Source organism: Streptomyces hokutonensis, from assembly GCF_000376565.1.
In the GTDB taxonomy this organism is placed as follows: domain Bacteria; phylum Actinomycetota; class Actinomycetes; order Streptomycetales; family Streptomycetaceae; genus Streptomyces; species Streptomyces hokutonensis.
Window position 1 is genome coordinate 1 of sequence record NZ_BARG01000081.1, and the last position, 54,668, is coordinate 54,668.

Annotated in this window: 58 protein-coding genes and 1 pseudogene (1 of these 59 running past the window's edge); 28 read left to right on the top strand and 31 right to left on the bottom strand. The window is 69.9% G+C overall.

The features are described 5' to 3' along the window. Positions 1 to 40 precede the first annotated feature (40 nt). Positions 41 to 1,606 (bottom strand): FAD-binding oxidoreductase, encoded by a 1,566-nt coding sequence (locus tag SSP08S_RS42205; protein ID WP_019073692.1) that lies wholly within the window; start codon positions 1,604 to 1,606, stop codon positions 41 to 43. Between the two features lie 395 nt (positions 1,607 to 2,001). On the opposite strand from SSP08S_RS42205, the gene SSP08S_RS42210 reads away from it, so the two are divergent. Further along, a complete protein-coding gene (locus SSP08S_RS42210; protein WP_026179305.1) occupies positions 2,002 to 2,847 on the top strand; it encodes an SCO4651 family lipoprotein in 846 nt (281 codons plus the stop codon). A gap of 105 nt (positions 2,848 to 2,952) precedes the next feature. Further along, positions 2,953 to 3,132, top strand: coding sequence for a hypothetical protein (locus SSP08S_RS42215; RefSeq protein WP_019073694.1), 180 nt, complete (start codon positions 2,953 to 2,955; stop codon positions 3,130 to 3,132). Here SSP08S_RS42215 and SSP08S_RS42220 read toward each other — a convergent pair. After that, positions 3,129 to 3,482: a metal-sensitive transcriptional regulator gene (locus tag SSP08S_RS42220; protein ID WP_026179306.1), complete on the bottom strand. Its 354-nt coding sequence runs from the start codon at positions 3,480 to 3,482 to the stop codon at positions 3,129 to 3,131. The genes SSP08S_RS42215 and SSP08S_RS42220 overlap by 4 nt on opposite strands. 206 nt (positions 3,483 to 3,688) lie before the next feature. Here SSP08S_RS42220 and SSP08S_RS42225 point away from each other — a divergent pair, with 206 nt between their 5' ends. Both SSP08S_RS42225 and SSP08S_RS42230 read left to right on the top strand, forming a co-directional pair. Next, a complete protein-coding gene (locus tag SSP08S_RS42225; RefSeq protein ID WP_026151758.1) occupies positions 3,689 to 4,309 on the top strand; it encodes a DUF47 domain-containing protein in 621 nt (206 codons plus the stop codon). A 7-nt stretch (positions 4,310 to 4,316) separates the two neighbouring features. Beyond that, positions 4,317 to 5,315 (top strand): inorganic phosphate transporter, encoded by a 999-nt coding sequence (locus SSP08S_RS42230; protein ID WP_019073696.1) that lies wholly within the window; start codon positions 4,317 to 4,319, stop codon positions 5,313 to 5,315. Between the two features lie 261 nt (positions 5,316 to 5,576). Here the strand turns inward: SSP08S_RS42230 and pstB are convergent, their stop codons facing one another. The 12 genes and pseudogenes from pstB to SSP08S_RS42290 all read right to left on the bottom strand — a co-directional run bounded on the left by pstB (position 5,577) and on the right by SSP08S_RS42290 (position 18,288). Further along, entirely contained in the window at positions 5,577 to 6,353 is a 777-nt protein-coding gene (gene pstB, locus SSP08S_RS42235) for a phosphate ABC transporter ATP-binding protein PstB (RefSeq protein WP_019073697.1), read from the bottom strand. A gap of 49 nt (positions 6,354 to 6,402) precedes the next feature. Further along, positions 6,403 to 7,464 (bottom strand): phosphate ABC transporter permease PstA, encoded by a 1,062-nt coding sequence (pstA, locus tag SSP08S_RS42240; protein WP_019073698.1) that lies wholly within the window; start codon positions 7,462 to 7,464, stop codon positions 6,403 to 6,405. Next, positions 7,461 to 8,471: a phosphate ABC transporter permease subunit PstC gene (gene pstC, locus SSP08S_RS42245; protein WP_019073699.1), complete on the bottom strand. Its 1,011-nt coding sequence runs from the start codon at positions 8,469 to 8,471 to the stop codon at positions 7,461 to 7,463. Before pstC ends, pstA begins: the two co-directional genes overlap by 4 nt. Positions 8,472 to 8,579: 108 nt before the next feature. Then, complete coding sequence (gene pstS, locus SSP08S_RS42250) at positions 8,580 to 9,710, bottom strand: phosphate ABC transporter substrate-binding protein PstS (RefSeq protein WP_019073700.1); 1,131 nt, start codon at positions 9,708 to 9,710, stop codon at positions 8,580 to 8,582. A 356-nt stretch (positions 9,711 to 10,066) separates the two neighbouring features. Next, a complete protein-coding gene (locus SSP08S_RS42255; protein WP_019073701.1) occupies positions 10,067 to 10,507 on the bottom strand; it encodes an NUDIX hydrolase in 441 nt (146 codons plus the stop codon). A gap of 41 nt (positions 10,508 to 10,548) precedes the next feature. Then, entirely contained in the window at positions 10,549 to 11,661 is a 1,113-nt protein-coding gene (locus tag SSP08S_RS42260) for a CHAD domain-containing protein (RefSeq protein WP_026179307.1), read from the bottom strand. Beyond that, positions 11,642 to 14,002, bottom strand: coding sequence for an RNA degradosome polyphosphate kinase (locus SSP08S_RS42265; RefSeq protein WP_086022060.1), 2,361 nt, complete (start codon positions 14,000 to 14,002; stop codon positions 11,642 to 11,644). The genes SSP08S_RS42260 and SSP08S_RS42265 overlap by 20 nt, the downstream gene beginning before the upstream one ends. 139 nt (positions 14,003 to 14,141) lie before the next feature. After that, positions 14,142 to 15,098: an ABC-2 membrane transporter-related protein gene (locus tag SSP08S_RS42270; protein ID WP_019073704.1), complete on the bottom strand. Its 957-nt coding sequence runs from the start codon at positions 15,096 to 15,098 to the stop codon at positions 14,142 to 14,144. Then, positions 15,095 to 15,853 carry an ABC-2 membrane transporter-related protein gene (locus tag SSP08S_RS42275; RefSeq protein WP_019073705.1) on the bottom strand — a complete coding sequence of 253 codons (759 nt, stop codon included), beginning with the start codon at positions 15,851 to 15,853 and terminating at the stop codon, positions 15,095 to 15,097. The genes SSP08S_RS42270 and SSP08S_RS42275 overlap by 4 nt, the downstream gene beginning before the upstream one ends. Further along, complete coding sequence (locus tag SSP08S_RS42280) at positions 15,850 to 16,872, bottom strand: ABC-2 membrane transporter-related protein (protein ID WP_019073706.1); 1,023 nt, start codon at positions 16,870 to 16,872, stop codon at positions 15,850 to 15,852. The genes SSP08S_RS42275 and SSP08S_RS42280 overlap by 4 nt, the downstream gene beginning before the upstream one ends. A gap of 535 nt (positions 16,873 to 17,407) precedes the next feature. Next, positions 17,408 to 17,905: pseudogene (locus tag SSP08S_RS64820) on the bottom strand (ATP-binding cassette domain-containing protein); the annotation flags it as partial. Further along, the gene (locus tag SSP08S_RS42290) at positions 17,902 to 18,288 is read right to left on the bottom strand and encodes a GntR family transcriptional regulator (RefSeq protein WP_019073708.1); all 387 of its coding nucleotides are present in this window, start codon (positions 18,286 to 18,288) and stop codon (positions 17,902 to 17,904) included. The pseudogene SSP08S_RS64820 and the gene SSP08S_RS42290, both read right to left, overlap by 4 nt. Before the next feature lie 124 nt (positions 18,289 to 18,412). Between SSP08S_RS42290 and SSP08S_RS42295 the strand changes: the two genes are divergently transcribed. From SSP08S_RS42295 to SSP08S_RS42315, 5 genes are all read left to right on the top strand, one after another. Further along, positions 18,413 to 18,955 carry an RNA polymerase sigma factor gene (locus SSP08S_RS42295; RefSeq protein ID WP_019064514.1) on the top strand — a complete coding sequence of 181 codons (543 nt, stop codon included), beginning with the start codon at positions 18,413 to 18,415 and terminating at the stop codon, positions 18,953 to 18,955. Next, positions 18,952 to 19,788 (top strand): cupin domain-containing protein, encoded by an 837-nt coding sequence (locus tag SSP08S_RS42300; RefSeq protein ID WP_019073709.1) that lies wholly within the window; start codon positions 18,952 to 18,954, stop codon positions 19,786 to 19,788. The genes SSP08S_RS42295 and SSP08S_RS42300 overlap by 4 nt, the downstream gene beginning before the upstream one ends. A gap of 161 nt (positions 19,789 to 19,949) precedes the next feature. Next, on the top strand, positions 19,950 to 20,810 hold the full coding sequence (locus tag SSP08S_RS42305; protein WP_019073710.1) for an ABC transporter ATP-binding protein: 861 nt from the start codon (positions 19,950 to 19,952) through the stop codon (positions 20,808 to 20,810). Then, a complete protein-coding gene (locus SSP08S_RS42310) occupies positions 20,807 to 22,333 on the top strand; it encodes a hypothetical protein (RefSeq protein ID WP_019073711.1) in 1,527 nt (508 codons plus the stop codon). The genes SSP08S_RS42305 and SSP08S_RS42310 overlap by 4 nt, the downstream gene beginning before the upstream one ends. Further along, positions 22,330 to 22,980 (top strand): ABC transporter, encoded by a 651-nt coding sequence (locus tag SSP08S_RS42315; RefSeq protein WP_369407114.1) that lies wholly within the window; start codon positions 22,330 to 22,332, stop codon positions 22,978 to 22,980. The genes SSP08S_RS42310 and SSP08S_RS42315 overlap by 4 nt, the downstream gene beginning before the upstream one ends. Before the next feature lie 9 nt (positions 22,981 to 22,989). Here the strand turns inward: SSP08S_RS42315 and mshD are convergent, their stop codons facing one another. Continuing rightward, entirely contained in the window at positions 22,990 to 23,919 is a 930-nt protein-coding gene (mshD, locus tag SSP08S_RS42320) for a mycothiol synthase (protein WP_019073713.1), read from the bottom strand. Between the two features lie 144 nt (positions 23,920 to 24,063). On the opposite strand from mshD, the gene SSP08S_RS42325 reads away from it, so the two are divergent. Beyond that, positions 24,064 to 25,872, top strand: coding sequence for a bifunctional metallophosphatase/5'-nucleotidase (locus SSP08S_RS42325; protein WP_019073714.1), 1,809 nt, complete (start codon positions 24,064 to 24,066; stop codon positions 25,870 to 25,872). A gap of 1,247 nt (positions 25,873 to 27,119) precedes the next feature. Next, positions 27,120 to 28,967, top strand: coding sequence for an ABC transporter ATP-binding protein (locus SSP08S_RS42355; protein WP_019073720.1), 1,848 nt, complete (start codon positions 27,120 to 27,122; stop codon positions 28,965 to 28,967). Positions 28,968 to 28,970: 3 nt separating this feature from the next. Here SSP08S_RS42355 and SSP08S_RS42360 read toward each other — a convergent pair whose 3' ends face one another. The 8 genes from SSP08S_RS42360 to SSP08S_RS42395 form a co-directional block, all read right to left on the bottom strand. Next, the gene (locus SSP08S_RS42360) at positions 28,971 to 29,702 is read right to left on the bottom strand and encodes a response regulator transcription factor (RefSeq protein WP_019073721.1); all 732 of its coding nucleotides are present in this window, start codon (positions 29,700 to 29,702) and stop codon (positions 28,971 to 28,973) included. A 55-nt stretch (positions 29,703 to 29,757) separates the two neighbouring features. Further along, positions 29,758 to 30,069 (bottom strand): hypothetical protein, encoded by a 312-nt coding sequence (locus tag SSP08S_RS42365; protein ID WP_019073722.1) that lies wholly within the window; start codon positions 30,067 to 30,069, stop codon positions 29,758 to 29,760. Positions 30,070 to 30,078: 9 nt separating this feature from the next. Continuing rightward, complete coding sequence (locus SSP08S_RS56950; RefSeq protein ID WP_019073723.1) at positions 30,079 to 30,813, bottom strand: PH domain-containing protein; 735 nt, start codon at positions 30,811 to 30,813, stop codon at positions 30,079 to 30,081. A gap of 240 nt (positions 30,814 to 31,053) precedes the next feature. Further along, positions 31,054 to 31,434, bottom strand: coding sequence for a hypothetical protein (locus tag SSP08S_RS42375; RefSeq protein WP_019073724.1), 381 nt, complete (start codon positions 31,432 to 31,434; stop codon positions 31,054 to 31,056). Between the two features lie 146 nt (positions 31,435 to 31,580). Then, on the bottom strand, positions 31,581 to 33,047 hold the full coding sequence (locus SSP08S_RS42380; RefSeq protein WP_019073725.1) for a HAMP domain-containing sensor histidine kinase: 1,467 nt from the start codon (positions 33,045 to 33,047) through the stop codon (positions 31,581 to 31,583). After that, positions 33,044 to 33,781, bottom strand: a complete 738-nt coding sequence (locus SSP08S_RS42385; protein ID WP_019073726.1) for a response regulator transcription factor — start codon at positions 33,779 to 33,781, stop codon at positions 33,044 to 33,046. The genes SSP08S_RS42380 and SSP08S_RS42385 overlap by 4 nt, the downstream gene beginning before the upstream one ends. Before the next feature lie 321 nt (positions 33,782 to 34,102). Then, positions 34,103 to 34,309, bottom strand: coding sequence for a hypothetical protein (locus SSP08S_RS42390; RefSeq protein ID WP_019073727.1), 207 nt, complete (start codon positions 34,307 to 34,309; stop codon positions 34,103 to 34,105). A gap of 35 nt (positions 34,310 to 34,344) precedes the next feature. Next, complete coding sequence (locus tag SSP08S_RS42395; RefSeq protein WP_019073728.1) at positions 34,345 to 35,580, bottom strand: S1C family serine protease; 1,236 nt, start codon at positions 35,578 to 35,580, stop codon at positions 34,345 to 34,347. 367 nt (positions 35,581 to 35,947) lie between these two features. Here SSP08S_RS42395 and SSP08S_RS42400 point away from each other — a divergent pair, with 367 nt between their 5' ends. Continuing rightward, positions 35,948 to 37,705 (top strand): trypsin-like serine protease, encoded by a 1,758-nt coding sequence (locus tag SSP08S_RS42400; protein WP_019073729.1) that lies wholly within the window; start codon positions 35,948 to 35,950, stop codon positions 37,703 to 37,705. Positions 37,706 to 37,732: 27 nt separating this feature from the next. On the opposite strand, the gene SSP08S_RS42405 is transcribed toward SSP08S_RS42400, so the two are convergent. Together SSP08S_RS42405 and SSP08S_RS42410 are read right to left on the bottom strand one after the other, a co-directional pair. Further along, complete coding sequence (locus SSP08S_RS42405; RefSeq protein ID WP_019073730.1) at positions 37,733 to 38,758, bottom strand: LacI family DNA-binding transcriptional regulator; 1,026 nt, start codon at positions 38,756 to 38,758, stop codon at positions 37,733 to 37,735. Between the two features lie 138 nt (positions 38,759 to 38,896). Next, positions 38,897 to 39,697 carry a winged helix-turn-helix transcriptional regulator gene (locus SSP08S_RS42410; protein ID WP_019073731.1) on the bottom strand — a complete coding sequence of 267 codons (801 nt, stop codon included), beginning with the start codon at positions 39,695 to 39,697 and terminating at the stop codon, positions 38,897 to 38,899. A 193-nt stretch (positions 39,698 to 39,890) separates the two neighbouring features. Between SSP08S_RS42410 and SSP08S_RS42415 the strand changes: the two genes are divergently transcribed. From SSP08S_RS42415 to SSP08S_RS62130, 9 genes are all read left to right on the top strand, one after another. Then, positions 39,891 to 40,775: an alpha/beta hydrolase gene (locus SSP08S_RS42415; protein ID WP_026179309.1), complete on the top strand. Its 885-nt coding sequence runs from the start codon at positions 39,891 to 39,893 to the stop codon at positions 40,773 to 40,775. Between the two features lie 37 nt (positions 40,776 to 40,812). Then, positions 40,813 to 41,067 carry a MoaD/ThiS family protein gene (locus tag SSP08S_RS42420; protein WP_019073733.1) on the top strand — a complete coding sequence of 85 codons (255 nt, stop codon included), beginning with the start codon at positions 40,813 to 40,815 and terminating at the stop codon, positions 41,065 to 41,067. Positions 41,068 to 41,075: 8 nt separating this feature from the next. Further along, positions 41,076 to 42,191: a hypothetical protein gene (locus SSP08S_RS42425; RefSeq protein WP_019073734.1), complete on the top strand. Its 1,116-nt coding sequence runs from the start codon at positions 41,076 to 41,078 to the stop codon at positions 42,189 to 42,191. Between the two features lie 130 nt (positions 42,192 to 42,321). Continuing rightward, complete coding sequence (locus SSP08S_RS42430) at positions 42,322 to 43,062, top strand: LmeA family phospholipid-binding protein (RefSeq protein WP_026179310.1); 741 nt, start codon at positions 42,322 to 42,324, stop codon at positions 43,060 to 43,062. Positions 43,063 to 43,260: 198 nt separating this feature from the next. Beyond that, positions 43,261 to 43,341, top strand: coding sequence for a putative leader peptide (locus SSP08S_RS64645; protein ID WP_353963781.1), 81 nt, complete (start codon positions 43,261 to 43,263; stop codon positions 43,339 to 43,341). 114 nt (positions 43,342 to 43,455) lie between these two features. Next, the gene (locus SSP08S_RS42435) at positions 43,456 to 44,295 is read left to right on the top strand and encodes a sulfurtransferase (RefSeq protein WP_019073736.1); all 840 of its coding nucleotides are present in this window, start codon (positions 43,456 to 43,458) and stop codon (positions 44,293 to 44,295) included. Between the two features lie 45 nt (positions 44,296 to 44,340). After that, on the top strand, positions 44,341 to 44,628 hold the full coding sequence (locus tag SSP08S_RS42440) for a DUF1416 domain-containing protein (protein ID WP_019064558.1): 288 nt from the start codon (positions 44,341 to 44,343) through the stop codon (positions 44,626 to 44,628). Between the two features lie 78 nt (positions 44,629 to 44,706). Then, on the top strand, positions 44,707 to 44,967 hold the full coding sequence (locus SSP08S_RS42445; RefSeq protein ID WP_019073737.1) for a DUF3099 domain-containing protein: 261 nt from the start codon (positions 44,707 to 44,709) through the stop codon (positions 44,965 to 44,967). Between the two features lie 22 nt (positions 44,968 to 44,989). Continuing rightward, positions 44,990 to 45,367, top strand: coding sequence for a VOC family protein (locus SSP08S_RS62130; protein WP_019073738.1), 378 nt, complete (start codon positions 44,990 to 44,992; stop codon positions 45,365 to 45,367). 7 nt (positions 45,368 to 45,374) lie between these two features. On the opposite strand, the gene SSP08S_RS42455 is transcribed toward SSP08S_RS62130, so the two are convergent. From SSP08S_RS42455 to SSP08S_RS42475, 5 genes are all read right to left on the bottom strand, one after another. Next, on the bottom strand, positions 45,375 to 46,280 hold the full coding sequence (locus SSP08S_RS42455) for an NADP-dependent oxidoreductase (RefSeq protein ID WP_019073739.1): 906 nt from the start codon (positions 46,278 to 46,280) through the stop codon (positions 45,375 to 45,377). Positions 46,281 to 46,307: 27 nt separating this feature from the next. Further along, positions 46,308 to 47,354 carry an NAD-dependent epimerase/dehydratase family protein gene (locus tag SSP08S_RS42460; RefSeq protein ID WP_019073740.1) on the bottom strand — a complete coding sequence of 349 codons (1,047 nt, stop codon included), beginning with the start codon at positions 47,352 to 47,354 and terminating at the stop codon, positions 46,308 to 46,310. 13 nt (positions 47,355 to 47,367) lie between these two features. Continuing rightward, a complete protein-coding gene (locus tag SSP08S_RS42465; RefSeq protein ID WP_019073741.1) occupies positions 47,368 to 47,823 on the bottom strand; it encodes a MerR family transcriptional regulator in 456 nt (151 codons plus the stop codon). Between the two features lie 74 nt (positions 47,824 to 47,897). Continuing rightward, on the bottom strand, positions 47,898 to 48,143 hold the full coding sequence (locus SSP08S_RS42470; RefSeq protein ID WP_019073742.1) for a hypothetical protein: 246 nt from the start codon (positions 48,141 to 48,143) through the stop codon (positions 47,898 to 47,900). Further along, entirely contained in the window at positions 48,140 to 48,505 is a 366-nt protein-coding gene (locus SSP08S_RS42475; RefSeq protein ID WP_019073743.1) for a hypothetical protein, read from the bottom strand. The genes SSP08S_RS42470 and SSP08S_RS42475 overlap by 4 nt, the downstream gene beginning before the upstream one ends. A gap of 170 nt (positions 48,506 to 48,675) precedes the next feature. Here SSP08S_RS42475 and SSP08S_RS42480 point away from each other — a divergent pair, with 170 nt between their 5' ends. Next, positions 48,676 to 49,521 (top strand): helix-turn-helix domain-containing protein, encoded by an 846-nt coding sequence (locus SSP08S_RS42480; RefSeq protein ID WP_019073744.1) that lies wholly within the window; start codon positions 48,676 to 48,678, stop codon positions 49,519 to 49,521. Next, complete coding sequence (locus SSP08S_RS42485; protein ID WP_019073745.1) at positions 49,503 to 49,706, top strand: DUF397 domain-containing protein; 204 nt, start codon at positions 49,503 to 49,505, stop codon at positions 49,704 to 49,706. The genes SSP08S_RS42480 and SSP08S_RS42485 overlap by 19 nt, the downstream gene beginning before the upstream one ends. Here SSP08S_RS42485 and SSP08S_RS42490 read toward each other — a convergent pair. Further along, positions 49,700 to 50,062 carry a DsrE family protein gene (locus SSP08S_RS42490; RefSeq protein ID WP_019073746.1) on the bottom strand — a complete coding sequence of 121 codons (363 nt, stop codon included), beginning with the start codon at positions 50,060 to 50,062 and terminating at the stop codon, positions 49,700 to 49,702. The genes SSP08S_RS42485 and SSP08S_RS42490 overlap by 7 nt on opposite strands. 138 nt (positions 50,063 to 50,200) lie before the next feature. On the opposite strand from SSP08S_RS42490, the gene SSP08S_RS42495 reads away from it, so the two are divergent. The 5 genes from SSP08S_RS42495 to SSP08S_RS42520 form a co-directional block, all read left to right on the top strand. Further along, positions 50,201 to 50,944, top strand: coding sequence for a hypothetical protein (locus SSP08S_RS42495; protein ID WP_051106082.1), 744 nt, complete (start codon positions 50,201 to 50,203; stop codon positions 50,942 to 50,944). After that, positions 50,941 to 51,777, top strand: a complete 837-nt coding sequence (locus SSP08S_RS42500; RefSeq protein ID WP_019073748.1) for a hypothetical protein — start codon at positions 50,941 to 50,943, stop codon at positions 51,775 to 51,777. The genes SSP08S_RS42495 and SSP08S_RS42500 overlap by 4 nt, the downstream gene beginning before the upstream one ends. A 1,061-nt stretch (positions 51,778 to 52,838) precedes the next feature. Then, the gene (locus tag SSP08S_RS42505) at positions 52,839 to 53,504 is read left to right on the top strand and encodes a hypothetical protein (protein WP_019073749.1); all 666 of its coding nucleotides are present in this window, start codon (positions 52,839 to 52,841) and stop codon (positions 53,502 to 53,504) included. A 217-nt stretch (positions 53,505 to 53,721) separates the two neighbouring features. Further along, positions 53,722 to 54,297: a heme-binding beta-barrel domain-containing protein gene (locus tag SSP08S_RS42515; RefSeq protein WP_019073751.1), complete on the top strand. Its 576-nt coding sequence runs from the start codon at positions 53,722 to 53,724 to the stop codon at positions 54,295 to 54,297. Positions 54,298 to 54,307: 10 nt separating this feature from the next. Beyond that, on the top strand, positions 54,308 to 54,668 hold the 5' portion of the coding sequence (locus SSP08S_RS42520; protein ID WP_019073752.1) for a Fur family transcriptional regulator. It continues 140 nt past the right edge of the window; only the first 361 of its 501 coding nucleotides appear in the window; it begins with the start codon at positions 54,308 to 54,310; its stop codon lies off the right edge, out of view.

The following is a 54,668-nucleotide window of genomic DNA, read 5'->3' on the forward strand; positions in this document are numbered from 1 at the left end:
AGCCCCGCGCCCCTGAGGGGCGCCCTGCAGAACTGCCTGCTTACAAGCCCTGTGGGTAGCTGAAGAAGTGATTCGGGTCGTACTGCTTCTTCAATGTCGTCAGGCGGGTTGCCGCGTCCCCGTAATACGCCTTGCGCCAGTCCGTGAGGGTCGGGTCCGTGTAGTTCTGGTAGGCCGCGCCGGAGGCGTACGGCTTCATGGCGGTGTGGAACCTCGTCAGCCAGGACTGCGCGGCTGCGCCTGCCGTGCCGGCCGGCCAGGAGACGAGGTACTGGGCCAGCATGCGGGAGCGGCGGTGCACGAAGGCCGTCGCCGTGGGGGAGACGCGGTTGACCGCGCCGCCGAGGGCCGTCAGCGCGATGTCGCCGTTGCCGCTGACCGACCGCATCTGCGCGAGCATCGTCTGGATGCCGGCGTCGGAGATCGAGCGGTCGAAGAAGTCGGAGCGGCCGGTGTAGGTCTCCCTGGACAGCGCGCCCTGCGGGTTGCGGCCCGGGGTCGTGCCCGGCAGATGGCACTGGGCGTCCGTGGAGAACGACGAGCAGCCCGCGTAGGCCTCCATCGACTCCTTGTACGTGTGCCGCCTGAGCGAGACGCTCGACGCGTTGCCGCCGACGAGGTGGGCCAGTTTGTCGACCGCGTTCTGGAGTTCGTTGTAGGTGCCCAGGGAGAAGGCGGCGACGGAGACCCTGGGGGTGCCGCCGGGGGTGTTCGAGAGGTGGCAGGACGACCAGATCTCGTCGGGCTGGTCGGGGCCCCACTCCTGCCAGGCCTTGACCACGGCCGCTGCCATCGACGACGGCCAGGTCAGATAGCCCGATACGGCCTGGGGCGCGGGGTGCGTCTTGAACTGCAGCTCGGTGACGACGCCGAAGTTGCCGTTGCCCGCGCCGCGCAGCGCCCAGAACAGGTCCTTGTTCTCGCTCGCGTTGGCGATCAGCTGCTTGCCGTCGGCGGTGATCAGGGTGGCCTGGGTGAGGCTGTCGCAGGTCAGGCCGTAGGCCCGGGAGACCACGCCGTGGCCGCCGCCGAGGGTGAGGCCGGAGACGCCGACCGTGGGGCAGGAGCCGGCGGGTATGGTCACGCCCTTCGCGGCGAGGCCCCGGTAGACGTCGATGAGCTTCGAGCCGGCGCCGACGACCGCGGTGGAACCGCTCGCCCGGATCTTGTTCAGCTTCGACACGTCGACGATCAGCCGGTTGTCGCCGGAGGACCAGCCGGCGTAGGAGTGGCCGCCGTTGCGGATCGCGACCTTGATGCTGTGGGCGCGGGCGTAGGAGAGGACGGAGCGGATGTCGTCGGCGTTCGCGACATAGGCCACCGCGGCCGGCTTCAGGTTGTCGAAGCGGGTGTTGTAGAGCTGGTGGGCCGTCTTCCAGGAGGCGTCACCGGGGCGGACCAGGGTGCCGTCCAGGTCCCGGGCGAGGGCGGCCCAGTTGGCCGCGGCGGCGGGCAGCCTGCCGATGCCGGTGCCGGTGGTCTTGGAGGTGTTGGCGACGGTGGACGTGTCACCACTGCCGATGCCCAGGCTCTTGCCGCTGCACCCGGCCGTGGCCACCGCCGCTATCGCGGCCGCGCCGCCGCCTATGAACGTACGCCGTTCCATTTCGCCTCCTGTGGGGATTCCATGAGGTGAGATACGTCCGGCGCCCCACAAGTTCTCGCGCTCATGTCACGGGTTAGGAACAGACAGATGCCCTGCGGAGTCCGTTCTGGCCTGGCTTCTCGCCCGTCTCGCCGGTCCGCGCCAGCCGCATATGCACCGGCCGAAGCAGAAAGGTCCCTGCTCGATCAGCGTCGTGCGATGTTCCGGATGTACGGGGGGAGCCTCTCGGCCGTCCTGCTGCGCCACCCCGACAACGTTACCGAGGTTCCGTAAAGGGTTCGTATGGCGGCCGTATGTCCTTGTACCCGGCCCGGATACGCGTGACGGGGCCACCCGCCCGCTCGTTAGGCGCTGCGACAGGGGGCCCGTGACGACGTACCGGGGGTACGGCAGCGATGGAGGAGCGGCAGCGCAGGCGAGCCGGTGGGGCGGTCGTCGCGGCGGGGCTCGTGGTCGGGGTCTGTGCCGGGGCCGGTGGGTGCGGCGGTGGCGACAGGGCGGCGACGGCGGACGCGCGTGGTGGCGGGGACGCGGTCGCGGTGGTGCGGCGCGCGGCCGACACCCTTGTCGCGGCGGGGAGTTCACAGGCCCGTACGTCCATGGAGATGGCCACCGGAGGCACCCGCGTGACCATCCGCGGCGCGGGCGGCTACGACTTCCGGCGACAGCTCGGCCGGCTGACAGTGCAGTTGCCGCAGGATCCCGCCGGTGCCAGTGAGCACCGGCCGATCACCGAACTCCTCGCGCCGGGCGCCCTGTTCATGAAGAACCGGGGCGCCGGGGTGCCCGCCGACAAGTGGGTGCGGGTCGACACCGGGACACTGTCCGACGGCAACCTCGTGACCGGCGGGGCCACCGACCCGTACGCCGCCGCCGAGGTGCTGCGCGGGACGACTGCGGCGACGTATCTGGGGAAGACGGAGGTGGCCGGAGCTTCCGTGCGTCACTATCGGGGGGTCGCCGATCTCTCCGTCGCCGCGAGGAGTGCTTCGGCGGGGAACGAGGCCGCTCTGAGGTCGGCGGCGAAAGGGTTCGCCACTTCCCGGGTGCCCTTCGACGTCTACCTCGACGAGCAGGGGCGCGTCCGCAAGGTGCGGCAGCGGTTCAGCTTCGTCAACGGGCAGCGCCGCAGCACCGTGGCGGTCGCCTCGACCACGCTGCTGTACGACTTCGGGGCCTCCGTGGACGTACGGCTTCCGGCGTCGAAGGACATCTACGCCGGGAAGATCGCCGAGAAGTGACCTGAACCGATCGGTGACGAGTCGGTGTGAGAACTAGCCCGTCCGTGCCATGCGCGGTGTGTAGACCGCTCCCTACTCTAGGAAGTCGGTGACGGCAGAGAAGAGGTGACGCACGTGGCTCCGGTCGGCGGTACGGCAGTTCAGGACCACGTGGCACTCGCCGAGATCGAGCTGTGCGGAGACCTGATCATCGCGGCCTCGGCCGCCCAGGACCGGCTCAGCCTGGAGAGCATCGACGAGGTGCTGAAAGTGGCCGAGGAGCGGGACGCCTCCAACAGGGCCTAGGTACGCAGGAGTCGGGCGATCGCCTTCGTCGCCTCTTCGACCTTCGCGTCGATCTCCGCGCCGCCCTTGACCGCGGCGTCGGCGACGCAGTGCCGCAGGTGCTCCTCCAGGAGCTGCAGCGCGAACGACTGCAGGGCCTTCGTGGAGGCGGACACCTGGGTGAGTATGTCGATGCAGTAGACGTCCTCGTCGACCATGCGCTGCAGTCCGCGGATCTGGCCCTCGATCCGGCGCAGCCGCTTGAGGTGCTCGTCCTTCTGCTTGTGGTAACCGTGCGTGACCGGGCCCGGGGCCGCTTCGAGGGCCGGTTCGGAGGGCGCTGCCGTCGCGTCGGCCTCGCTGGTCGTCATCGCGTCCGTCGCGTCCATCACGTCCTCCAGACATATACCCCTAGTGGGTATATCGTAACGAACTTTGCTGGGTATAGGGCCCTTGGTACGCCCCCGTGCGGATCACTGTGCCTGATGGGCGACACTGGGGGACGGCCCATTAGCCGTGGCCGGATGATGCACTTAGCATCAGCCTGACCGAAACCGATGCATCCCGAGGACCCCTTGTGCGCTTTCGTCTGACCCCCAGGGAGACGAGCTTCTACGACATGTTCGCCGCGTCCGCGGACAACATCGTCACGGGCTCGAAACTCCTCATGGAACTGCTCGGGGCGGACACCGCCGGCCGGGCCGAGATCGCAGAGCGTATGCGGGCCGCTGAACATGCCGGTGACGATGCCACGCACGCGATCTTCCACCAGTTGAACTCCTCCTTCATCACGCCCTTCGACCGCGAGGACATCTACAACCTCGCTTCCTGCCTCGACGACATCATGGACTTCATGGAGGAGGCCGTCGACCTGGTCGTCCTCTACAACGTGGAGGAACTGCCCAAGGGCGTCGAGCAGCAGATCGAGGTACTGGCCCGGGCGGCGGAACTCACTGCCGAGGCCATGCCCAACCTGCGCACGATGGACAACCTCACCGAGTACTGGATCGAGGTCAACCGGCTGGAGAACCAGGCCGACCAGATCCACCGCAAGCTGCTGGCCATGCTCTTCAACGGCAAGTACGAGGCCATCGAGGTGCTCAAGCTCAAGCAGATCGTGGATGTGCTGGAGGAGGCGGCGGACGCGTTCGAGCACGTGGCGAACACGGTGGAGACCATCGCCGTCAAGGAGTCCTGACCTCTTCATGGACACCTTCGCTCTGGTCGTGACCATTCTGGTCGCGCTCTTTTTCACGTACACGAACGGTTTTCACGACTCCGCGAACGCGATCGCCACGTCCGTCTCGACGCGGGCGCTGACTCCGCGTGCGGCGCTGGCGATGGCCGCGGTCATGAATCTCGCGGGTGCGTTTCTCGGTTCCGGGGTCGCCAAGACCGTCAGCGAGGGGCTGATCGAGACGCCCGAGGGGTCGAAGGGGATGGGGATCCTCTTCGCCGCGCTGATCGGTGCGATCACCTGGAACCTGGTCACCTGGTACTTCGGGCTGCCGTCCTCGTCCTCGCACGCGTTGTTCGGCGGGATGGTGGGGGCCGCGCTGGCCGGCGGCACCGATGTCATCTGGCACGGGGTCGTCGACAAGGTCATCGTGCCGATGTTCGTGTCGCCGGTCGTCGGGCTCGTCGCCGGTTATCTGGTGATGACGGCCATCATGTGGATCTTCCGCAAGGCCAATCCGCACAAGGCCAAGCGCGGGTTCCGGATCGCGCAGACCGTCTCCGCGGCGGGCATGGCACTCGGGCACGGTCTCCAGGACGCGCAGAAGACCATGGGTGTCGTGGTGATGGCCCTGGTGATCTCCGGGCATTCGACCTACGGCGATCCGATTCCGGTGTGGGTGAAGATCGTCTGCGCGTTGATGCTGTCGCTGGGGACGTACGCGGGTGGGTGGCGGATCATGCGGACGCTGGGGCGGAAGATCATCGAGCTGGATCCGCCGCAGGGATTTGCCGCCGAGACGACGGGTGCGGCGATCATGTTCACCACGGCGTATCTCTTCAAGGCGCCGGTTTCCACTACGCATGTCATCACCTCGGCGATCATGGGTGTGGGGGCGACGAAGCGGGTGAACGCGGTGCGGTGGGGGGTTGCCAAGAACATCGTGCTGGGGTGGTTCATCACGATGCCGGCGGCTGCGGTGGTCGCCGCGTGCTCGTTCTGGGTCGTGAACCTCGCGTTCCTGTAGGGCGCCGTACCAAGGGGCTCCGCCCCCTGGACCCCCGTTTCCCACCCACCCACCCGTTTACGGTCGGTCGAGGGGTGAACGATTCAAGACACGCGAGTCACGTGATCGTTGACTTCTCGACCGACCGAGTCGGGTGGGTGGGTGGGAAAGAAAACAAAACGAACGGGCCCGCCCCCGGGAGCCAGGGGCGGGCCCTTTTCGTCCTCGCGGTGGCACCGCCATGCAGCACCGCGAGGGGTTCTTGAAGAGGAGTGCCCGGGTTTAGCCGAAGCGGCCCGAGATGTAGTCCTCCGTGGCCTGGACCGACGGGTTGGAGAAGATGCGCTCCGTGTCGTCGATCTCGATGAGCTTGCCGGGCTGGCCGACCGCCGCGAGGTTGAAGAAGGCCGTACGGTCCGAGACACGGGCCGCCTGCTGCATGTTGTGCGTCACGATGACGATCGTGAAGCGCTCCTTCAGCTCGCCGATCAGGTCCTCGATCGCGAGGGTGGAGATGGGGTCCAGGGCCGAGCAGGGCTCGTCCATGAGCAGCACCTTCGGTTCCACCGCGATCGCCCGCGCGATGCACAGACGCTGCTGCTGACCACCCGACAGGCCCGAACCGGGCTTGTTCAGGCGGTCCTTGACCTCGTTCCAGAGGTTCGCGCCCTTGAGGGACTTCTCCACGACGTCCGTCAGCTCGCTCTTCTTGTACGAGCCGGCGAGCCGCAGACCCGCCGCCACATTGTCGAAGATCGACATCGTGGGGAAGGGGTTCGGGCGCTGGAAGACCATGCCGATCTCGCGGCGCACGGACACCGGGTCGATGGCGTGGCCGTAGAGGTCCTCGTCGTCCAGGAGCACCTTGCCCTCGACCCGGCCGCCGGGCGTGACCTCGTGCATACGGTTGAGCGTGCGCAGGAAGGTCGACTTGCCGCAGCCGGAGGGGCCGATGAAGGCCGTCACCGTGCGGGGCTCGACCGTCATCGAGATGTCTTCGATTGCCTTGTGGGAGCCGTAGTAGGCGGTGAGCCCACTGACGTCGATTCGCTTGGCCATGACTGCTTCACTTCCAGGGGGTTCAGAACGGTCGCTGAGGAGGTCGCGGTCAGCGACCGGTCTTGGGGGCCTTCCAGCGGGCGATGCCGCGGGCCACCAGGTTGAGGATCATCACGAAGGCGATCAGCGTGAGGGACGCGGCCCAGGCACGGTCGTAGGCCGCACCGGAACCCGCGCTCTGCGCGAACTGCTGGTAGATGTACAGCGGCAGCGACGCCTGCGCCCCGTGGAACGGGTCGTTGTTGATGAACGGGTTGCCGAACACCAGCAGCAGGACGGGCGCGGTCTCACCGGCGATGCGTGCCACCGACAGCATGATGCCCGTGGTGATACCACCGATAGCCGTCGGAAGGACCACCTTCAGGATCGTGCGCCACTTCGGGATGCCCAGGGCGAGGGACGCTTCACGCAGCTCGTTCGGGACGAGCTTCAGCATCTCCTCGGTGGAGCGGACCACGACCGGCATCATCAGGATGGCCAGGGCGCAGGAACCGGCGAAGCCGAAGGGCTGCATGTCCCACATGAGCATGAGGGACAGGATGAACAGACCCGCGACGATCGACGGGATGCCCGTCATGACGTCGACGAAGAACGTGATCGCCTTGGAGAGCTTGCCCTGTCCGTACTCGACGAGGTAGATCGCGGTGAGCACACCGATCGGGGCGCCGATCAGGGTGGCGAGGCCGACCTGCTCCAGGCTGCCGATGATGGCGTGGTAGATACCGCCGCCGGGCTCGGTGTCGCCGACCACACCCATCGAGTGGGTCAGGAAGTAGATGTCGAGGACCTTCACGCCGCGTGCGATCGTCGTCCAGAGCAGGGAGACGAGCGGTACGACGGCGAGGAGGAAGGCGACCCAGACGAGGCTGGTCGCGATGCGGTCCTTGGCCTGGCGGGAGCCCTCGACGCGCGCGGCGATGACGTACGTGCCGACGACGAAGAGGATCGCCGCGATCAGGCCCCACTGGATCTTGCTGTCCAGGCTGCCGAGCAGTCCGATGAGGACGGCCACCACGATGGAGCCGCCGGCGATGGCGTACGGCGACCACTTGGGGAGGGTCGCGCCCTGCAGGGTGCTCACGGGCTTGTCGGCTACGGCTGCGTTGCTCATGCGTTGGCCCCCGAGTACTCCGCACGGCGGGCGATGATGAGCCGGGCCGCACCGTTGACCAGCAAGGTGATGACGAACAGGACGAGACCGGACGCGATCAGCGCGTCACGGCCGAACGGTGTCGCCTCGCTGAACTTGCTGGCGATGTTCTGGGCGAAGGTTCCGCCGCCCGGGTTGAGCAGGCTGGCGTGGATGATGAAGTCCGGGGAGAGCACGGTGGCGACGGCCATCGTCTCGCCGAGCGCGCGGCCGAGGCCGAGCATCGAGGCGGAGATCACGCCGGAGCGGCCGAAGGGGATCACCGCCATGCGGATGACCTCCCAGCGGGTGGCGCCGAGGGCGAGAGCCGCTTCTTCGATCATCTGCGGGGCCTGGCGGAAGACCTCGCGGCTGACGTTGGTGATGATCGGCAGGATCATGATCGCGAGCAGGATGCCGACGGTGAGCATCGAGCGGGGCGCGCCCTCTTCCCAGGAGAAGATCCCGGTCCAGCCGAAGTAGTCGTTCAGCCAGCCGAAGAGGCCGATCATGTGCGGTACGAGGATCAGGGCGCCCCAGAGGCCGTACACGATGGACGGTACGGCGGCCAGCAGGTCGATCACGTAGGAGACCGGGCCGCGGAGCCTGCGCGGGGCGTAGTGCGTGGTGAACAGGGCGATGGCGACCGCGATCGGGACCGCGATGACCATGGCGATGATCGAGGACACCACCGTGCCGAACGCCAGGACGGCGATGCCGAACTTCGGCGGGACCAGGCCGGTGTTCCACTCGAAGGTGGTGAGGAAGTTCGCGTGGTCCTTGCTGATCGCGAGCGAGGCGCGGTAGGTGAGGAAGACCGCGATGGCGGCCATGATCACCAGCAGCAGGATGCCCGACCCGCGGGAGATACCGAGGAAGATCCGGTCACCGGGTCGGGTGGCGCCGCGGGCGGTGCGCTTCCGCTCCGCGGTGGAGGGCTCAGGGGTGGGAGGGGGTGCTTCTTCAGGGTTCTTTGTCGATATATCCATCGGGATTCTCCGGTCTGCGGGTCCACACGTGCGGTGTGCGGTCCGTGGCGGCGGTGCACCGGACGGTGCGGCCGGGCCCCTGGGACGGGACCCGGCCGCACACTCGGACTAGCTGATGCTCGCGATGGTGGTGCGAACCTTGGCGATGATCGCGTCGGGGATCGGCGCGTAGTCGATGCCGGAGAGGACCTTCTGGCCGTCCTCGCTGGCGATGTAGGTGAGGAACGCCTTCGTGGCGGCCAGGGTGTCGGACTTGTTGCCCTTGTCGCAGACGATCTCGTACGTCACCAGGGTGATCGGGTACGCGCCCTCGGCCTTGGTGTTGTAGTCCAGCTGCAGCTTCAGGTCGTTGCCGGTGCCGACGATCTTGGCGGCGGCGATGTCCTTGGTGGCGCTGTCGGTGCTGGGCGCGACCGGGGCCGAGGCGCCGGTGTTGATGCTGACGGGCTTGACGCCGTCCGCGACGTAGGAGAGCTCGAAGTAACCGATGGCGCCGGAGGTCTGCTTGACGCCCGCGGCCACACCCGCGGAGCCGGCCGCCGACTGGCCGCCCTTGGCCTGCCAGGCCTTGCCGCCGGAGTACTTCCAGTTGTCCGGGGTGGTGGCGATCAGGTACTTGGTGAAGTTGTCCGTGGTGCCGGACTCGTCCGAGCGGTGGAACGCCTGGATCTTGAGGTCGGGCAGCGTGGCGGACGGGTTCAGCTTCTTGATCGCCGCGTCGTTCCACTTGGTGATCTTGCTGTCGAAGATCTTGGCGAGCGTCGGGGCGTCCAGGACCAGGTTGTCGACACCCGGGACGTTGTAGCCGAGCGCGATCGGGCCGCCGACCATCGGGAGGTCGATGCCCTGGCCGCCGGAGCAGACCTGCTTGGAGGCGGTGACCTCTTCGGGCTTCAGCGCCGAGTCGGAACCGGCGAACGCCAGCTGACCCTGGTTGAAGGAGGTGACGCCGGCGCCGGAGCCGCCGCCCTTGTAGTTGATCTGGACGCCACAGGTCTGGCTGAACGTCTTGACCCACGCGTCGATCGCGTTCTTCTGCGCGGACGAGCCGTCGGCGAGCAGCTGCTGGCCCTTCTTCGCGTCGCCGCAGATGGCCGAGCTGGCGTTGGTCGTCGACGAGGAGCTGCTGTTCGAGCTGCCGCCGTTGTCGTCCGAGCCGCACGCCGTGAGGGCCAGGGCGCCGGAGACCGCGAGAGCACCGAGGGTGAGGGCCCGCCGGTTCATGCGCTGAAGCTTCACTTGAAAGAATTCCTTCCGAGAGCCGCCGTCCTGAATTCCGGCGGCGTGCGAAGACGTGGGTGACGCGGGTAGCGACCCCCAGGTCGCGGCTCGCATCGCGTAAGGCCGAAATTAGGCAGAACAGGTGAAGGCGCCTATGGGCATAAGTGAACGGAGGGTGAACCCCTGTGGGCGGTGCGGTTAGGTCACGGAACGCTCACGTCGAGGACACGACCCGATTCCGGACTATGCCACGTACGGCGGGCCCGAAAGCGCGTCCACGAGCGGGCGTTCCCTCGGTTGGGCGACGGCCCTGCTGCGGGCGTCTTCTCGCAACGTAACGCGAGGTGAGCGGCGCGGCAGCCCAGGGGACGGGGTCAGCCGGGCGGGTCCTCGTCCGTGCCGACGGCCATCAGCGCGAGGGAGATCAGGTCCCGGTCCCGCTCGTAGGTGAGGCGCTCGTGGGCCTCGGCCGGCCTGAGCCAGACGAGCGCGTCGACCTCGTCGTTGGGCGCGAAGGTCCCGCCGGTCGTCTCCGCCGCCCAGTAGCGGACCTCCTTGGGGCGCCCGTGGTGGTCGGTGTAGCGGGCCGGGGGGAGCCTTGTGCCCAGCCGGCAGGTGTGGCCGGTCTCCTCCAGGACTTCGCGGCGGGCCGCCTCCTCGAACGTCTCGCCGCGCTTGAGCTTGCCCTTGGGCCAGGACCAGTCGTCCCACTTGGGCCGGTGGACCAGCGCCAGTTCGAGGTCCCCGGCGGACCGGTGCCGCCACAGGACGCAGCCGGCCGCCTGCACGATGGTGTCGTTCGTCGAGGAAGTCACTGAAGGCTCACCGTCTCCTCCGCGCGGGTTGGTGCAGGGCGTCAGGCGGTGCCCACCGCCCGTTTCTGCCACGACTGCTGGAAGGCGAAACGGGCCGCCTCCACCTCGTGGCGCTGGTCGGCGTGGAGCACCCCGAGCGCGTACGCGGTCGCCGGGGCGATACGCGGGGTGCGGGCCGCCGAGGCCGCCGCGGCGGCGGCCTCCGAGGCGTCCCGGTGCAGATTCAGGGCCTGGCCGGCCGCGAGCAGGCGTACGTCCAGGGGCGGGTCGTCGCCGTGCAGGACCTCGCCGGCGTAGCGGTGCAGGCGCAGCAGCAGGCGGACCTGGTGCCAGGGGCCGTCCTGGGGGTGCGGGGCCGGGTCGGGGGAGAGGCCGTGGATGAGGGCCTCCGCGTTGTACGGGTGCCCGGCGGTGACCAGGGGCAGCGCGGCGACCGCGTCGTTCAGGCGCTCCCCGGCGGCGGCGGCCAGCGGGCGCAGGTCGGCGGAGGCGGCGGTCGGGGTGAGCGGGACCTCGCTGGCCAGTACGGCGACCTTGTCGGCGACCGCGTGGAAGCGGGAGGAGCCGAGGGCCTGCAGCGCGGTGGAGTGGGCCCGGGTCCGGGCCAGGGTGAGCTGGCGCTCCAGGAGGGCGCCCGCCTTGGCCGCGCCCACGGTGAGGTTGCCGCGCTCGGCGGTGGCGGTGGGGGGCGCGGCCGGGCCGGTGCCGCGGCCGTTCGCGGGTGCGGGCACGCCCCGGCCCGCGCCGGTGACCCGGCCGCCCACGGCCGAGGCCGCCGACTGCGCGGGGAACGCGGCCGAGCCCGAGAGCCGGTGCAGGGCGAGCAGCAGCCGTTCGAGCCGGGCCGCGCACGCGTGCTCCAGCGCCAACGTGCCCGAAAGCCACGCCAGTTCGGGGCGCATCTCCTCGGACCAGTCGGCGTCCAGGAGCGGCCGGAAGGTGTGCAGGCTGCCGCTGATCCGGCGGGCCGAGTGGCGCAGGGCGCGCGCCGCGTCGACGGACTCCTCCGTGCCGTTCTGGCCGCCTCCGGTCTCCCGGTGCAGTCGCAGTGCCCGGAGGAACTCCGTGGCCTGGCCGCGCAGGTAGCCCGCGAGGGCGTCACCTGTCACGGACCTGGCCGTGGGATCCGTCGGGTCAAGGTGTTGCTGTGCCACGCCGGCGCCTCCGGGCGTCTATGAGCATCTCCTGGACGTTGCGCAGGGGTTGGCCTTCCGCGTCGGTCGCGTGCCGGGTCCATTCGCCGTCCGGGCCCAGGTGCCAGGAGGAGGTGGTGTCCGACATACCGGTCTCCAGGAGCCGGCTGATCGTGGCGCGGTGGGCCGGGTCGGTGACCCTGACGAGGGCCTCGATCCGTCGGTCGAGGTTGCGGTGCATCATGTCGGCGCTGCCGATCCACACCTCGGGCTCGCCTCCGTTGCCGAAGACGAAGACACGGGAGTGTTCGAGGAAGCGGCCGAGGATGGACCGTACGCGGATGTTCTCGGACAGGCCGGGGACACCGGGCCGCACCGCGCAGATGCCGCGCACCCACACGTCGACCGGGACGCCCGCCTGGGACGCGCGGTAGAGCGAGTCGATGATCGCCTCGTCCACCATCGAGTTGACCTTGATGCGGATGAACGCGGGGCGTCCGGCACGGTGGTGCTGGACCTCCTTGTTGATCCGGGCGATCAGGCCGTCGCGCAGGGACTTGGGGGCGACCAGCAGCCGGCGGTAGGTCTCGCGGCGCGAGTATCCGGACAGCCGGTTGAAGAGGTCCGAGAGGTCGGCGCCGACCTGGGGGTCCGCGGTCAGCAGGCCGAGGTCCTCGTAGAGGCGGGCCGTCTTCGGGTGGTAGTTGCCGGTGCCGACATGGCTGTAGCGGCGGAGCGTGTCGCCCTCCTGGCGGACCACGAGCGACAGCTTGCAGTGGGTCTTCAGGCCGACCAGGCCGTAGACGACATGGCAGCCCGCCTCCTCCAGCTTGCGCGCCCACTTGATGTTGGCGTGCTCGTCGAAGCGGGCCTTGATCTCGACCAGGACGAGGACCTGCTTGCCGGCCTCGGCGGCCTCTATGAGCGCGTCCACGATCGGGGAGTCGCCCGAGGTGCGGTACAGGGTCTGCTTGATGGCGAGGACGTCGTCGTCGTTGGCCGCCTGCTCCAGGAACCGCTGCACGGAGGTGGAGAAGGAGTCGTACGGGTGGTGCAGCAGCACGTCCCGGTTGCGCAGGGCGCCGAAGATGTCGGGCGCGGACGCGGTCTCGACCTCGGCGAGGTCGCGCTGGGTGCCCGCGATGAACTTGGGGTACTTCAGCTCGGGCCGGTCGAGGGAGCCGATGCGGAACAGGCCGGTGAGGTCGAGCGGGCCGGGCAGCGGGTAGACCTCGGCCTCGCTGATCTTCAGTTCGCGCACCAGCAGGTCGAGCACCTCGCGGTCGATGGACTCCTCGACCTCCAGGCGCACCGGCGGTCCGAAGCGGCGGCGCATGAGTTCCTTCTCCAGGGCCTGGAGCAGGTTCTCGGCGTCGTCCTCCTCGACCTCGAGGTCCTCGTTGCGGGTCAGCCGGAACGCGTGGTGCTCCAGGATCTCCATGCCCGGGAAGAGTTCCTCCAGATGGGCGGCGATGACGTCCTCCAGGGGGACGTACCGGCCCGGCGAGGACTCCAGGAAGCGGGAGAGCAGCGGCGGCACCTTGACGCGCGCGAAGTGGCGGTGGCCGGTGACCGGGTTGCGGACGACGACGGCGAGGTTCAGCGAGAGTCCCGAGATGTACGGGAAGGGGTGCGCGGGGTCGACGGCCAGCGGGGTCAGCACGGGGAAGATCTGGTGCCGGAACAGGGTGAAGAGGCGCGCCTGTTCCTTCTCGGTCAGCTCGTTCCAGCGGACCAGGTGGATGCCCTCCTCCGCCAGCGCGGGGGCGATGTCCTCGTGGTAGCAGGCGGCGTGCCGGGCCATCAGCTCGCGCGAGCGGGCCCAGATCATCTCCAGCACCTCGCGCGGCTGGAGGCCGGACGCGGAGCGGGTGGCGACACCAGTGGCGATACGGCGCTTCAGGCCCGCCACCCGGACCATGAAGAACTCGTCGAGGTTGCTGGCGAAGATCGCGAGGAAGTTCGCCCGCTCCAGAAGAGGGGTGTTCGGGTCCTCGGCGAGCTCCAGGACTCTCTCGTTGAACGCGAGCCAGCTCCGCTCCCGGTCCAGGAAGCGGCCCTGCGGGAGCTGGGGCCCGTCGTACGGCGACTCCTCGTACTCGTCGAGGTCGGCGTCGATGTCGGGTTCCAGATCGGAGACCGCCGCCGACACGGTGTGCGGGCGGTGGGCGGCTATGGAGCCCACGGAGGGCTGCGCGTGCTGGACCTGTGCCTGGGCGTTGGGCTGGCTGCTCATGTGCCCATTGTTCCGCGCCACCGGCGATACGGGCGCGTCGGAGAGCGCCGGAAGGAGGGGGAGAACAGCCCTGTTGCTCCCGTTCACCTCGGGAGGCGGCGAAGGCTCTGGCACGGCGGGCTTCATTCGCCGAGCGTCGCAAGCCCGTCTGAACCAATGGTTACGGCGACATGGCGTGCGGGATATCGCAGGGCGGCTCCCGGACGTCTACGCCACCGAAACGAACGTAACGGATGCCTGGGAGCCACCGGGAGGCGGGATCCGGTCAGGAGGTGCGGCGGCGGAGCAGGGTGAAGGCGGCGGCGGTGGCCAGCGCGGTGACCGCGAGGATCAGGGCGGTCTCGGTGAGCTGGAGGGGCCAGAACTGGGAGGAGGGGTGGTACTCGCTGTAGTAGCCGACGATGTCGTGGGCGGCCGGGCAGGCCTTTCCGGCGCCGGTGCACGGGTCGGGGATGTGGGCGCCGGCCGAGGTGACGGCCCCTTCGCCGCCGTGGACGACGCCGGACGGTGCCGCGTAGCCCTCCTTCAGGTCGCCGACGCCGATCCGCCACGGCACGAGGTGCGGGCCCGCCAGGCCGATGAGGGTGGTCGCGGTCGCGTTGGCCAGCAGGCCGCCGATCAGGCCGCGTACGGCGCGGTGCGCGATCAGGCCCGCGAGGGCGCCGAGGGCGAGGCCGAGCAGCGGGTACGCGACGGCGATCGGCCCGTTGGCCTCGAAGGTGCCGCTGTCGGACCAGTTCCAGCCCTTCGGCACCTGGTGCGCGTCGAAGAGCAGGCGGTGCAGCAGGACGAGCAGGGTGGTGCCCGCGGTGAGCAGTGCGGCCGGGACGGCGAGCTTGGCCAGCAGCCAGCGGGCCGGGCTGACCGACTGGCTCCAGGCGAGCTCCGCGGTGCCGTTCTCCAGTTCGCGGCCGATCAGCATGCTGCCCGCCCAGAGGGCGACGAGGACCGGCAGGAAGGTGATCAGGGCCTCGCAGAACCGGTAGGCGAGGTGGTAGAAGTCGACCGCGTATCCCACGTCACAGAGGTCGACGGTGCACGGCCGCCGCCACGCGGCGGCGGCCGCGTTCCCTCCCGGGCCGTACGCCCACAGGAGCACCGCCGAGACCAAGGCGACGAAGAGCGCCCAGAAGACCAGGGCGGGCCGGTGCAGCCGCACGACGGCACGCCAGGCGCGGGCCGGTCTCGGGCGCGCCGTCGGAGCGGTGGCCAGGGTGGTCATACGGCGGCTCCCTTGATGTTGGTACGGCGGCCGAGCAGCGCGTAGGCGGCCACGAGGGCGAGCGCGGTGAGGACGAGCAGCACGACGGTCGCGCTGAGCTGGACCGGCCAGTAGCGGCGGACGGGCCAGACGGTGTCCCACTCGCGGCCGAAGAAGTAGCGGGCCGTACAAGTGACGGCGGCGGCCACGGAGAGGGCGGGCAGCGCGCGGCCGGTCGCGACTCCGGCGAGAGCACCGACGGCCAGGGCGAGGAGGAGCAGGGCCACGGCCATCGGACCGGCCGGGACGAGGACGCGGTCGTAGGACCAGTCGCTGACCAGGACGTCCTGGTCGGCGGTCCAGACCCAGGCGTAGACCAGGCCCAGCAGGGTGGTGCCGGCGGTCAACGGCAGGGCCGCCGCGCCGAGTTGGGCGGTGAGCCAGCGGGCCGGAGTGAGGGACTGGGTCCAGGCGAAGCGTGCGGCGCCGTTCTCCAGTTCACGGCCGACGAGGGCGGCGCCCGCCCAGGCAGCGACGGCCACCGAGGTGTAACTGAGCACCTCACCAAGGAAGTTCATGACGTTGTTGACGTCGGTGAAGACGAAGTACTGGTCGACGGGGCGGCGCGCGGACGGCGCCCGGAACAGATGCACCCACAGCAGGGCGCCCACGGCGAGCAGCACGAACGCCCCCCACACGATCAGCGCCGGCCGGTGCAGCCGCAGTACGGCGCGCCGTGGTCGGGCGGTGGTGGGGCTCATGGCCAGGGCGGTCATACGGCGGCTGCCTTGCGTGCGGGCGCCGAACCGGTGCGGCGCTTGAGGAGGGAGAAGGAGGCCACGGTGAGGGCGGCCGTGACGGCGAGGATGATCGCGGTCGAGGTCAACTGGAGTGGCCAGTAGTGGGATTGGGGGTGGTAGTCGTTGTAGTAGCCGACCGCGTCGAGCTTTGCGTAGACGGTCTTGCAGTGCCCGTAGGTGGTGCTGCCGCACAGGTGACCGGAGAGGTGCTTGCCGGTGGAGGTGACCAGGCCCTGGTCGACGACGATGCCGGAACCGGCGGGGACGCTGTGTGTGAGGCTGCTGACCTTGCTGACCGAGGGCCACAGGTGGGGTGTCGCGATGGCGACGAGGCTCCACAGGAGGCCGGTGCTCATCAGCGAACCGAACAGCGCGCTGTAGGGCTCGCGCTTGTACAGCCCCCAGAAGACGCCGCTCACCAGCCCGGCCAGGGCCATCGCGGCGGTCGCCGTGCCGTTGGCCGCGTAGGTGCCGAGGTCGTGCCAGCCCTTGACGGTGTCGATGCGGCCCTGTCCGGTCGACCAGGCCCAGTGGTGCAGTCCCGCGAGGAGTCCGGACCCTACGGCGATCAGCACGGCCGGGACGGCGAGCTTGGCGGCGAGCCAGCGGGCCGGGGAGACCGCCTGGGTCCAGGCCAACTGCGCGGTGCCGCTTTCCAGTTCGCGGCTGACCAGCGCGGCGCCGGACCAGGCGGTGACCAGGAACGGGGCGGCGATGACCGCGATGGTCGTGTAGTTGTACCAGTCCTTGTAGCGGCCGATCGCTTTCACGTCGTAGGAGCAGCCGTCCGCCCCGCAGGCGTTGTACTGCTTCCAGGCCTCGGCCGACGCGTCGGTGAGCGGGCCGCCCACCCACAGCAGCAGGCCGCCGACGACGAGCACGAAGGCGATCCAGGCGAGCAGGGCGGGCCGGTGCAGCCGGATCAGCCAGCGCAGCAGATGCGGGGACCGGGCCGGGCGCGAGGTGAGCGCCGGAGATGGGGCGAGGGCGGTCATGCGGCGGTCTCCGGGCTGTCGGGGGTGGGTACCTGCTGGAGGCTGTGGGTGGATCTAACCGCTGTCCTGGCCGGTGAATGGTTAGAAAAGATCCCACACTCCAGAGGGTTCGGGGCCGGGCCCAGGGCCGCCGCCCGTGTGGCGAGGGCGGTCACGCGACGGTCTCCGGGGTCTTGGTGGTGGGGGCCTGGGGGTTGCGGAGGTAGGAGAGGACCAGCTCCTCCAGCGTGGGCGTGCCGGTCTGCCAGTCGGCGGCGAGCGGGGCCAAGGGGCGGATCAGGGCGGTGAGTTGGCGGCCGGTGGTGCGGGACTCGACGACCGTGTGCGCGTCGAGGACGGTGTCGGCGGGCGCGGACACACGCCGGTGCGCGGCCAGCAGCTCGTCGATCTCACCGGCGATCCGGACCTGGCCGCCGTCGACCAGGAGCAGGTGGTCGCAGGAGTCCTCCAGCTCGGCCAGCACGTGCGAGGACATCACGATCGTGGTGCCGGACTCGGCGGCCTGCGCCATGAGGAGGCCCATCATCTGGTGCCGGGCCAGCGGGTCCAGGTCGGCCATCGGCTCGTCCAGGAGCAGCAGTTCGGGCCGCTTGGCCAGCGCGAGGGCGAGCGCGACCCGGGTGCGCTGGCCGCCGGAGAGGGCCCGGATGTTCGACTTCGGGTTGAGGTCGCCGTCCGCGACGACCCGCTCGGCGACAGAGGCGTCCCAGCGGTCGGTGTTGAGGTCGGCGCCCATCCGCAGCGTCTCGGCGACCGTGAGCTGCGGATAGAGGGGCTTGTCCTGGGCGACGTAGGAGACCCGCTCGCGGGCCGCGCCCGGACGTCCGCCGAGGACGGTGATCTCGCCCTCGCTGGGGGCCAGCAGTCCGGCGGCCAGGGCGAGGAGCGTGGACTTGCCCGCGCCGTTCGGTCCGACGACCGCGCAGACGCGCCCGGCCGGCAGCCGGAACGCGCAGTCCCGCAGCGCCCAGCCTCCCCGCCGGCCGAACCGCTTGCCGAGCGCGGCGGCCTCTATCGCGGCGGTGCCTGTCATGAAGGTTCTCCTTGGAAGTGCTTTTCGAGTACGGCGGTGAAGAGCGCGGCGATGTCGTCCCGGCCGAGCCCGGCCTCCCGGGCCCGCTCGGCCCAGTCGTCCAGCTCCAAGCGCAGGGGCGAGTCGGCGGGCGTGGTGCTCAACCCCTTGCGGACGAAGGTGCCCAGGCCCCGGCGGGCCTCGACCAGTCCCTCGCGCTCCAGCTCGCGGTAGGCCTTGAGGACGGTGTTGGGGTTGATGGCGGTGGCCTCGACGACCTCGCGGGCCGTCGGCAGCTTGTCGCCGGGCTCCAGCATGCCCAGGCGCAGCGCCTGCTTGGTCTGCTGGACGATCTGGACATAGGTGGCCACGCCGCTGTGCCGGTCGATGCGGTACTCGACCACTGGGGTTCCACCACCCTTTCACTAATTGAGTAGTGAAAGGGTGGTGCAGAAGGGCTGAGAAAGTCAAGAGAGATCTGTGCGCCGATCCGTGAACCGGTCGGCGGGGCTCGTGCGATGAGGAGATGTGAGCGATACGGGAAGCGACGGGGAGCTGCTGCGGGCCATCGCGGCGGACGGCGACCGGCGCGCGTTCGAAGAGCTGTACCGGCGGTACGCGCCATGGCTGACCGCGCGGCTGCGCGGCCGGTGCGCCGACGCCGGGATGGTCGACGACGTCGTACAGGAGACGTTTCTCGCGGTGTGGCGGGGCAGTGCCCGCTACCGCGAGGACGGCGACGTGGCCGGGTGGCTGTGGCGGATCGGGTCGCGGCGGCTGATCGACGTGCTGCGCGGCGACGGGGCGCGCGGCCGGATGCGGCAGGCGCTGGCGCGGCTGCGGCACCGGGACGAGGCGTCGGCGGAGGAGCGCGTGCTCGCGGGGGTGGAGCACGGGGACCTCGCCGGCGCGCTCGTCCGGCTCTCGCCGGAGCTGCGGGCGGTCCTCCAGGCCACCGTGATCGACGGGCTGACCACCCGGGAGGCGGCCGTCCTGCTGGGCATCCCGGCCGGCACGGTCAAGACACGGGCCATGCGCGCCCGTAAGCAACTGCGGGAGGAGCTGGCATGACCTGGCATGTGGCCGAAGACGACGTACGCGCCTATGCGCGGGGCGAGTTGGCACCGCCCATGCTCTGGTCCGCCGACACGCACATCGCCCGGTGTGCCGAGTGCCGGGACCTGTTGGCCTCCGTCACCGACCCCGTCGCGCTCGACGCGGGCTGGGAGCGCCTCGACGCCGAACTCGACGCCCCCAAAAGGGGGTTGGTGGAGTCGCTGCTCGTGCGGATCGGTGTCGCCGACCACACGGCACGGCTGCTGGCGGCGACGCCGGTGCTGCGCCGCTCGTGGCTCGGCGCGGTGGTCGCGCTGCTGGTGATGACGGTGCTCGTCACCAACTCCCTGAAGGCCGCGGCCTCCCCGACCCTCTTCCTGGGCCTGGCCCCGCTGCTTCCGCTCGCGGGGGTGGCGCTGTCCTACGGCCCGAAGTTCGACCCGACGTACGAGATGACCGTCGTCGCCCCGCTGCACGGCTTCCGGCTGCTGATGATCCGTACGGTCGCGGTGCTGGTCGCCGGGCTCGGCCTCAACGGCCTGGCCTCGCTGGCCCTGCCGGAGTACGGGCTGCGCGCCCTGGCCTGGCTGCTGCCCGCGCTCGCCCTGACGACGACGGGCCTGGCCCTGACCCCACGGCTGGGCCCGGTCCTCGCGCCGTCCCTGGTCGGCGGCGGCTGGGTGGCGTTCCTCGTCGTGGCCAACAGCATGCACGGCGGCACGCTCGCGCCGTTCACCCCGGCCGGGCAGGGGGTTGCCGCGGCGGTGGCCGCCCTGGCGGCCGGACTCCTGTACCTGCTGCGGGACCGCTTCGACTCCCGCCCGACCGCCTTCGGCGACCTCGCCTGAATTCCGCATCCGGCTTGCCCGACTCGCCGTCCTGGCCCGCCGGACGGCAGCGTCGCGGCCGGCCGCCGGGGCTTCCGGCGAGACCGGGACCGCCTCGATGTCCCGCCCGTCCCTTCGGGCCCCTCATCTGAACCTCTCGAACCCTGACTGGAGTTCCGTACATGACCACCACCGTCTCCGCGGCCGGGCTCAGCCTGCGCTACGGCTCGACGCACGCCCTCGACGACGTGTCGCTGCGGCTCGGCGAGGGCGTGACCGGCCTGCTCGGCCCCAACGGCGCTGGAAAAACCACCCTGTTGAGGGTGCTCGCCACCGCGCTGCCCGCCGACTCGGGCGCCTTCACCGTGCTCGGCCACGACCCCGGCACCACGGCCGGCCGACAGGCGGTGCGGCGCGTCCTCGGCTATCTGCCGCAGACGCCCGGCTTCCACCCGGACTTCACCGCCTTCGAGTTCGTCGACTACGTCGCGATCCTCAAGGAACTCACCGACCGCGGGGGCCGCCACCGCGAGGTGCGGCGGGTGCTGGAGGAGGTCGACCTGTCGGACGTGCGCGGCAAGCGCATCAAGAAGCTGTCCGGCGGGATGCGGCAGCGCGTCGCGCTCGCCGCCGCCCTCGTCGGCGACCCCGGTTTCCTCGTCCTCGACGAGCCGACCGTCGGACTCGACCCCGAACAGCGCATGCGCTTCCGGGAGTTGATCGCGAGGGCGGGCGAGGGCCGTACGGTCCTCCTCTCCACCCACCAGACCGAGGACGTCGCGATGCTCTGCCACCGCGTCGTCGTCATGGCCGGCGGCACCGTCCGCTTCGACGGCACCCCGGCCGAACTCACCGCACGGGCCGCCGGCCGGGTGTGGAGCGGCACGGAACGCGACCCCGCCGCGATGGCGGGCTGGCGCACCGGACTCGGCGCCTTCCGCAACGTCGGCGACCCGCCCCCCGGCGCGGAACTCGTCGAACCCACCCTGGAGGACGGCTACTTGATCACCCTCGACGGCATGGCCGCGGAGGTGGCGGCATGAGCGCCGTACTGGAGAAGGCACCCCCGGCCGAACGCGCCGACGAGCAACGACGTTCCCGGTCGGCGGTGTTGGCGCTGGCCCTCTTCGAGGCGCGCAAACTCCTGCTCCGCCTCCCGGTGTTGGCCATGTTCGTCCTCTACGTCGCGTGGATCGGCTGGACCATGCGCGACGCCTGGACCACATTCCCGGCCCTCCAGGACGTCGACCGCGCCACCCAGACCGGCCCGCTGCTGCCCGCCCTGGCCGTCCTGCTCTGCGCCAACCAGGCAGTCCTGCGCTCCCGGCGCCAGGACACCGACCGGCACTTCGACGTGCTCGTCCTCGAACCCTGGCGCCGTACGGTCGCGTTCGCGCTGTCCGTCGTACCGGCCGCCGGGCTCACCGCGCTGCTGGTGGCCGCGCAGTTCACCTGGGGTGTGATCGCGCCCGGCTCGGTCGGTCACGGTTCGGTGGGCGAGCTCCTCGTCGGACCGCTCACGGTGCTGCTCGCCGGAACGGCCGGAGTACTGCTGGCCCGGGTGGTGCGGTCGCCGTTCGCGGCACCGATGCTTCTGGTGCTGGCGTTCTTCTCGACGCTCTTCCTCGGGGCGATCTCGACCGGCTCCGACGGCAGCGCGACCCGGTGGCTGGTCCCGGTCATCGGCGACGCGAGCAGCAAGACCCTCCCCTCCGACCTGCTGGGCCGCCCGGCCGTCTGGCACGCCCTCTACCTGTTCGGCCTCGCGCTGACCCTGGCGCTGGCGGCGGTCCTGGTCAACGGCGGCCGTACGAAGACCGTCGCCGCCGCGCTGGTCGTGGCGGTCGGCCTGGGCACCTGGGGTGCGGTGGGCCAGGCGGCCAAGGTGTCCAAGTCGACGACCGACGCCCGCGTGCTGGCCACCCTCAACCCGGCGAAGGTCCAGTCCTGCGCCCGGCACGGCAACTCCACGTACTGCGCGTTCCCGGAGTGGATGCCCCGCACCGGCACCTGGGCCGAGGTCGCCGACCACGTCCAGTCCCTGGCCGGCGGCACCGCGGCCCAGGAGAAGCTGCTCGTACGGCAGCGCGTCGACGCCCGCTACGGCATGGACGGCGACGGCGCGATCGAACCGTCCACCACGCCCTACCAGGTGACCGTCGGCACGCGCTGGGGCGGCCCCCGCGTACCGGAGTTCGCCGCGGCGGTCTCCTCCGTGCTGGTCACGGGCAGCGAGAAGGCGTCCGGATCGCTCTGCGACGGCCGCATGGTCACCATCATGTGGCTGGCACTCGGCTGGCAGTCCGACCCGCTGACCCAACTGCGCGCGGTCCGGCTCGACGACAGCGTGAGCGGCTCCGCGATCGTGCTCTCGCCGACCAACCCGATGTCGATGACGGCCGAACAGACCACGGTGGTACGGGAGTTGCTCACGGCCGGCAAGGTCACGGTCGCCCCCAAGGTGAAGGCGCACTGGGCGGAGCTGACGGCCCCCAAGGTGACCACGGCGAAGGTGGCCGAACTGCTGGGCGTCAAGGCACCGGCGGGGGCGGACAAGTGCGTGTGACGACAGGAGTGTTGGGGCAGCTGGTGCGCCCGGTGCTGCGCGCCCTGCCCCGGCGGGCGCTCGGCGCGGGTGCCGGTGCGGGCCTGCTGCTGGCCGCGCTCCCGAGACTGCTCTCCGACGACCCCGATCAGTGGACGGCGCTGCTCGTGCTGCGCGGCGCGGCGCTCGCGCTCGCGCTGGGCCTGACGTTCCTCCTGGACGACCCGGCCCGCCAGGTGACGGTGGCGGTCCCGACCCGTCGCATGCTCCGGACCGCCCTGCGCACCGCACTGGTCGTCCCCCTGGCGGCCCTGTGGTGGACGGCGGTGGTTCTGCTGATCCCGTCCGAGATACGCCCCCCGGTCGGCGCCCTCACCCTGGAGGCGGCCGCCGCGGCGGTCGTCGCCCTGGCCGCGTCGGCCACGGCGGTCCGCCTCACCGACGAGGCGGAACCGGGCCAGCGGGTGGCCATCGCCCTCCTCGCCACCTCCATGGCGGCGGCCCTCCTGTTCCCGGAGAACTGGGGCCTGTTCGCCGCCCCGAAGGACAAGTGGTGGGCGGTGGGTCACGACCACTGGGCGTTCGTCCTGGCGGGGGCGGCACTGGTGTGGGCGGCGTGCGGGCCGGAGCCGGTGCGGCGCAGGCGGCTGCGGCTCATCCCTTCCTGACCGGGCTCCTCACGACTCCGAGCGGTACATCAAGTCCGTCTCGTACGTCGTGAACCCCAGCCGCTCGTACACCGACACCGCCGCCTTGTTGTCCGCGTCGACGTACAGCATCGCGGTCGGCAGGCCCTGCGCGGCCAGGTGCCGCAGGCCGATCGTCGTCAGGGCCTTGCCGAGGCCGCCGCCCTGGGCGCCGGGGAGGACCCCGACGACGTAGACCTCGCCGCGCTGTTCCTCCGCGTGGACCTTCGTCCAGTGGAAGCCGATGAGTTCGCCGGCGCGTTCGGCGAGGAAGAAGCCCTGGGGGTCGAACCAGGCCTCGGCCTTGCGGTCGTCCAGGTCCCGCTGGGTGAGGGAGCCCTGCTCGGGGTGGTGGGCGAAGGCGGCGGCGTTGACGGCGAGCCACGCGGCGTCGTCGTCGCCGGGGACGAAGGTCCGTACCGTGACGCCCTCCGGGAGGACCGGCTCGGGCAGCTCCAGATCCGCCAACGACCGCCGCAGCTGGCGCAGTTCGCGGAAGAGGGCGAGCCCGAGGACCTGGGCGAGATGGCGCGCGGCGGGATGCCCGCCGTGCGCCCAGACCCGTAGCCGCTTGCCCGAAGCGGCCAGCAGCGCGGCGCCGAGCGCCCGCCCGTGCCCGTGCCCCCGGTCCGAGGGGCGGACGAGGAGTTCCGCGGCCGGTGCCTCCACCGGGTCGGTGTCCTCCAACTGCCCGTAGCCGACGAGCTCTTCGCCCAGGGTGAGCAGCAGATGCGAGACCCCGGGCCGCGCGCCGCCGCGCAGCTGCAGCCGCCCCTGTTCGGACACCGCGGGCTGTCCGTCGGTCCTGGCGGCCTCGGCGATCAGCGCGAGGACGGTCCCGGCCTGGTCCGGGGTGAGCTCGGAATAGGTCTCGATGGAGCGGGAGATGGGCGCGGGCCGTGCGGTGTCGTCGCTGGTCATGGCCTCAGGGTAAGCGGACCCACCAGCAAAGTGGCGGCAAAGAAGAAACCAGGATGTAACCAAGAACCCCCTGTCACGCTACGCGCGTTGACCCTAGGCTGCGCCGGAACGTGGTGACTTCTCAGCCAACTCACAGGGGGGCTCATGCCAGCCACTTCCCAGCCGTTCCGCCCGCGCAGACGCCGTGTCGCCGGCCTGCTCGCCGCCGCAGCGAGCCTGGCCACGGCCGGTGCGCTGGCCGCCGCGCTGCCCGCCGACGCGCACGGAAACCCGAGCGGCGACTACGGGCACAAGCCCAGCCGCTACCAGGACGTGCAACTCCTCTCCTTCAACGACCTGCACGGCAACCTGGAGCCCCCGTCGGGTTCCTCCGGCCGGGTCACCGAACTCCAGGCGGACGGCACGACGAAGACGATCGACGCGGGCGGTGTGGAGTACCTCGCGACGCATCTGCGCGAGGCCCGCAAGAACAACCCGTACTCGATCACCGCGGCCGGCGGCGACATGGTCGGCGCCTCCCCGCTGATCTCGGGCCTGTTCCACGACGAGCCGACCATCGAGGCCCTCAACAAGCTGGACCTGGACGTCACTTCGGTCGGCAACCACGAGTTCGACGAGGGCGCCAAGGAACTGGCCCGCCTCCAGAACGGCGGCTGTCACCCCACCGACGGCTGCTACACGGACAAGAAGTTCACGGGCGCCGACTTCCCCTACCTCGCGGCCAACGTCCTCGACGAGAAGACGAAGAAGCCGATCCTCAAGCCGTACTGGGTGTGGAAGAAGAACGGCGTCAAGGTCGGCTTCATCGGCGTCACGCTGGAGGGCACCCCGGGCATCGTCTCCGCGGACGGCGTCAAGGGCCTCCAGTTCAAGGACGAGGTCGAGACGATCAACAAGTACGCCAAGGAGCTGCAGAAGCAGGGCGTGAAGTCGATCGTCGCGCTGATCCACGAGGGCGGCTTCCCGGCCTCCGCGTCCTACAACTACGACTGCGACGCGTCCGGCGGCGGCTCCGGCATCTCCGGCCCGATCGTCGACATCGCGAAGAACGTCACCCCGGCCGTCGACGCCCTCGTCACCGGCCACACCCACAACGCGTACGTCTGCACGATCAATGACCCAAGTGGCAAGCCCCGTATGGTCACTTCGGCCGCGTCCTTCGGCCGCCTCTACACGGACACCACGCTGACGTACGACCGCTGGACCGGCGACATCGCCCGTACGGCGGTCAAGTCCGCGAACCACGTGGTCACCCGGACCGTGCCCAAGGCCGCCGACATGACCGCCCTGATCGGCAAGTGGAACACCCTCGCCGCCCCCATCGGCAACCGCGCCATCGGCTACATCTCCGCCGACGTCAACAACACCGGCACCGAGTCCCCGATGGGCGACCTCATCGCCGACGCCCAGCTCGCCTACGGCAAGGAGCTGGACCCGGAGACCGACCTCGCGCTGATGAACCCGGGCGGGGTGCGGGCGGGCCTGACCTACGCGGCCAAGGGCGCGGAGGGCGACGGTGTGGTGACGTACGCCGAGGGCTTCACGGTGCAGCCGTTCGCGAACACCGTGAACCTCCAGGACTTCACCGGCGCGCAGGTGATCCAGACGCTCAAGGAACAGGTGAGCGGCACGAACGCGGCGGCGCCGAAGATCCTCCAGCCCTCGTCCGGACTGACGTACACCCTGGACCTGACGAAGACCGGCGCGGACCGCGTGGTCACGGACTCCATCCGTCTGAACGGCGCCGCGATCGACCCGGCGGCCACCTACCGCGTCGCGACGAACAGCTTCCTCGCGGGCGGCGGCGACGGCTTCCCGACGCTGGGGCAGGGCACCGGTGACCTGGTCGGCACGGACGACCTCTCCGCACTCGCGCAGTACCTGACCGCCCACTCCTCGGCGGCGAGCCCGCTCACGCCTCCGGCGGCGAACCGGATCACGGTGGTGCAGTAGCAGTCAGCAGTTCCTCCCTGCTCAGGGGGCCCGGTGCCGCAGGTCGGCGCCGGGCCCCTTCCGTTTTCCCGAGGCCTGGGCCGTTCTAAATTCTGTGTAAGGGCGGGTTCAGTTCCGCGAATTCCATAAGAATCATCCATGGCAATCGCACAGGAAGGTCTAAGCGAAAATCGCTTTTCCTGGGCCGGAAGTCCAGTAGTGTTTTCCATGTCGAAAGCGAACAGCGCAAACGGCAGAGGCAACACAAGACAAAGGAGAGCACCATGAGCTTCCACAAGATCGTCCCGGTCAAGAAGCACCACAAGCCCGCCCCGGCCCCCAAGAAGGCCCCGAAGAAGCCTGCTCCGGCCCCGAAGCGCCGCCCGGTCGGCCACAAGTAAACAGACCTTAAGACGTCGTAATAGGGAGGGAATTAATCATGAGCTTCAACAAGATTCACCCCATCAAGAAGTCCCACAAGCCCGCTCCGGCCCCCAAGAAGCCGGCGCCGAAGAAGCCCGCTCCGAAGCGTCGCCCGATCTCCCACAAGGGCTGACAAAGAATTTACAGGCGTAATTCAAAGGCAGTTGCAGCAGATCGGTTGAAGAACTGTTGCAGAACCGCAGCAGACACCGCGACAGCCGTACCAGAGAGGGAACCCGTCATGAGCTTCCACAAGATCGTCCCGGTCAAGAAGCACCGCAAGCCCGCCCCGGCCCCCAAGAAGCCCGCACCCAAGAAGCCGGCGCCGAAGCGCCCGGTCGGGCACAAGTAAGCAGTCCCGAGAGCCGCAGAAGACCCGCAGTACTCCACACCCGGCCGCAGCGCCGAACTCCCAGGGAGGGAACCCACCATGAGCTTCCACAAGATCGTCCCCGTCAAGAAGCACCGCAAGCCCGCCCCCGCCCCGAAGAAGCCCGCGCCGAAGAAGCCGGCGCCGAAGAAGCCGGTCGGGCACAAGTAAGCAGTCCCACGAGCCGCAGAAGAAGACCCGCACCACCCCCCACCCGGCCGCAGAGCCGAACCCTCGGAAAGGGAACCCACCATGAGCTTCCACAAGATCGTCCCGGTCAAGAAGCACCGCAAGCCCGCCCCCGCCCCGAAGAAGCCCGCACCCAAGAAGCCCGCGCCGAAGCGCCCCGTCGGGCACAAGGGCTGAGCCAGCACCCAGTGAGGCGGGGCCACCGGTTAGCGAGTCCGCTCGCGCCGGTGGCCCCGCCTCGGCCACGTCCAGGCCGCAAACCGTAGTCCGAAGGGAGTTGTTGACCATGAGGGAAGCCCGTGAGGCCTTCCGCCGTTTCTGGCCGCTGACCCGCGGTGACCGCAAGTGGCTCGCGGTGATCATCACGTGCGTCATCGTGTCGGCGCTCGCCGAGACCGCCGCGATCCTGCTCTTCGCGGAGCTCACCGACAACGCCCTCAAGGCCGGTTCGCTGTCCGCGTTCTGGGGCCCGGCCGCCGCGTGGCTAGGCGTCGCCGTACTCGGCGCGCTCGTCGGCTACTTCGGCAACTCCCTCGCCACCTGGACCGCCGAACGCTTCGTCCTGCGCCTGCGCGCGAACGTCTTCCGCCACGTCCAGGACCTCCCGCCCCACTTCTTCCAGAAGCACCGCCAGGGCGACCTGGTCGAACGCCTCACCGGAGACGTCGAGGCCATCGAGCAGATGGTCGTGTCCGGCGTGGTCGGCACCATCTCGGCCGCCTTCTCCGCGGTCTTCTACGCCTGCGCGGCCCTGTACCTCCGCTGGGACCTGGCCCTGGCCACGTTCGTCCTCGCGCCCCTCTTCCTCCTGGCCGCCCGCCGCTTCTCCGGCCGTATCAAGCAGGCCTCGCAGGACGAGCGGTCCGCGGACGGCGCGATCACGTCGGTGGTCGAGGAGTCCCTCGGCAACGTCGTGTTGACCCAGGCGTACAACCGCCGCCGCGACGAGGAGAAGCGCCTCGACATCGAGGCCCGCGCGTGGATGAAGGCATCGGTGCGAGGCGCCCGCCTCAGCGAGATGTACGAGCAGTTCGTGGAGGTGGTGGAAACCCTCTGCGTACTGGCGGTCATCGGCCTCGGCGTCTGGGAGATCTCCGCCGACCGCATGACTCTCGGCGCGCTCCTCGCCTTCGCCGCCTTCATCGGCTACCTCTACCCCCCGGTCCGCAACCTCGGCCAGCTCGGCCTCACCCTCACCGCGGCGACCGCCGGCGCCGCCCGCATCAACGAGATCCTGGACGCCACCCCGTCCGTCGGCGACCCCCGCGAACCCGTCCCCGCCTGGCCCGTCCACGGCTGGGTCAGCTTCCACGGCGTGACCTTCCGCTACCCCGGCGCGGCCCGCGACACGGTGGAGAACGTGACGTTCAGGGCGGACCCGGGAGAGCTGGTGATCGTCACGGGCGAGAGCGGCGCGGGCAAGTCAACCCTCTCCAAGCTCCTCACCCGCTTCTACGACCCCTCCGAGGGAGTGATCTGCCTGGACGGCGTCCCCCTCCGTGACGTACCGCTCGAATTCCTGCGCGAGAACGTGGCGTTGCTGCCCCAGCAGACCCTGATCCTCAACGGCACGATCCGCGAGAACATCGAGTGCGGCCGACCGGGCGCGACGGACGAGGAGATCGAGCGGGCGGCGAGGGCAGCGGCGGCCCACGACTTCATCACGGCCCTTCCCCAGGCCTACGACACGGAGATCGCCCCCGGCACGGCGGCACTCTCGGGCGGACAGCTCCAGCGGATCGCGATCGCGCGGGCGATGTTGCGCCAGGCCCCGGTCCTGGTCCTGGACGAACCGACGGCCGGCCTCGACTCGGTGGCCGCCCGCCAGGTGATCCAGCCCCTGCGCCGCCTGATGTCCGGCCGTACGACCATCATGATCACCCACGACCTGAGCCTCGCCCCCGACGCCGACCGCATCCTGGTCGTGGAGGGCGGACGCCTGGTGGAGACGGGTACGCACGCGGAGCTGGTCGCAAGGGGCGGCGCGTACGCGCGACTTGCGGGCCCGCTGCCGGAGATGGCGATCACGGGACAGGGCACGGGACGGCACCGCGCGGAGGACACGATGATCCTGCGCCAGGTTCCGCCACCGGCACCCGACGAGACGATGATCCTGAGGCTGCCGCTCAAGTAGCCGTCAACCGGCGGGAGTTGCCCGAAGGCTGTATCCCAGCCCCCGCACGGTGTGGATGAGCCGCGGTTCGCCGCGGCTCTCCAGTTTCCGGCGCAGATACATGACGTAGACGTCGAGTGTGTTGGACGCGGGCTCGAAGTCGAAGCCCCAGACCTGCCGGTGGAGCCGGGGCCGGGTGAGTACGGTGCCCGGATGGTGGAGCAGGTACTCCAGCAACACGAACTCGGTCCGGGTGAGTTCGAGGGGCCGGCCGCCGCGGGTGACGGTACGGGTGCGCGGATCCATGACGAGATCGTGGAACACGAGCTGTTCGAGCCCGGGAGGCGGAGGCTCCTCATCGGCCGCCCGCCGCCCACTCCTCCGCAGCAACGCCCGTACCCGGGCGAGCAGTTCGTCCACCGCGAACGGTTTGCTGAGGTAGTCGTCGGCACCGTTGTCGAGGGCGACGATACGGTCGCCGACGGCGGTCCGGCCGGTGAGCATCAGGATCGGCACGGTGGACCCCGAGGCGCGGATGCGCCGCGTGGCGGCGAGCCCGTCCAGCTCGGGCATGGTGACGTCCATCAGCACGAGGTCGGGCGCGGCGGCGTCGTCAGGTACGCCGAGCAGATCGATGGCGGTACGCCCGTCTCCCACGAGGACGGTCTCGTACCCCTCGAATCTGAGCACCCGGCCGAGCCCTTCGCGTACGTCCGCGTCGTCGTCGGCCAGCAGGATCTTCCGCGCCAGCGCCATTCGAACACGGTGTGACCGGGGGCTGTGGTGGGGCTGGCAGCGGGGTAGCAGGGGGCTATGCGTGGGCCGGCCCCAGGTCGAACTCCAAGATCTCCATCCCCGCGAACGACGTCCGCTCCAGGTCGAGTTGAAGCCACACGCGAGGCTCTTCCTCGTCGTCGAGATGGATCCAGGTGCTGGCGGCGCGGTTGTCGGGAGCGGTCCGGAGGTACCTGCAGGTCGGGCTGCACCCGCACCATCCGTGGAAGCGCAACCGCGCCACGGTCCGCGCCAGTTCCGGCTCGCCCTCTCCGACCAGGGCCGCGTCCAGGAACGAGACCAGCGTGGGATAGACGTCCCTCAACAGCGGGGGTTCGATCTCGCTCACCCGACCAGGCTAGTGGGGGGCCGACTTGGCCCGTGGGGTGAGGCGCGCCCAGCGCCAGTGCAGGAGGGCGGCGAGCAGAGCGAAGGCGCCGAGAGGAACGCAGACGAGCAGCAGCACCGGCTCGGTGTCCCGGCCGGTCGCCACCCGCCACAGCGTGACCAGGAACATGGCCAGCAGGACCAACAGGGCGCCGCTGGTGGCCCGTTCCCAGGCCTTACGGTGACCGGAATGCCGCCGGATCCGCTCCTCGACCTCGGGCCGCTGCTCCCAGGCCATGCCACGGTGCCGGGCGGCCGTCTCGCGCAGGTCGTCGATCTCGGCGCCGAATTCCGGGAGTTGGCCGTCGTCGACGTGCGGGAGAAGCAGGCGTCGGCCGTCGTTGTCGTAGAGGAACGTGAGCCACTGGGAGTCGCCGCTGCGCTGGTTGCGGCGGGGCTCGACCCGGATGTCGTAGATGTCGTGCCAGCTTCGGCGCCGCGTGCGCACGGCTCCGCGCACGGCGATCCCGTCCGCCGTGACGAAGGTGTGCCGGCGCCAACTGGTGAGCAGAGCCCAGACGAACAACCACAGCAGCAGGGCGTCGATGACCAACCGGGTCCCGTCGCCGAAGACATTGGGGTCCCGATTCATCTGGTAGAAGGAGTTCCCGACGGCAATCCCCATGAAGGCGAACCACCCGCGGCGGATCCGTCTCCGTCGCCCGTACTCCCGCTCGATGCCCCGCTCGTGCACGTCCTGGCCCATGCCGACTCCCCCGTGTAGGACGGGAGTTGATGGTAGGTCGGCAAGCTGTGCCTGTCAGGAGGTGAAGGTGGACGAGACCGGTCCAGGGTCACCGTTCGCAAGGGTCGCGAACGCGGCGGCGATGGGTGGTTGACGCGTAGGGAGTGTCCCCGAGGATGGTGATCAGTGCGGCCAAGATCACCATCCCACGGGGCGCGGGGGTATGCCCGGCTTCACTTGTACGGGGAGCGGTCGGTCGACCTACTCGTTGAACCACTCGCTGGAATACCAGATGCCGTCGCCGTTCCAGGAGATGTCCATCGAGTAGTGGTGGAGGTCGTCGACGTTGTATCCCTTTTTGCCACAGCCGCTGTCGCCGCCATCCGTCAGGATGAGCACGGTTCCCCCGTTGTGGGTGATCGAATTCACTTCCCACAACCTGCCGACGACGCCATGGCCGTCGGCTTTGGTGTCGCAGACCGAGAAGACGTCGCCGTCGTCGTGGAACTTTATGTAGCCCCTGCCGCCAGGCAGGTAGACGATCTTGTCCGAAAGGGCGCTTGCCGGAGCCGCTGAGCCACCGATCACGGCGAGGGTGGCTGCGCCGATGGCCGCCAGCCTGGAGAGCTTCGATCTGGTCATGTTTTCCCCGTTCTCTGCGATGTGCGGAGTGTCCGAGGGCAGGGTGGTCAGGCTGCCGACGTGGACACATCCCAATGATCAAGTAGAACGCTAGTTCACACGATGGGTGCGTGTCCACGTCAAATTCACCGGTCGGCCACCGTCGGTCAGTGGAGCTCGGGCGGCGGAGTCGGCGCCCCCGGGATCCGTACGGTCGCCACCGTCCCGCCTCCCGCCGCGCGCGACAACGTCACCTCGCCGCCCGCCTGTTGGACCGTGCGGGCGACGATCGACAGGCCCAGGCCGGAGCCGGGCAGCGCCCGTGCGCTCGGGGAGCGCCAGAAGCGGTCGAAGACGTAAGGGATCTCGTCCTCCGGGATGCCGGGGCCGTGGTCGCGGACCGTGAGGACACCGCGGGTGAGCTGGACCTCGATCGTGCCGCCCTCGGGGCTGAACTTCACGGCGTTGTCGAGGATGTTGACGACCGCGCGTTCCAGGGCGGACGGCTCCGACTGGACGTACCAGGGCTGGACGTCTGCCGTGATCGTCAGCTCCGGGCCGCGGAGGCGGGCTCGGCGCAATGCCGCTTCGACCGTGTCCTGGAGCGAGACGATCTGGACGCGTTCCCCTCGCTGGCCCTCCGAACGGGACAGTTCCTGCAAGTCGCCGATCAGGGACGCCAGTTCGGTCATCTGCGCCTTCACCGACGCGAGCAGGGCCTTGCGGTCCGCCGGGGGGATCGGGCGGCCGGTCTCCTCGCTGCGGGTGAGGAGTTCGACGTTGGTGCGGAGGGAGGTGAGGGGGGTGCGGAGTTCGTGACCGGCGTCCGCGATGAGTTGCTGCTGCAGTTCGCGGGAGTTCGCGAGGGACGCGGTCATGGAGTTGAAGGACCGGGAGAGGCGGGCCACCTCGTCGTCGCCGTCCTCATCGACCGGGATGCGGATGGTCAAGTCCTCGGTACGGGCCACGTGTTCGACGGCCTCGGTGAGTTTGTCGACGGGGCGCAGACCCGCGCGAGCCACCGCGAGTCCGGCCGCGCCGGCTCCGACCACTCCGATGCCGGAGACGAGGAGGAGGATCAGGGCCAGTTCGTTCAGCGTGTCCTGGGTGCTCTTGAGGGGGACGGCGGCGAGGAGTCCGACATTGGGTCCGGGAGCTCCTGAGGTAGTCGTGGTGGGAGCCACGAAGCGCGTCATCACGCGTACCTCGTTGCCGTCCGTGTCCGTGCCGTTGCGGTAGTAGACCCGGCTCAGGTCCCCCTTCTTGATTTCGTTCTTGTCGGCCTGGGTGACCTTGACCACTCCCGTGGAGTCGCCCTGGACGCAGACCTTGCCCTTCTCCGTTACCACCTGGGAGTACGCGTTCCGGACAAAACTGTTGCCGCCCTGCGGAGTCGCCGAGCAGTTGAAGAGGGCGATCTGGACCGCCTGCCGGTTCTGATCGGGTCCCCTCATCGCCGACCTCGCCAGGTCGGCGTTCAACTGCTCGTACAACTTCCCCTGCACGATGAACCAACAAGTGACCGAAACCGCCGCCACCCCGAACGCCACCGCCGCCGCGACCAGCATCGCCAGTCGGGACCGGATCGGCAGGGTGCGGAAGCGGTGGAGGAAGCGGTTGAGGACGTTCTTCACTCCGCTCCACCCTGTCGCAGCACATAGCCGACGCCCCGAACCGTGTGCACGAGCCGCGGCTCGCCCCCCGCCTCGGTCTTGCGGCGCAGGTACATCACGTACACGTCGAGGGAGTTGGACGACGGCTCGAAGTCGAAGCCCCAGACGGCCTTCAGGATCTGTTCGCGGGTGAGGACCTGGCGGGGGTGGGCGAGGAACATCTCCAGCAGCGTGAACTCCGTGCGGGTCAGTTCGACCTGGCGTCCGTTCCGGGTCACCTCGCGCGTCGCGAGGTCCATGCGGAGGTCGGCGAAGGTCAGGGAGTCGTCCTCGGGGGCGGTACCGGCCGCCGCTGCCGCCGCGTACGAGCTGCGGCGCAGCAACGCCCGTACCCGCGCGAAGAGTTCGTCGAGTTCGAAGGGCTTGACGAGGTAGTCGTCGGCGCCCGCGTCGAGCCCGGTCACACGGTCGCCGACCGTGTCACGGGCCGTCAGCATCAGGATCGGCGTCGTCGTACCCGCCCCGCGCATCCGGCGCGCCGCCGTCAGGCCGTCCATGCGCGGCATCTGGATGTCGAGGACGACCAGGTCGGGCTGGTAGGCGGTCGCCTTCTCCAGCGCGTCCGCGCCGTCGACGGCGACCTCGGTGTCGTACCCCTCGAAGGCCAGACTGCGCTGGAGTGCTTCACGCACCGCCGGCTCGTCGTCGACGATCAGGATGCGCTGGGTGTCACGGTCGCCTTCGGCGGGGCTCATGGGCTGGATTCCTCGGGTGCGGTGGGACGGGGAGACAACGATCGGCTGGTCGCAATCAGCCTCGCATGTTTCCCGGCTGGCGCGTAAAGGAGGAGGGGAGGGGATAAAGGGTGAGATCGGCCTCGCGGCGCGTGAGATCCGCCTCGCGGCGCCCGGAGCCACCTCAGGTGTCCGAGTCGGTCCGTCGAGCGGAGCCACCTCACGGTGTCCGAGTCAGCCCGTCGAGCGAAGCGGCCTCGCCGCCTCGGAGCCACCCGTCTCCCACATCGACCACGACTTCGACCTCGGGCCTCGGGCCCGCATCGACCCCGTTCCCGGGCCTCAGGCCCGCATCGTCGCGAGCCGGTTCAGCGGCACCTTCCGGTGGTGCGGGTGGGCCGCGCCGGTGCGGAGACCCATCAGCTCCGGGGCGGGCGCCAGTTCCGGTGCCCGGGCCGCCGGTGCGTGCAGTTCGTACGCCACCCCGAGGGCCAGGCCGAGACCGGCCGCTCCGGTGTCGGTCACCGTGTGCGAAACCTGCTTGATCATGACGTACTCCCTACTGGTTGCTGGAAGAGCAGTGCTCAGCTGTCGGATCCGCCCGCCCGCAGCGAAGCCAGGTCCGCCTTGACGGTGTTGATCGGGATGGCGAAGCCGATGCCGATGCTGCCGGCGTCGGACGACGAGGACGAGGACGAACTCGACGAGTACATCGCGGAGTTGATGCCGATGATGTCGCCGTTCGCGTCGATGAGGGCACCGCCGGAGTTGCCGGGGTTGAGGGACGCGTCGGTCTGGATGGCCTTGTACGTCGTGGTGGACGAACCGGTGTCGCCGTTGAACTGCTGGCCGCCGAACTGGAACGGCCACTGGCCGTTGCCGCCGCCGGAACCCTGACTCTGGCTCTCGTCGGTCGAGACGGTCACGTCACGGTTGAGGGCGGAGACGATGCCGCTGGTGACCGTGCCGGTCAGGCCCTCGGGGGAGCCGATCGCGACGACCGTGTCGCCGACCTGGACGCCGGAGGAGTTGCCGAGGGTGGCCGCCGTCAGGCCGGAGGCGTTCTCCAGCTTGAGGAGCGCGAGGTCCTTCTTGCTGTCGGTGCCGACGACCTTCGCGGTGTACGACTTGCCGTTGCTCGTCTTGACCTTGACGGACGTGGCGCCGGAGACGACGTGGTTGTTGGTGATGATCTCGCCGTCGGTGGTGATGATCACGCCCGCGCCGGTGGAGGTGCCGTTGCTGAGGGTGGCCTCGACCTCGACCACGCTCGGGCTGACGGTCGCGGCGATGGTGGCGACGTCGCCCCGCTTGCTGGAGGGCACGACCGCCGTGGTGGTGCTGGTGGTGGCGACGGTGTCCTTGCCGGTCAGCTGCTGGAAGGCGTACGCGGTACCGCCGCCGACGGCCGCGGCGACGATCGCCACGGCGGCGAGCAGCGCGAGCGGACCGCGGGTGCGCTTCTTGGGCTGCGGCGCTTCCGCCTGGACGGGGGTGAGGAGAGCCGTGTCGCCGCCTCCACCGGAACCGCCGCCGTATCCGTCGGCGCCGAACGCGGCCTGCGGCGCGGGCGAGGGGGCGGGCGCCTGGCCCGGCCACACCGTCGTACCCGGCTCGACGGTGACCGGCTGCTGAGCCGGCTCAAAAGGCTGAGCGGGCTGAGCGGGCTGAGCGGACTGCGCCGGCTGCGGCTGGTAGGCCGGCGGGGGCGGCCACTCCGGGTTCACGGGGGAAGAGGCGTGCTGCTGCTGGGGGTACGCCTGCGGCTGGTCGCCCTGGGGGGTCTCGTACTCGCCGCTGCGGCGGAAGCTCTCGGTCATGGAAAAGAGACTGTCGCGCGATCATGAGAGGTACCTGAGTCCCCGCTGAGAAGCCCGACAGAACCTCGTATGCCCGATATAAAGACGCCGGAGGCCCGGAAACTCGGGGAAACGGGAGGTTGCGGGGGCGTTAGGGCACGGCACGGGGCGGACGAATACTTGTGTGACCCCTGTGCGACAGGTGTGCGAGGTGACAGGCGAGGCCTACGATCTCCGGGCCGGAGGGGGGCTCCGCGAACAGAGCCGGTACATGCGCCGTGACGGAAAGCATGACGAGAAGCATCACGGAAAGCATGTCGTCGGTCCTGCGTGGTCGCGTCGTACGCCCTTCTCGGGCCCACTACGACACCCACACCAGGAGTCCCGAGTGATACGTGCCCTGCGCGGCCGTCTGAGACGCCCCACCACGGCGTTCCCGGCCGCCGCCCTCGCGCTGGCGCTGAGCTGCGCCGGCGTTCTCGCGGCCCAGCCCGCCACCGCGGCCGACGGCCCGCCCGGACTGCCGTCCGCCGCGGCCGCCGCCGCCCAGGCGGGGCTGACCCAGCCCACCGCGTCCGACAAGGAACTGCGCTCCCGCGTCGTCGACGCGGCCAAGACCCAGGCGACCGCCAAGAAGACGGCGACCAAGTCGCCGTACATCATCGGCGGCACCGAGACCACGATCTCCAGCGCGCCGTGGATGGTCCAGCTCGCCTACTACGACGACACGACCGGCGACGGCTACTTCTGCGGCGGCACCCTGGTCGCCCCGAACAAGGTCCTCACCGCCGCGCACTGCGTCGCGGGCCTCAACTGGACGAAGAACGGCGCCGTCCTGGCCGGTGCGACCGGTCTCTACGACGACACGTCCGGCACGGTCGCGGGCGTCGCGCGCCAGTGGAACCACCCGCGCTTCAACGAGACCACCGCGCAGAATGACATCGCTGTCCTCACCCTGGACCGCCCCCTGGACCAGCAGACGATGCGGCTGGCCTACCTGAACGACCTCGGGTACGTCACCCCGGGCGCGCAGGCCACGGTCTACGGCTGGGGCCTGACCTCGGGCACCGGCACCGAGCTCTCCGCGAACCTGAAGAAGGCCACGCTGCCGGTCGTCGACGACGCGACCTGCGACAGCGCGATGAAGACGGTCCTCGGGGACGACGAGTTCATCGAGGGCTCGATGTTCTGCGCGGGCACCCCCGCGTCCGGCACCGACGAGGGCACCACCAGCCCCTGCAACGGTGACTCCGGCGGTCCGGTGATCGTCGGCAACAAGGTCATCGGCATCGTCTCCTGGGGCGTGGCCGGCTGCACCGCCAAGGGCGCCTACCCGGTCTTCACCAAGGTCGGCTCGTACGCCTGGGCCGCGCAGCCGCGCATCGACGACACCGACCTGTCCTTCGACGGCCGCGCCGACATAGTGGGCCGTACGCCCTCGGGCGGTCTGTTCGAGCAGGACAGCAAGGGCACCTCGCTCGCGCAGCGCGCCTACCTCGGCAGCGGCTGGCAGGCGGCGACCTGGGGTCTGCAGGCCGACCTGGACCGGGACTCGTACCAGGACCTGATCGTCCGCGACAAGACGGACGGCACCCTCTGGCGCGACTACCTGAACCACTCCACGGGCGAGTTCGACTGGATGCAGATCACCTCCGTGTGGGGCGGCTACAAGTCGTACGCGATCCCCGGCGACCTGACCGGTGACGCCCGCCCCGACCTGGTCGCGGTGGACGCCGACGGCTCGGTCTACCTCTACCCGGGCAAGGGCAACGGCCAGTTCTACGGCAAGGTCAAGGTCGTCGACAAGGCGTGGAAGAACGTCAAGATCTTCGGCCACGGCGACCTGACCGGGGACGGCCGCGCCGACCTCCTGGTCCGCAACTCCTCCGGTGTCCTGTACCTGTACGCGGGCACCCAGGTCGAGAAGGCCCCGTGGAAGGCCCGCGTCCAGGCCCGTACCGGCTGGAACTTCACCTCGTACGTCTCCAACGGCGACGTCACGGGCGACGGCATCGCGGATGTGATCACCCGCGACTCGGGCGGCACGCTGTGGCTCTACCCGGGCACCAACAAGGCGACGACCGCGCTCTTCGGGACGCGGATCAAGCTGGGTACCGGCTACAACCAGTACAACCTGCTGTTCTGATCGGAAAACCGTGAACCGGCGGTCCGGTCAGGCTTCGCAGCCGCAGGACCGCCGGGTCACCAGGCGGGAGGGGAACACCTTCAGCCGCTCGCGACGGGAGCCCGCGACCCGCAGCCCGTCGTCGAGCACGAGGTCCACGGCCGCCCTGGCCATCGCCGGACGGTCGGATGCGATCGTCGTCATCGGCGGATCGGCGAGGGCGGCTTCCTTGATGTCGTCGAAGCCGATCACGCCGAGTTCGCGCGGTACGTCGATCCGCAGCTCGCGGGCGGCCCGCAGCAGGCCGATCGCCTGGTCGTCGGTGGAGCAGAAGATCGCGGGCGGCCGCCGGGGCCCGGAGAGGATCCCGAGGGCGACCTGGTAGGCGTCGTAGCGGTTGTACGGCGCCTCGAAGAGCCGGTCCTCGGTCGGCAGGCCGGCCTCGGTCATCGCGCGCCGCCAGCCCTCGACGTGGTCGGAGACCGGGTCGCCGACGGCCGGCGTCTCCGCCGTACCGCCCATACAGGCGACGTACTCGTAGCCGTGCTCCAGGAGGTGGCGTACGGCGAGCTGGGCGCCGCCGAGGTCGTCCGTGACGACGGCTACGTCGTCGATCGCCTCGGGGCGTTCGTGCAGCAGGACCACGCGGGCGTCCCAGGCCTCGATCTCGGCGGCGGCGAGGTCGTTCAGCGCGTGGCTGACGAGGATCAGGCCGGAGACGCGCATGCCGAGGAAGGCGCGCAGATAGTGGACCTCGCGCTCGGCGACGTAGTCGGAGTTGCCGACCAGCACCATCTTTCCGCGCTCGGACGCGGCCTGTTCGACCGCGTGCGCCATCTCCCCGAAGAAGGGCTGGCGCGCGTCCGGCACGATCAGGCCTATGAGGTCCGTGCGCCGGGACGCCATGGCCTGGGCCACCCGGTCCGGTCGGTACCCCAGTTCCTTGATCGCGGCGAGGACACGCTCGCGCGTGGCCGGGGCAACCGGCCGGGGTCCGTTGTTGATGACGTAGCTGACGACGGCAGTCGACGTCCCTGCCAGTCGCGCTACATCATCCCGAGTCACCTTGGCCACGCGCGGAGTCTACGCGGATTGACCGGCTCTGGGCAGGGCGTTTCGAAGCTTCTCGTCGCTTCCGCACAGCATCTCCGTGCGGAAGCGACGAGAACCGACGAGTAGCCGTGCGGAAGCGATGCCCCGCCCGGACGCGGGTTAAGCCTGTGCCGGGATCTCGGCCGCGTCCAGGGCGGCCGAGTCGGCCGTCTCGTCCGCATCCTCCGGCTTTGCACCTGCGAGAGCGGCGCTCGCCTTGAGCTTCGCCTCCTCGCCGCCCCGGTCGCCCTTCTCCGGGGTCACGAATCGATAACCGACGTTCCGGACGGTCCCGATCAGCGACTCGTGCTCGGGGCCGAGCTTGGCGCGCAGGCGTCGTACGTGGACGTCGACCGTGCGGGTGCCGCCGAAGTAGTCGTAGCCCCAGACCTCCTGCAGCAGCTGGGCGCGCGTGAAGACGCGGCCCGGGTGCTGGGCGAGGTACTTGAGGAGCTCGAACTCCTTGAAGGTCAGGTCGAGGACCCGGCCCTTGAGCTTGGCGGAGTACGTCGCCTCGTCCACGGAGAGGTCGCCGTTGCGGATCTCCATGGGGGAGTCGTCGTTGACGATCTGCTGGCGGCCCATGGCGAGCCGCAGCCGCGCCTCGACCTCGGCCGGGCCGGCCGTGTCGAGGAGCACGTCGTCGATGCCCCAGTCGGCGGTGACGGCGGCGAGGCCGCCCTCGGTGACGACGAGGATGAGCGGGCATCCCGGTCCGGTGGAGCGGAGGAGCTGACACAGGCTGCGCACCTGAGGCAGATCCCGGCGGCCGTCGATGAGGATGACGTCGGCACCGGGGGTGTCGACGAGAGCGGGGCCTTCCGCCGGTGCCACGCGCACGTTGTGCAGCAGCAGGCCGAGGGCCGGAAGCACCTCCGTAGACGGCTGGAGGGCATTGGTCAGGAGCAGCAGAGAACTCATAAGTCTGGTTCCTCCTCGGTCCCTGCGAGGACGTGTGTCGTGCGGCACAGCGTTTGCGGTCCCGGGGGCCCTGTACGACCTGCGGCCACCTGTGGTTTCCCGTGGTGTCCCGCTTCGTATACAACGCTCCTGGAAGCACAAAAGGACCCGGGGGCTTCGCTGCCCGAGTCCTCTGTCGAGCAGAATAGCCCACATGAGCGCTGGTACGGCAGGTCATGTGGCACGATCCACCGTTCGTCCGAACTCTGAGACGATCAGACGCACACCTTTGCGGACGTTTCTGCACACCGACGACGGGGTGACGATCGATTCCGTATACGACCCGGCGGTGGCCGTATACGACGCCTCCCCGCCACCTTCCGGTGACCTGGTGTTCGTCGTCGCGCACGGTTTCACGGGCGACGTGGACAAGCCGCACGTACGCCGGGTGGTCGAGGCGTTCGCCCAGTACGGGGCCGTGGTCACGTTCTCGTTCCGGGGCCACGGAAGGTCCGGCGGACGCTCCACCGTCGGCGACCGCGAGGTCCTCGATCTGGCCGCGGCGGTCGCCTGGGCGCGCGAGCAGGGGCACACGCGCGTGGTCACCGTCGGCTTCTCGATGGGCGGTTCGGTGGTGCTGCGGCACGCGGCGCTCTACGGCCCGGAGGGTGAAGCGGACGGTCAGGGGCGCAGGGGGCGCACAGAAGCGCACACGGACGCGGTGGTTTCGGTGAGTGCGCCGGCCCGCTGGTACTACCGGGGCACCGCCCCCATGCGGAAGCTCCACTGGCTGGTGACCCGCCCCGAGGGCCGCCTGGTGGGCCGCCTCGGCCTCAAGACCCGTATCGAGCACAGCGGTTGGGATCCGGTCCCGCTCTCCCCGGTCGAGGCGGTCCCCCGCATCGCGCCGACCCCGCTCCTCGTCGTGCACGGCGAGATCGACGGCTACTTCCCCCTCGACCACCCCCGCATGCTGGCCGAAGCCGCCGGTGACCACGCCGAACTCTGGCTGGAGCCCGGCATGGGCCACGCCGAGCACGCGGCGAGCGACGACCTCCTCGCCCGCATCGGGCGCTGGGCCGGTTCACAGGAGAGCTAGCCTGACGGTTGCAGCCCCCGATCGATTGAGGAAGCGGATGCCAAAGGTCACGGTGCGCTACTGGGCCGCCGCGAAGGCCGCGGCCGGGATCGCCGAGGAGCCGTTCGACGCGGCCACCCTCGCCGAGGCCCTCGCCGAGGTGCGCGAGCGACACCCCGGGGAACTCGCCCGCGTACTGCTGCGATGCTCCTTCCTCGTCGACGGTGACCCCGTGGGCACCCGCGGGCATGAGACGGTACGGCTGGCCGAGGGCGGCACGGTCGAGGTGCTCCCGCCGTTCGCAGGAGGATGAGCGCACCGATGAGCAACCAGCCGTACGAGGGCTATGGCGAGGGCTACGACCCCTACGCCCAGCAGCAACAGCCGCAGCAGGCCCAGCAACAGCAGGCGCAGGCCTGGCCCGGACAGCAGCAGGCCTATGAAGACCCGCAGGCCGCGCAGCAGTACACCCAGCAGTGGCAGGGCCAGACCTGGGACACCCAGGTCCAGCAGTCCAGACCCTCCGCGTCCGACCTGGCGTACTTCCCGCCGCAGAACTACCAGGCGCCGACGCCGAGTTACGACGCCTACGCGCAGGCTCCCGTGACCGCGCCCCCGGCTCCCCCCGCCGCGGACGAGGCGGTCGGCTACGGCCCGCCCTCCCTCGCCGGGAACGCCCGCATCACCGACGCCCAGCGGGCCCGCCTGGAGGGCCGCTCGCCGATCATCGAACCCGGGATGCAGCCGGCCGGCCTCACCGCCCTCCTGGCGCTCCTCCTCTCCGTCACCGCGCAGATCGGCTCGTACGCCCTCGTCGTACCGCTCGTCGTGCTCCAGGCGGTGACGGCGGCGGGCTGGTTCCGGCTGAACGGGATGTGGCCCGCCCGGCAGGGCATCGCGCTGGCCTTCGCGGGCGCGCTCGTCGCGGACGTGGCGCTGCTGGCGGCCGGCCGGGACAACGGCCCGGCCGCGATCCTCGGCACCCTGGGCGTCTGGGTCCTGCTCTCCCTCGTGATGCAGCTGCGCTCGCACGCCGACCCGGACACCCGGATCACCAGCCTGATGGCGACGGTCGCCTCGGCGGCCCTGGCCATCGTCGCGACCGGCCATCTCGCGGCCGACCCGGACGCGGTCACCGTCGGCGCGGCCGCCGTGGCGGTCGCGATCCTGGCCCGCGCGCTGCCGCTGCCGACCGTGGCCTCGGTGGTCGTCTCCCTGCTCGCCGCCGCCGGCGCGGGCATCGCGGTCGGCGGGATGACCGGTCTCGGCGCGAAGGGCGCGCTGCTCGGCGCGGTCGCGGCCGGCTGCGCGCTGATCGGACACCGGGTGGCGAGCTACGACTACCCGTCCCGCTTCGTCCACTTCACGGCCGGTGTGGCCCTCCCGCTCGCCGCGGCGGCCCCGGCGGTCTACGTCCTGGGGCGCGCGCTGGCGTAGGCACGCCGCTTGTCACAGGTGATCGACAATTTCCTGCTGCACGCATCTCGCGGGACTACGCTCGCGATTCGCGGCCACACGGTCGTTGCACCGCTTTCGTCGACGACCGCCAGGTGGGGGAACACCGTAAATGCGTGGGCTACGAATACTTCTGACCGTCGTGGTGATTCTGGGCGTCCTGTTCGTGGTCGTGGACCGGGTCGCGGTCTACTTCGCGCAGGACGAGGCGGCGGGCAAGGTCCAGACGAGCGAGAACCTCGCCTCCGCCCCCGACGTCTCCATCAAGGGCTTCCCCTTCCTGACCCAGGTCGCCTCGGGTGAGCTGGACGACGTTGCGCTCACCATCAAGACCTACGAGGCGACGACGGCGAACACGACCGGCAGCGGCACCTCCACGATCCGGATCGACGACCTCAAGGCCGACATGAAGGACGTCAAGTTCTCCAACGGCTACAGCTCGGCGACCGCGGCCAGCGCGACCGGCTCCGCGAGCATCGCCTACGACCAGCTGCTCAAGGCCGCCAAGTCCGAGCCGACGAACATCCTCACCGGGGTCGACGCCCAGGTCGTCGGCCTCTCCGACGGCGGCAACGGCAAGATCAAGGTCGACGTCAAGGTCTCGGCCCTGGGCCAGGAGACGACGTACCCGGTGCTCAGCACGGTCACCGTCGACGGCGACACCGTGAAGGTGCACGCCGACAACCTGCCCAAGCTGGTCGTCGACCTCGCCGACTCCCGGATCCGCTCCATCACCGACTTCCAGCAGACGATCGACCAGCTGCCGGGCGGGGTGAAGCTGGCCAGTGTGCAGGCCGCGAAGAACGGTGTGGAGATAAAGGTGAAGGGTTCGAACGTCCGGCTGGCCGGGTAGGACGAGGTCCGGTGGACAGTGACTGTCCGAGGGGCGAGACGGCAATGTCCGTACGGCAGTTGTGAGGACGGCGAACGGCGCGCGGATTCCCGACGAAGGGGTCGCCGACGCCCCGCCGATCTCACATCACGGACGATCGCGTCTCAAAATACGACACACCGGTGACATGTCCCGCCGTCCGTCCCTACGATCGACCCTATGAGGCAACAGGCGGATCTCACGAAGCGGCGGGCAGTGGACCTGTGCCGCGTCGCCGCCATGCTCTGTCGCACTTTCTGAGCGGAAGCGCAGGCTTCCGTCTTCCCCCGTGCCCTTGATCTCTGGGCACCCGCGCGAGCGCGCACCCCTCTCTCACGCACCGCACCGCCGTAACTGCCCCGGAGGAGAAAAAGCATGAGCCGCAGTGACGTCCTGGTCGACGCCGACTGGGTCGAGGCCAACCTCGACAACGCGGACATCGCCATCGTCGAGGTCGACGAGGACACGTCCGCGTACGAGAAGAACCACATCCGCAACGCCATCCGGATCGACTGGACCAAGGACCTCCAGGACCCGGTACGCCGTGACTTCATCGACCAGGAGGGCTTCGAGAAGCTCCTCTCGGCCAAGGGCATCGGCAACGACACGCTGGTGATCCTCTACGGCGGCAACAACAACTGGTTCGCCTCGTACGCCTACTGGTACTTCAAGCTGTACGGCCACGACAGCGTCAAGCTGCTCGACGGCGGCCGCAAGAAGTGGGAGCTGGACGCCCGCGAGCTGGTCGAGGAGGTCCCCGCGCGGGCCACCACCGACTACAAGGCCAAGCCGCAGAACAAGGCGATCCGCGCCTTCCGCGACGACGTCGTGGCGGCCATCGGCTCGCAGAACCTGGTCGACGTCCGTTCGCCCGACGAGTTCAGCGGCAAGCTCCTGGCCCCCGCCCACCTCCCGCAGGAGCAGTCGCAGCGTCCGGGCCACGTCCCGTCCGCCCGCAACATCCCGTGGTCGAAGAACGCCAACGACGACGGCACCTTCAAGTCGGACGACGAGCTCAAGGAGCTCTACGCCGAGGAGCAGGTCGACCTCGCCAAGGACACCATCGCGTACTGCCGTATCGGCGAGCGCTCGGCCCTGACCTGGTTCGTGCTGCACGAGCTGCTCGGTGTCGAGAACGTCAAGAACTACGACGGCTCCTGGACCGAGTACGGCTCCCTGGTCGGCGTCCCGATCGAGCTCGGCGCCAACAAGTAAGCACAAGAACCCGCACAACCGCTGCGACCTGAAGGAAACCAAGACATGTGTGGAGCGAAGGCCGGCGGCCCCGACGCCTCGACGATCAAGCCCGGTGAGACCACCATCCAGGGCCAGGTGACGCGCAACGGCGAGCCGGTGACGGGCTACGTCCGTCTCCTGGACTCGACCGGAGAGTTCACCGCGGAGGTCCCGACCTCCGCCACGGGCCAGTTCCGCTTCTACGCGGCCGAAGGCACCTGGACCGTCCGCGCCCTCGTTCCGGGCGCCACCGCCGACCGCACGGTCGTCGCCCAGACGGGCGGCCTGGCGGAGGTGGCGATCGCAGTCTGATCGCCGACCCACTGTCGAAGGGCCGCACCTTTTTTCCTGGGTGCGGCCCTTTGGCGTGCCCAGGCCTACGCTGGAAGCATGCTGGCACGCCGCCGTCGCACCTACTTCGTCATGATGGGCATCTGCATCGGGCTCTTCGTCCTGGCCTGGGGAGTCGTGCGGATCTGGTCGGTGCCCGTGGCCGTCGGCATGTGCGTGGTCGCGATGGTGATCCCGCCCGTCGCCGCCATGGTCGCCAACCGCCGGGGCCCCGACGACCGCTGGTGGGACGACCCGTCCGGCGACCCCAAGTCCGACGAGTGGTGGGACGAGCTGGACGGCAAGAAGCGGCGCCAGTAGGGAAAGCGGGTAGAGGGCGGGCATGTCGCCTACGAGACTGTCCACCGTGGTGCTCGACGCGCGGGACGCGCATGAACTGGCCGATTTCTATTGCCGGTTGCTCGGCTACGTCGTCCGTGCCGAGGAACCCGACTGGGTCCTCGTCGGCCCGCCCGAGGGCGGCGGCACCGGCCTCTCCTTCCAGACCGAGCCGGAGTACGTCCCGCCCGTGTGGCCCACCCGCAGGCCCGGTGAGCAGCAGATGATGCTGCACCTGGACATCGAGGTCGACGACCTGGAGGGCGAGACGGCGAGGGCGGTGGCGGAAGGGGCCACGCTCGCGGCCGATCAGCCCCAGGACGACGTACGGGTCTTCTTCGATCCGGCGGGACATCCGTTCTGCCTGTGGCGACAGGAGTAGGCCCGGTTCAGGTGGCCAGGAGGACCTTCGCGCGGACCCGGCCGTCCTCCAGCCGGGCGTGGACGTCGGCCGCCTGGGCCAGCGGCACCGTGATCCGCGGCCGGAGTGTCAGGGCACGTGTGGTGAGCGCCGCCATGGCCTCCGCGAGCGCGGCCGGGACGCGGAGCGGGTCGGGACCCGAGAGCCGGACGCCGAGTTGCGCGGCACGGTGGTCGGAGAGCGTGATCACCCGTTCCGTTCCGCCGGCCAGCTCGACCGCCGCCTCCAGGCCGCCCCTGCCCGCCGCGTCGAGTACGGCGTCGACCCGGCCGGCCTTCGCACGCACCTGGTCGAGCAGGTCCGGACCGTAGGCGACAGGCACCGCACCGAGCTTCTCGGCGGCGGCGAAGTCGGTGGCCCGCACGGCCGAGATCACCTGGGCTCCCCGGCCGACCGCCAGTTGGGCGGCGATCGTGCCGACCGAACCGAGGCCGCCGAGCACGAGCAGGGTCTCCGCCTCCCGCACCTGAAGCTCGGCCAGCGTGCGAGCCGCCGCCTCTCCGGAGGCGGGCAGGGCCGCTGCGTCCTCCCAGGTCACCGAGGCGGGCTTGGGTACCCAGTACTCGGCGAGCACGTGGTCGGCGTACCCGCCGAGACGGGGCAGGAAGACCGCTACCTCCTGGCCGGGCACCACGTCGTTCACCCCGGCGCCGACCGCGTCGACGACGCCGGCTGCTTCGAACCCGAGCGTGGTTCCCGGTCCTGCGGGAAAGGCCTTCACCTTCCCGGCGCGGATCGCGAGGTCGGTGGGACCGACCCCGGCGAAGGTCACCGCGACCCGGATCTGACCGGCGCCGGGCGATCCGACCTCCACATCGCGGAGTTCGAGAACGGAGGGCGGACCGAATCCGGTCAGGACGACAGCTCGGGACATCGGGAGTTCCTCTCGTAGGCGCGGGCGCTACAGGCCCCGCCGGATCTGGCTGTCGGCAGTCGCCACGATCGTCTCGGTGACGTCCCGAGGCTCCCAGCCAAGCACCGAGCGGGCTTTCTCGCCGCTGATGACCGGGATCCGGCCTCCCAGCGCCGCCGCGTCCCGCAGGGCCGGCTGTGTCTTCGCGGCCTCGCGCACCTGCTCGACGGTCAGTTCGACGGAGGGCAGCCGGTCGGCTGCGGCGGGGAAGTGCTCCCGCAGGATCTGCGCCATGTGCAGGAAGCTGATCGCCGGTCCGCCGACGGCGATGAAGCGCTCGCCCGCCGCCTTCGGGTGCAGCATGGCCCGCAGATGCAGGTCCACGACGTCGCGTACGTCGACGACGCCGAAGTACATGATCGGCACCGCGGGCATCTGCCCGGTCAACATGGCCCTGACCAGACCGACCGAGCCGGACGGCCGGGTGCCGAGCTGGGGGCCGAAGATGCCGGTGGGGTTGACGACGATCAGCTCGATGTCCCCGTGCGCATGGGCGTAGTCCCAGGCCGCACGTTCGGCGAGGACCTTCGACTTGTGGTACGCGGGCAGGCCCTCGGTGTCCGGGTCGGTCCAGTCCGCCTCCGTGTAGTGGTTGCCGGGCTTCGGCGTGTATCCGACCGCGGCGAAGGAGGACGTCATCACGACCCGCGCGACCCCGGCCCTCCGGGCCGCGGAGAGGACCCGCAGCGTGCCGTCACGGGCGGGGCCGACGAGTTCGTCCTCGGTCGCCGACGCGGTGGAGGGGAAGGGCGACGCGTGGTGCAGTACGTGACCGACACCGCGCAGGGCCTCCCCCCAGCCGTCGTCGGCGCCGAGGTCGGCGACGGCGAACTCCAGCCGGTCCGCCGGATCCACCCCGGCCTGCTGTACGGCCGCCCGTACCCCCGTCTCCTGCCCCGGCCCCCGGACCGTGACTCGGGTCCGGTACCCCTCGCGCAGCAGCCGGGCGACCGAGTGTCCGCCGACGAGGCCGGTACCGCCCGTGACCAGGATCGGCCTGCTGCTGCCGGGGGCGGTGAGATCGTCTGTGCCCATTGGATTCAGTCCTTCACTGGGTGAATTGTTCCGCTACGCGCAGGACCGCTTCGGTCGCGCGGTTCTCGGCGGCGGCGTCCCCGCGCACCCGTGCGTCCCACAGATCCGCCTTCCGCCGCAGATACGTCAGGCGCAGCTGGAGCTGCCCGATGTCGGCGGCCAGCTTCTCCGCCTGCGAGGCGAACAGATCCCGCTGATCGGCCGCCGCGGAGTTCCCTTGGGCGAGCAGGTCCAGATAGCGGCGCATCCCGCTGACCGTGACCCCCGACGAGCGCAGGCAGGACAGTGCCTCGACGCGGGCCACGGTCGCCGGCCCGTACCGGCGATGACCACTGGACTCGTCCCGGGCGACCTCTCCCAGCAGGCCGATCTTCTCGTAGTAGCGAAGTGTGGGCTCACTGAAACCGGACCGTCGGGCCATCTCCTGAACGGTCAGATCCGCTGTCTGCTCGCCGGTCGCTGCTGCCATGGGAGGAGCCTCCGATACCTCAAGCGCTTGAAGTCAAGCCTCCACGTATACCAAGGCCTGCCGGCGGCAGGCGGTCAGCCGGTGGCGAGGATGGCCATCAGCAGTCCGCCGATGCAGAGCGCGGTGAGCGCGCCGGTCCAGAAGGCGTCGTCGCGGAGGACGCGGGGTGCGCGGAACCGGCGGCGGCGACGGGGTGCCCGCGGTGCGGGTGGGGGTGTGGCCGGTGGTGGTTCCGGCGGTCGTACGACCGGCATGAGCGGGGGCGGGCATGCCTGGACCGGGAGTACCTGGATCAGCTGGTGGGGCAGCGGGCGGTTCATACGGGGTGGGCCTCGCTGCGGTGTTTGCGGAGCAGGACGTTCGCGTCGGTCTCGGCGCTGTAGTCGTGTTCCGTGCGGGCGGCGGTGCGGCGGCCGTCGAGTTCCGCGCAGGTGTCGCAGTCGGCGACGGGCCGGAGCGGGGCGGCCACCAGGAACGGACCGTCGGTCCGCGCACGGGCGTTGGCGGCGCGGACCCCGGCGCTGAGGCGTTCCTGGTCCGTCGCCGGTCGCAGTGAGGCGGGGTCGGCCTGCCATTCACGCCCACCGCCGACGGGGCGCAGCAGGGCGTAGGGCCCTGACTTGTCCTGGTACTCGCCGACCTTGTTCGTGGCCGGGTCGTACAGCAGCGCTCCGGTTTCCATCGGCTCCTCCTCCTTTTTGTGCAACTTCCATACAGAATGCGACAGTTGAACTACTCTGTGCATTCGTGGGGTGTTACGAGGATGACCCACGGCGGAGGCGAAAGCAGCGCCGACGGACTCAACTTCAACGCCGGGCACGCCAAATTCAACAAATTCAACAGGAGCGCGGGATGCCGCAACGGCTGGTGATCACGGAGCGCAGTCACGAGCCCAGGAAGCGATTCGCCGAGGAGCTACGGCGCCTGAGGGGCGAACGCGGCCTGAGTCTGCGCGAGTTGGAGAGGGAGGTTGGGTGGGACTCCTCCTTGTTCAGCAAGATGGAGAGCGGGGGAACGCTGGGCGGGCCCGAGGTCGTACAGGCGCTGGATCAGTACTACGGGACGGCGCCGCTGCTACTCACGTTGTGGGAGCTGGCGTTGGGGGATCCGACGCAGTTCAAGGAGCAGTACCGCCGGTACATGATGCTGGAGGCCGAGGCGACGAGCCTGTGGCAGTACTCCGTGAGCATCGTCCCCGGTCTGCTCCAGACGGACGCGTACGCACGCGAGGTCCTCTCGCTCGGCGGCTACCGAGGCAAGGAACTGGACCGGCAGGTCGAAGCGCGCACAGGCCGACGGAAGTTGCTGGAAAGGCAGGACGACTCGCCGCCGTTCCGCGCGCTCCTCTCCGAAGCGGTGCTGCGCACACCCCTGCGGGACAAGCAGGCGTGGCGAGACCAGCTTGAGTACCTGGCGGAAGCGGCGGAGCGACCGGACGTCAACATCCAGGTCCTGCCGTACAGCGCCGGACTGTCGGGACTCGTGAGCACCGACGTGATGTTCCTGCGACTGCTGGACGGCACTACCGTGGCCTACACGGAGAACGCGCACCGTGGCGAACTCATCGAGGAAAATGCCCCGGTTGAGCAGTTGCAACGTGCGTACGATGCGATGCGCGACGTGGCGTTTTCCCTGCCTGAGTCGCGATCGTTCGTCCTGCGGATGTTGGAGGAAGTACCGTGCGAGCCATCGACCTGACCAACGTGACGTGGCGCAAGAGCAGTTACAGCAACCCGGACGGCGGCAACTGCATCGAGATCGCCCCCAACCTCCCCGCCCTCGTCCCCGTCCGCGACAGCAAGAACCCCGCCCACGGCACCCTCCTCTTCGGTGTCGACGCCTGGGCGGAGTTCGTCAGCTCGGTGAAGGGACCGGCTCAGTAGACGAGGGCCTGCGTCTCGTCGGCCATCGCCTCCTGTACGAACACCTGCGCCCCGGCGATCCGTACGCCCTCGAGGACGTCCTTCTCCGTGATGTCCCGCCGGGCCGCGCACTGCGTGCACAACGTGACGCGACCGGCGGCGAGGATCGAGTCGATGAGATCCGGCAGCGGCGCCGCGTGCGGGAGTTGGAACTCGGCGGCCCGGCCCGGCAGCGCGAACCACGCGGACTCGCCGGTCAGCCACAGGGAGACATCGACCCCGCTGGCAACGGCCACCGCCGCCACCGTGAACGCCTGTGAGCAGCGTTCGGGGGCGTCGGCCCCCGCGGTCACCTTGATCACGAGCTTCTTCGCCATGACCGAATCGTAATCAACTTCTCTACAACTCCTTGCAACGGCCATGAGTCTCCTGTGCGCGCATATGGAATGCGCATGCCATGTTCCGTGGGGGACGTTGTGGAAGTACCGGAAGTACCCGAAGAAACAGCCTCGGAGATGCCCGAGGGAACAACCGAAGAGGTGTCCCGGCCGCCGCGCCGCCGCGGCCGCACCACGCTTCTGATCGCGGTCGCCGCGGTGCTCGGTGTCGTCGCCGGGACGTGCATGGGTTTCGTGGTCCAGGCGAACCGCGCTCCCGACAAGCTGCCCTCGCTCTCGCAGGCGACGCTGACGCAGGCGAAGGGCCCCGCTCCGGATCCGCTGTCCGCCGCCGAGGACCGCAGGGTCAAGACGGACGGCGACCTGCGCAAGCTGCTGCTGAAGCGGCCGAGCGGGGCGCGGGACGCGGGCTACGAGGTCGGCGTGGACGGGTGGATGGACCTGGCCGAGGACGCGGAGACGTTCGACAAGCCGGCCGGCGCGTTCAGCGACCTCGTCGCGAGCGAGTTCCGCCGCGCCGCCGTCGCCAACTGGCGTGAGGGCAGCTCGCTGTACGTCGAGATCCGGCTCGTGCAGTTCCGCCAGGAGGACGAGCTCACGGTCTCCAGCGACTCGGAGGACGCGTACTACTGGGCCGAGAAGGAGTCCCACACCGACAGCTGGCCCATCCCGGGCACGGGCGACGGAATGGCGTACGTCCACAACTCGCCTGACACCAAGGCCGGTTACACGGACGTCTACAACGCGGAGGCGCACGCCTGGCGCGGTGACGTCGAAATGGACATCTGGGTCTCCTCGGCGAAGCCCGTCCCGAAGAAGAAGATCATGGACCTGGCCGAGCGGCAGATGGAGCGGCTGTGACCACCGAGAACCAGCCGGAGACAGACGTGTTCGTGCCTGAACTCGTCGGCAGCTCCGAGGAGTTGACCGCCGAGGCCGTCGGGAAGCCGGTGCGCAGGGGCCGTGTCGCGGCGATCGCCGGGGCCGCGCTGCTCGCCGTGGCCGTGATCGGCGGGGTCGGGTTCACCGTCGTGACGGTGAACGGCGCGGACCGGGACGCGGGGGACGCCGTATGGACGCTCCCGAAGGTGACCGCGGAGAAGGCGACGGGCGGAAAGCCGAGCGCGCTCGCGGCGGCGCTCGTGCCGTACGGGCCGGACGGGTGGAGCCAGGGGCCCGACATCGCGGAGTACGGGCACGACGTGGACTTCACGGGGGCGCAGGCGACGGCGCTGCGCAAGGACGAGCTGAAGGAACTCCCGCTCAAGCAGCGCAAGCGGCTGGACAAGGAGATCGACAAGCAGCACACCAAGGGCCTGGCGATGCGGAGCTATGTCAGCACCGACGCGCAGGCCTCCGTCTACACGGACAAGGCGTCGACGGTGAGCATCGTGCTGGCCCAGATCGCGGACAAGACGGCGGTACGGAACGCGTCCCGCTTCCAGAACGAGCTCTTCGACTCCCTGGGCGTCTTCCGCCCCGGTCCGTCGATCAACGGCTACAAGGACGCCAAGTGCTTCCTCACGCCGAAGGACGCCGACGAAAAGCTCGACACGATCTACTGCTCCGCCTACCAGGGCGAAATCCTCGTCACCCTCACCGCGAAATCCGCCCGCCCGATGCAGACGTACGCCATCGGCCGCCTGCTCCAGGAACAACTCGACCGCATCAAGGACCCGGGGGAGGCGGTATGACCGACCAACAGCAAGAAACCCCAGCACCAACACCGACGCACACACCGACGATCCCTCCACAGCCCTCAGAGCCGACGCTCGCGTCGACTGAGGCCCCGGTCGCTGCCGAGTCTCCGGCCGTCCCGGTGACCGCAGCGGACGTCGAGCCTGCGGCCGCCCCGACTGCGACCGGGGCCACGATCGCCACTGCCGAGGTCCCAGCCGCTACGGCCACTGCCGAGCCCCCGGCCGCACCGCCGGTCACGGAACCCCCGGCTGCCCCGGCAGTCGCCGAGGCTCCAACCGCGCCAACTGCTCCCGTGGCTACGGAGTCTCCGGTCGCCCCGCCCGCATCCGAGTCTCCGGCTGCTCCGGCAGCCACGGAAGCCTCGATCGACCCGGACGTCTCCGGGTCGCCGGTTCCCGCGACGGACGCGGAGCCTGCGGTCGCTCCGGTTGCGTCCGACGTCCCGATCGACGCTGCGGAGACCCCGCTCGCCCCGGTCGCTGCCGAGGCTCCGGCCGCACGGACAGTCGGGGAACCCCCGGCTGCTTCGGCCGCCTCCGAGTCTCCGGTTGTCCCGGTCGCTGTCGAGTCCTCGGTTGCTCCGGAAGCCTCGGTCGTCCCGGGCATCTCCGGGTCGCCGGTGGCCGCGGCGGAGGTGGAGCCTGCGGTTGCTCCGGTTGAGTCCGAGGTCACGGTCGACGCTGTTGAGACCCCGGTCGCTGCGGTCGCTGCCGAGGCTTCGGCTGCACCGACGGTGGTGGAATCCCCGGCAGTCCCGGCGGCCCCGGCTGCTCCGGTCGTCGCGGCTGCCGCTTCGGCCGTCCCCGTGGCTGCCGGGCCTCCCGTCGTCGCGGCTGGTGCCGAGGCTTCGGTCGTCCCGGTACTCACTGAACCCGCGGTACCCACCGAACCCCCGCTGCCCACGGAACCCCCGTTCCCGCCGGCGTCGGCGCCGGAAGCCCAGCCCGTCACCCCCCGGAAGGACCGTCGGGTCCTCCGTGCCGTGTTGCGGTGGGGGGCCGCCGTTGTCGTGTTCGCGGTGGTTGGGGCCGGGACGGCCTATGGGATTGCCGGGATGAAGCGGTCGGACGTGCCGGGGCTGGGGACGGCGTCGGACGGGCGGTGGGTGTTTCCCACGGTCACCAAGCCGGCGTTGCCCGCGGGCAGCCCGGGGCCGTTCGCCACGGCCAACGCGGCGGGGGCCCACTTCGCCGACCTGCGGGCGCTGGTGCTGCCGGCGCCGAAGGGGGCCGTAGGGGACAAGGCGCTGGACGGCAGTGACGGCTGGCTGGCGACGAAGGTGTTCCTCGCCGAGTTCTCGGCCGCCGACGACCGTACCGAGCTCGCGCAGAAGCTGACCGACCAGGGCCTGCGGCACATCGCCGCGCGCGGCTGGACCACCGCGGACGGCACGCACACCCGGATCTACCTGCTCCAGTTCGACACGGCGACGGTCGCCGACGAGATCACCAAGGGCCTGGCCGGATACGCGTCCCCCACCTACCCGGTCCGCGGCGCCGACGGCTACGAGTCGGACGACGACTTCCCGGACGCGGCCAAGGTCACGAACGTCCAGCTCCAGCCGTACGTCGAGACGAAGCCGTACGGCGCCGAACAGGTCCGCCTCGGCTTCGTCACGGCCGGCGACACCCTCGCGATGATCGTGCAGTCGAGGAAGGGGTTGGCCGAGGCCGTTCCGTTCCAGCAGACGGTGACGTTGCAGAGCGAGCTGCTCGGATGATTCCCGCCTAGCCGTACCTCGCAGAGAGCACCGGGCCCCGGCCGACTAAGCTGGGGCCCGGCCCTGATTACGCGCATCGCTCAAGGAGCACCCGTGGAGATCTTCTTCGAAACCCTGCTGGTCCTGGTCTGCGTCGGCGTCCTCGCCTTCGCCGGACTGACCGTGAAGAAGCTGTACCAGGGCCAGCGCTGACCCCCATCGAGGAACTGCTGACGTCATGATCGAGATCCCGTCCGACCTCCACAAGGACCTGGTCCCCCTCGTCTTCCTGCTCGGCGAGTGGGCCGGCGCGGGTGTGCACGACTTCCCGGGCTCCGAGAAGTGCAACTTCGGCCAGGAGGTCTCCTTCACGCACGACGGCCGCGACTTCCTGGAGTACCGCTCCCACACCTGGGTCCTGGACAACGACGGCAACAAGGTCCGCCCCCTGGAGACCGAGTCCGGCTTCTGGCGCATCGACGCGGACCGCAAGGTAGAGGTCACGATGACCCGCGACGACGGAGTCGTCGAGATCTGGTACGGCGAGCTCGCCAAGCAGAAGCCCCAGATCGACCTCGTCACGGACGCCGTCGCCCGCACCGCCGCCTCCGGCCCCTACACCGGCGGCAAGCGCCTCTACGGCTACGTCAAGAGCGACCTCATGTGGGTCGGCGAGAAGCAGACCCCCGAGGTCGAACTCCGCCCCTACATGTCCGCCCACCTGAAGAAGGTCGTCACCCCGGAGGATGTCGAGAGGTGGGCCAAGGCCCTGCCCGACGACATGCCGGACGACGGGATCGCATTCTTCAAGTAGGCCTAGACTCGTGGGTGTGGTGAGCACCCAAGGCACGGACCAAGGCACTGACTGGAAGAGTGATCTGCGGCAGCGCGGCTACCGGCTGACCCCGCAGCGGCAGCTCGTGCTCGAAGCCGTGGACACCCTGGAGCACGCGACCCCCGACGACATCCTCGTGGAAGTGCGGAAGACCGCTTCGGGGGTCAACATCTCCACCGTGTACCGGACCCTGGAGCTCCTGGAGGAGCTCCAGCTGGTCAGCCACGCCCACCTCGGGCACGGGGCGCCGACGTACCACCTCGCCGACCGCCACCACCACATACACCTCGTCTGCCGCGACTGCACGAACGTCATCGAGGCCGATGTCGAGGTCGCCGCCGAGTTCCGGG

Coding starts and splice junctions, on each gene's coding strand:
- SSP08S_RS42205 (WP_019073692.1), bottom strand. CDS start 1,606: ATGGAACGGCGTACGTTCATAGGCGGCGGCGCGGCCGCGATAGCGGCG.
- SSP08S_RS42210 (WP_026179305.1), top strand. CDS start 2,002: ATGGAGGAGCGGCAGCGCAGGCGAGCCGGTGGGGCGGTCGTCGCGGCG.
- SSP08S_RS42220 (WP_026179306.1), bottom strand. CDS start 3,482: ATGACGACCAGCGAGGCCGACGCGACGGCAGCGCCCTCCGAACCGGCC.
- SSP08S_RS42230 (WP_019073696.1), top strand. CDS start 4,317: ATGGACACCTTCGCTCTGGTCGTGACCATTCTGGTCGCGCTCTTTTTC.
- pstB (WP_019073697.1), bottom strand. CDS start 6,353: ATGGCCAAGCGAATCGACGTCAGTGGGCTCACCGCCTACTACGGCTCC.
- pstA (WP_019073698.1), bottom strand. CDS start 7,464: ATGAGCAACGCAGCCGTAGCCGACAAGCCCGTGAGCACCCTGCAGGGC.
- pstC (WP_019073699.1), bottom strand. CDS start 8,471: ATGGATATATCGACAAAGAACCCTGAAGAAGCACCCCCTCCCACCCCT.
- SSP08S_RS42265 (WP_086022060.1), bottom strand. CDS start 14,002: ATGAAGCCCGCCGTGCCAGAGCCTTCGCCGCCTCCCGAGGTGAACGGG.
- SSP08S_RS42270 (WP_019073704.1), bottom strand. CDS start 15,098: ATGACCACCCTGGCCACCGCTCCGACGGCGCGCCCGAGACCGGCCCGC.
- SSP08S_RS42275 (WP_019073705.1), bottom strand. CDS start 15,853: ATGACCGCCCTGGCCATGAGCCCCACCACCGCCCGACCACGGCGCGCC.
- SSP08S_RS42280 (WP_019073706.1), bottom strand. CDS start 16,872: ATGACCGCCCTCGCCCCATCTCCGGCGCTCACCTCGCGCCCGGCCCGG.
- SSP08S_RS42300 (WP_019073709.1), top strand. CDS start 18,952: ATGACCTGGCATGTGGCCGAAGACGACGTACGCGCCTATGCGCGGGGC.
- SSP08S_RS42305 (WP_019073710.1), top strand. CDS start 19,950: ATGACCACCACCGTCTCCGCGGCCGGGCTCAGCCTGCGCTACGGCTCG.
- SSP08S_RS42310 (WP_019073711.1), top strand. CDS start 20,807: ATGAGCGCCGTACTGGAGAAGGCACCCCCGGCCGAACGCGCCGACGAG.
- mshD (WP_019073713.1), bottom strand. CDS start 23,919: ATGACCAGCGACGACACCGCACGGCCCGCGCCCATCTCCCGCTCCATC.
- SSP08S_RS42325 (WP_019073714.1), top strand. CDS start 24,064: ATGCCAGCCACTTCCCAGCCGTTCCGCCCGCGCAGACGCCGTGTCGCC.
- SSP08S_RS42355 (WP_019073720.1), top strand. CDS start 27,120: ATGAGGGAAGCCCGTGAGGCCTTCCGCCGTTTCTGGCCGCTGACCCGC.
- SSP08S_RS42360 (WP_019073721.1), bottom strand. CDS start 29,702: ATGGCGCTGGCGCGGAAGATCCTGCTGGCCGACGACGACGCGGACGTA.
- SSP08S_RS56950 (WP_019073723.1), bottom strand. CDS start 30,813: ATGGGCCAGGACGTGCACGAGCGGGGCATCGAGCGGGAGTACGGGCGA.
- SSP08S_RS42375 (WP_019073724.1), bottom strand. CDS start 31,434: ATGACCAGATCGAAGCTCTCCAGGCTGGCGGCCATCGGCGCAGCCACC.
- SSP08S_RS42385 (WP_019073726.1), bottom strand. CDS start 33,781: ATGAGCCCCGCCGAAGGCGACCGTGACACCCAGCGCATCCTGATCGTC.
- SSP08S_RS42390 (WP_019073727.1), bottom strand. CDS start 34,309: ATGATCAAGCAGGTTTCGCACACGGTGACCGACACCGGAGCGGCCGGT.
- SSP08S_RS42395 (WP_019073728.1), bottom strand. CDS start 35,580: ATGACCGAGAGCTTCCGCCGCAGCGGCGAGTACGAGACCCCCCAGGGC.
- SSP08S_RS42410 (WP_019073731.1), bottom strand. CDS start 39,697: ATGAGTTCTCTGCTGCTCCTGACCAATGCCCTCCAGCCGTCTACGGAG.
- SSP08S_RS42415 (WP_026179309.1), top strand. CDS start 39,891: ATGAGCGCTGGTACGGCAGGTCATGTGGCACGATCCACCGTTCGTCCG.
- SSP08S_RS42420 (WP_019073733.1), top strand. CDS start 40,813: ATGCCAAAGGTCACGGTGCGCTACTGGGCCGCCGCGAAGGCCGCGGCC.
- SSP08S_RS42425 (WP_019073734.1), top strand. CDS start 41,076: ATGAGCAACCAGCCGTACGAGGGCTATGGCGAGGGCTACGACCCCTAC.
- SSP08S_RS42430 (WP_026179310.1), top strand. CDS start 42,322: ATGCGTGGGCTACGAATACTTCTGACCGTCGTGGTGATTCTGGGCGTC.
- SSP08S_RS64645 (WP_353963781.1), top strand. CDS start 43,261: ATGAGGCAACAGGCGGATCTCACGAAGCGGCGGGCAGTGGACCTGTGC.
- SSP08S_RS42435 (WP_019073736.1), top strand. CDS start 43,456: ATGAGCCGCAGTGACGTCCTGGTCGACGCCGACTGGGTCGAGGCCAAC.
- SSP08S_RS42440 (WP_019064558.1), top strand. CDS start 44,341: ATGTGTGGAGCGAAGGCCGGCGGCCCCGACGCCTCGACGATCAAGCCC.
- SSP08S_RS42445 (WP_019073737.1), top strand. CDS start 44,707: ATGCTGGCACGCCGCCGTCGCACCTACTTCGTCATGATGGGCATCTGC.
- SSP08S_RS62130 (WP_019073738.1), top strand. CDS start 44,990: ATGTCGCCTACGAGACTGTCCACCGTGGTGCTCGACGCGCGGGACGCG.
- SSP08S_RS42455 (WP_019073739.1), bottom strand. CDS start 46,280: ATGTCCCGAGCTGTCGTCCTGACCGGATTCGGTCCGCCCTCCGTTCTC.
- SSP08S_RS42460 (WP_019073740.1), bottom strand. CDS start 47,354: ATGGGCACAGACGATCTCACCGCCCCCGGCAGCAGCAGGCCGATCCTG.
- SSP08S_RS42465 (WP_019073741.1), bottom strand. CDS start 47,823: ATGGCAGCAGCGACCGGCGAGCAGACAGCGGATCTGACCGTTCAGGAG.
- SSP08S_RS42470 (WP_019073742.1), bottom strand. CDS start 48,143: ATGAACCGCCCGCTGCCCCACCAGCTGATCCAGGTACTCCCGGTCCAG.
- SSP08S_RS42475 (WP_019073743.1), bottom strand. CDS start 48,505: ATGGAAACCGGAGCGCTGCTGTACGACCCGGCCACGAACAAGGTCGGC.
- SSP08S_RS42480 (WP_019073744.1), top strand. CDS start 48,676: ATGCCGCAACGGCTGGTGATCACGGAGCGCAGTCACGAGCCCAGGAAG.
- SSP08S_RS42490 (WP_019073746.1), bottom strand. CDS start 50,062: ATGGCGAAGAAGCTCGTGATCAAGGTGACCGCGGGGGCCGACGCCCCC.
- SSP08S_RS42495 (WP_051106082.1), top strand. CDS start 50,201: ATGCCCGAGGGAACAACCGAAGAGGTGTCCCGGCCGCCGCGCCGCCGC.
- SSP08S_RS42505 (WP_019073749.1), top strand. CDS start 52,839: ATGAAGCGGTCGGACGTGCCGGGGCTGGGGACGGCGTCGGACGGGCGG.
- SSP08S_RS42515 (WP_019073751.1), top strand. CDS start 53,722: ATGATCGAGATCCCGTCCGACCTCCACAAGGACCTGGTCCCCCTCGTC.